The 52294-nt window shown below is 71.5% G+C and carries 67 protein-coding genes, 1 tRNA gene and 1 pseudogene (1 of these 69 cut by a window edge); 11 read left to right on the forward strand and 58 right to left on the reverse strand.

Translation table 11 applies throughout. From position 1 onward, the window contains the following. Positions 1-384: 384 nt before the first annotated feature. The 12 genes from ACYQ0U_RS12610 to ACYQ0U_RS12665 all read right to left on the reverse strand — a co-directional run bounded on the left by ACYQ0U_RS12610 (position 385) and on the right by ACYQ0U_RS12665 (position 12534). Positions 385-984, reverse strand: coding sequence for a class I SAM-dependent methyltransferase (locus ACYQ0U_RS12610; protein WP_459973341.1), 600 nt, complete (start codon positions 982-984; stop codon positions 385-387). Beyond that, the gene (gene truA / locus ACYQ0U_RS12615) at positions 977-1777 is read right to left on the reverse strand and encodes a tRNA pseudouridine(38-40) synthase TruA (protein ID WP_459973343.1); all 801 of its coding nucleotides are present in this window, start codon (positions 1775-1777) and stop codon (positions 977-979) included. Before truA ends, ACYQ0U_RS12610 begins: the two co-directional genes overlap by 8 nt. A gap of 21 nt (positions 1778-1798) precedes the next feature. Next, positions 1799-3079 carry a guanine deaminase gene (locus ACYQ0U_RS12620; protein WP_459973345.1) on the reverse strand — a complete coding sequence of 427 codons (1281 nt, stop codon included), beginning with the start codon at positions 3077-3079 and terminating at the stop codon, positions 1799-1801. Further along, a complete protein-coding gene (gene xdhC, locus ACYQ0U_RS12625; RefSeq protein WP_459973347.1) occupies positions 3076-3888 on the reverse strand; it encodes a xanthine dehydrogenase accessory protein XdhC in 813 nt (270 codons plus the stop codon). Before xdhC ends, ACYQ0U_RS12620 begins: the two co-directional genes overlap by 4 nt. After that, positions 3885-6113, reverse strand: coding sequence for a xanthine dehydrogenase molybdopterin binding subunit (locus tag ACYQ0U_RS12630; RefSeq protein ID WP_459973349.1), 2229 nt, complete (start codon positions 6111-6113; stop codon positions 3885-3887). The genes xdhC and ACYQ0U_RS12630 overlap by 4 nt, the downstream gene beginning before the upstream one ends. Then, the gene (locus tag ACYQ0U_RS12635; protein WP_459973351.1) at positions 6110-7525 is read right to left on the reverse strand and encodes a xanthine dehydrogenase small subunit; all 1416 of its coding nucleotides are present in this window, start codon (positions 7523-7525) and stop codon (positions 6110-6112) included. The genes ACYQ0U_RS12630 and ACYQ0U_RS12635 overlap by 4 nt, the downstream gene beginning before the upstream one ends. 133 nt (positions 7526-7658) lie before the next feature. Continuing rightward, on the reverse strand, positions 7659-8474 hold the full coding sequence (locus tag ACYQ0U_RS12640; RefSeq protein ID WP_459973353.1) for a bifunctional allantoicase/(S)-ureidoglycine aminohydrolase: 816 nt from the start codon (positions 8472-8474) through the stop codon (positions 7659-7661). Continuing rightward, complete coding sequence (allB, locus tag ACYQ0U_RS12645; RefSeq protein ID WP_459973355.1) at positions 8471-9769, reverse strand: allantoinase AllB; 1299 nt, start codon at positions 9767-9769, stop codon at positions 8471-8473. Before allB ends, ACYQ0U_RS12640 begins: the two co-directional genes overlap by 4 nt. Further along, a complete protein-coding gene (uraH, locus tag ACYQ0U_RS12650) occupies positions 9759-10067 on the reverse strand; it encodes a hydroxyisourate hydrolase (RefSeq protein WP_459973357.1) in 309 nt (102 codons plus the stop codon). The genes allB and uraH overlap by 11 nt, the downstream gene beginning before the upstream one ends. Then, positions 10067-10546 carry a 2-oxo-4-hydroxy-4-carboxy-5-ureidoimidazoline decarboxylase gene (gene uraD, locus ACYQ0U_RS12655; protein ID WP_459973359.1) on the reverse strand — a complete coding sequence of 160 codons (480 nt, stop codon included), beginning with the start codon at positions 10544-10546 and terminating at the stop codon, positions 10067-10069. Before uraD ends, uraH begins: the two co-directional genes overlap by 1 nt. Then, positions 10543-11382, reverse strand: coding sequence for a factor-independent urate hydroxylase (gene pucL / locus ACYQ0U_RS12660; RefSeq protein ID WP_459973361.1), 840 nt, complete (start codon positions 11380-11382; stop codon positions 10543-10545). Before pucL ends, uraD begins: the two co-directional genes overlap by 4 nt. Beyond that, on the reverse strand, positions 11383-12534 hold the full coding sequence (locus tag ACYQ0U_RS12665; protein ID WP_459973363.1) for a DUF6986 family protein: 1152 nt from the start codon (positions 12532-12534) through the stop codon (positions 11383-11385). A 42-nt stretch (positions 12535-12576) separates the two neighbouring features. On the opposite strand from ACYQ0U_RS12665, the gene ACYQ0U_RS12670 reads away from it, so the two are divergent. Beyond that, the gene (locus ACYQ0U_RS12670) at positions 12577-14241 is read left to right on the forward strand and encodes an NAD(P)/FAD-dependent oxidoreductase (RefSeq protein WP_459973365.1); all 1665 of its coding nucleotides are present in this window, start codon (positions 12577-12579) and stop codon (positions 14239-14241) included. Between the two features lie 20 nt (positions 14242-14261). On the opposite strand, the gene ACYQ0U_RS12675 is transcribed toward ACYQ0U_RS12670, so the two are convergent. Further along, positions 14262-15152 carry a PfkB family carbohydrate kinase gene (locus tag ACYQ0U_RS12675; protein WP_459973366.1) on the reverse strand — a complete coding sequence of 297 codons (891 nt, stop codon included), beginning with the start codon at positions 15150-15152 and terminating at the stop codon, positions 14262-14264. Between the two features lie 23 nt (positions 15153-15175). Here ACYQ0U_RS12675 and ACYQ0U_RS12680 point away from each other — a divergent pair, with 23 nt between their 5' ends. Beyond that, on the forward strand, positions 15176-15523 hold the full coding sequence (locus tag ACYQ0U_RS12680) for a GntR family transcriptional regulator (RefSeq protein ID WP_459973368.1): 348 nt from the start codon (positions 15176-15178) through the stop codon (positions 15521-15523). A gap of 160 nt (positions 15524-15683) precedes the next feature. On the opposite strand, the gene rplQ is transcribed toward ACYQ0U_RS12680, so the two are convergent. The 33 genes and pseudogenes from rplQ to rpsJ form a co-directional block, all read right to left on the reverse strand. Beyond that, positions 15684-16295 (reverse strand): 50S ribosomal protein L17, encoded by a 612-nt coding sequence (gene rplQ / locus ACYQ0U_RS12685; RefSeq protein WP_459973370.1) that lies wholly within the window; start codon positions 16293-16295, stop codon positions 15684-15686. 70 nt (positions 16296-16365) lie between these two features. Beyond that, positions 16366-17382, reverse strand: coding sequence for a DNA-directed RNA polymerase subunit alpha (locus tag ACYQ0U_RS12690; protein WP_459973372.1), 1017 nt, complete (start codon positions 17380-17382; stop codon positions 16366-16368). A 106-nt stretch (positions 17383-17488) separates the two neighbouring features. Next, positions 17489-18097: a 30S ribosomal protein S4 gene (rpsD, locus tag ACYQ0U_RS12695; protein WP_459973374.1), complete on the reverse strand. Its 609-nt coding sequence runs from the start codon at positions 18095-18097 to the stop codon at positions 17489-17491. Between the two features lie 30 nt (positions 18098-18127). Then, positions 18128-18535, reverse strand: coding sequence for a 30S ribosomal protein S11 (rpsK, locus tag ACYQ0U_RS12700; RefSeq protein ID WP_028636387.1), 408 nt, complete (start codon positions 18533-18535; stop codon positions 18128-18130). Between the two features lie 58 nt (positions 18536-18593). After that, the gene (rpsM, locus tag ACYQ0U_RS12705; protein ID WP_459973377.1) at positions 18594-18968 is read right to left on the reverse strand and encodes a 30S ribosomal protein S13; all 375 of its coding nucleotides are present in this window, start codon (positions 18966-18968) and stop codon (positions 18594-18596) included. A gap of 236 nt (positions 18969-19204) precedes the next feature. Continuing rightward, entirely contained in the window at positions 19205-19318 is a 114-nt protein-coding gene (gene rpmJ, locus ACYQ0U_RS12710; RefSeq protein ID WP_004008316.1) for a 50S ribosomal protein L36, read from the reverse strand. Between the two features lie 27 nt (positions 19319-19345). Further along, positions 19346-19567, reverse strand: coding sequence for a translation initiation factor IF-1 (gene infA, locus ACYQ0U_RS12715; protein WP_011757309.1), 222 nt, complete (start codon positions 19565-19567; stop codon positions 19346-19348). A 249-nt stretch (positions 19568-19816) separates the two neighbouring features. Further along, complete coding sequence (locus tag ACYQ0U_RS12720; protein ID WP_459973384.1) at positions 19817-20884, reverse strand: LLM class flavin-dependent oxidoreductase; 1068 nt, start codon at positions 20882-20884, stop codon at positions 19817-19819. A 27-nt stretch (positions 20885-20911) separates the two neighbouring features. Continuing rightward, a complete protein-coding gene (locus ACYQ0U_RS12725; protein WP_459973386.1) occupies positions 20912-21919 on the reverse strand; it encodes a TerC/Alx family metal homeostasis membrane protein in 1008 nt (335 codons plus the stop codon). A 143-nt stretch (positions 21920-22062) separates the two neighbouring features. Beyond that, complete coding sequence (gene map, locus ACYQ0U_RS12730; protein WP_459973388.1) at positions 22063-22881, reverse strand: type I methionyl aminopeptidase; 819 nt, start codon at positions 22879-22881, stop codon at positions 22063-22065. A 7-nt stretch (positions 22882-22888) separates the two neighbouring features. Next, complete coding sequence (locus tag ACYQ0U_RS12735; protein WP_459973390.1) at positions 22889-23464, reverse strand: adenylate kinase; 576 nt, start codon at positions 23462-23464, stop codon at positions 22889-22891. A 1-nt stretch (position 23465) separates the two neighbouring features. Beyond that, positions 23466-24770, reverse strand: coding sequence for a preprotein translocase subunit SecY (gene secY / locus ACYQ0U_RS12740; RefSeq protein ID WP_459973392.1), 1305 nt, complete (start codon positions 24768-24770; stop codon positions 23466-23468). 157 nt (positions 24771-24927) lie between these two features. Beyond that, positions 24928-25368: a 50S ribosomal protein L15 gene (rplO, locus tag ACYQ0U_RS12745; RefSeq protein WP_459973394.1), complete on the reverse strand. Its 441-nt coding sequence runs from the start codon at positions 25366-25368 to the stop codon at positions 24928-24930. A 1-nt stretch (position 25369) separates the two neighbouring features. After that, entirely contained in the window at positions 25370-25552 is a 183-nt protein-coding gene (gene rpmD / locus ACYQ0U_RS12750) for a 50S ribosomal protein L30 (protein ID WP_028636394.1), read from the reverse strand. Beyond that, positions 25552-26166: a 30S ribosomal protein S5 gene (gene rpsE, locus ACYQ0U_RS12755; RefSeq protein WP_459973397.1), complete on the reverse strand. Its 615-nt coding sequence runs from the start codon at positions 26164-26166 to the stop codon at positions 25552-25554. Before rpsE ends, rpmD begins: the two co-directional genes overlap by 1 nt. Positions 26167-26200: 34 nt before the next feature. Further along, entirely contained in the window at positions 26201-26584 is a 384-nt protein-coding gene (gene rplR, locus ACYQ0U_RS12760) for a 50S ribosomal protein L18 (protein WP_459973597.1), read from the reverse strand. Between the two features lie 2 nt (positions 26585-26586). Beyond that, positions 26587-27126: a 50S ribosomal protein L6 gene (rplF, locus tag ACYQ0U_RS12765; protein WP_459973399.1), complete on the reverse strand. Its 540-nt coding sequence runs from the start codon at positions 27124-27126 to the stop codon at positions 26587-26589. A 29-nt stretch (positions 27127-27155) separates the two neighbouring features. Continuing rightward, positions 27156-27563, reverse strand: a complete 408-nt coding sequence (gene rpsH, locus ACYQ0U_RS12770; protein ID WP_459973401.1) for a 30S ribosomal protein S8 — start codon at positions 27561-27563, stop codon at positions 27156-27158. Positions 27564-27630: 67 nt separating this feature from the next. After that, positions 27631-27816 (reverse strand): type Z 30S ribosomal protein S14, encoded by a 186-nt coding sequence (locus tag ACYQ0U_RS12775; protein ID WP_011757321.1) that lies wholly within the window; start codon positions 27814-27816, stop codon positions 27631-27633. 1 nt (position 27817) lies between these two features. Beyond that, on the reverse strand, positions 27818-28411 hold the full coding sequence (gene rplE, locus ACYQ0U_RS12780) for a 50S ribosomal protein L5 (RefSeq protein WP_459973404.1): 594 nt from the start codon (positions 28409-28411) through the stop codon (positions 27818-27820). Next, complete coding sequence (gene rplX / locus ACYQ0U_RS12785) at positions 28411-28776, reverse strand: 50S ribosomal protein L24 (protein ID WP_459973406.1); 366 nt, start codon at positions 28774-28776, stop codon at positions 28411-28413. The genes rplE and rplX overlap by 1 nt, the downstream gene beginning before the upstream one ends. 3 nt (positions 28777-28779) lie before the next feature. Then, positions 28780-29148, reverse strand: coding sequence for a 50S ribosomal protein L14 (gene rplN, locus ACYQ0U_RS12790; protein WP_459973409.1), 369 nt, complete (start codon positions 29146-29148; stop codon positions 28780-28782). 77 nt (positions 29149-29225) lie between these two features. Beyond that, on the reverse strand, positions 29226-29492 hold the full coding sequence (rpsQ, locus tag ACYQ0U_RS12795) for a 30S ribosomal protein S17 (RefSeq protein ID WP_459973411.1): 267 nt from the start codon (positions 29490-29492) through the stop codon (positions 29226-29228). Then, the gene (gene rpmC, locus ACYQ0U_RS12800) at positions 29489-29737 is read right to left on the reverse strand and encodes a 50S ribosomal protein L29 (RefSeq protein ID WP_459973413.1); all 249 of its coding nucleotides are present in this window, start codon (positions 29735-29737) and stop codon (positions 29489-29491) included. Before rpmC ends, rpsQ begins: the two co-directional genes overlap by 4 nt. Then, positions 29737-30156 (reverse strand): 50S ribosomal protein L16, encoded by a 420-nt coding sequence (rplP, locus tag ACYQ0U_RS12805; RefSeq protein WP_459973415.1) that lies wholly within the window; start codon positions 30154-30156, stop codon positions 29737-29739. The genes rpmC and rplP overlap by 1 nt, the downstream gene beginning before the upstream one ends. A gap of 5 nt (positions 30157-30161) precedes the next feature. Further along, the gene (gene rpsC / locus ACYQ0U_RS12810) at positions 30162-31004 is read right to left on the reverse strand and encodes a 30S ribosomal protein S3 (RefSeq protein WP_459973417.1); all 843 of its coding nucleotides are present in this window, start codon (positions 31002-31004) and stop codon (positions 30162-30164) included. Positions 31005-31007: 3 nt separating this feature from the next. Then, entirely contained in the window at positions 31008-31433 is a 426-nt protein-coding gene (rplV, locus tag ACYQ0U_RS12815; protein ID WP_459973419.1) for a 50S ribosomal protein L22, read from the reverse strand. Next, entirely contained in the window at positions 31430-31711 is a 282-nt protein-coding gene (gene rpsS / locus ACYQ0U_RS12820; protein ID WP_343909183.1) for a 30S ribosomal protein S19, read from the reverse strand. The genes rplV and rpsS overlap by 4 nt, the downstream gene beginning before the upstream one ends. A gap of 5 nt (positions 31712-31716) precedes the next feature. Then, entirely contained in the window at positions 31717-32553 is an 837-nt protein-coding gene (gene rplB / locus ACYQ0U_RS12825; protein WP_459973421.1) for a 50S ribosomal protein L2, read from the reverse strand. A 28-nt stretch (positions 32554-32581) separates the two neighbouring features. Next, positions 32582-32887: a 50S ribosomal protein L23 gene (gene rplW / locus ACYQ0U_RS12830; protein WP_459973423.1), complete on the reverse strand. Its 306-nt coding sequence runs from the start codon at positions 32885-32887 to the stop codon at positions 32582-32584. Between the two features lie 11 nt (positions 32888-32898). Beyond that, positions 32899-33558 (reverse strand): annotated as a pseudogene (gene rplD / locus ACYQ0U_RS12835) (50S ribosomal protein L4); the annotation flags it as partial. A gap of 2 nt (positions 33559-33560) precedes the next feature. Then, complete coding sequence (rplC, locus tag ACYQ0U_RS12840) at positions 33561-34232, reverse strand: 50S ribosomal protein L3 (protein WP_459973425.1); 672 nt, start codon at positions 34230-34232, stop codon at positions 33561-33563. A gap of 13 nt (positions 34233-34245) precedes the next feature. Then, positions 34246-34554: a 30S ribosomal protein S10 gene (rpsJ, locus tag ACYQ0U_RS12845; RefSeq protein WP_008360994.1), complete on the reverse strand. Its 309-nt coding sequence runs from the start codon at positions 34552-34554 to the stop codon at positions 34246-34248. Between the two features lie 473 nt (positions 34555-35027). On the opposite strand from rpsJ, the gene ACYQ0U_RS12850 reads away from it, so the two are divergent. From ACYQ0U_RS12850 to ACYQ0U_RS12870, 5 genes are read left to right on the forward strand one after another with little or no spacing between them, the layout of a single operon-like run. Next, a complete protein-coding gene (locus ACYQ0U_RS12850; RefSeq protein WP_459973428.1) occupies positions 35028-36119 on the forward strand; it encodes a hypothetical protein in 1092 nt (363 codons plus the stop codon). After that, positions 36116-36727, forward strand: a complete 612-nt coding sequence (locus ACYQ0U_RS12855; protein WP_459973430.1) for a DUF4129 domain-containing protein — start codon at positions 36116-36118, stop codon at positions 36725-36727. Before ACYQ0U_RS12850 ends, ACYQ0U_RS12855 begins: the two co-directional genes overlap by 4 nt. After that, positions 36724-37806: a DUF4350 domain-containing protein gene (locus tag ACYQ0U_RS12860; RefSeq protein WP_459973432.1), complete on the forward strand. Its 1083-nt coding sequence runs from the start codon at positions 36724-36726 to the stop codon at positions 37804-37806. Before ACYQ0U_RS12855 ends, ACYQ0U_RS12860 begins: the two co-directional genes overlap by 4 nt. Continuing rightward, positions 37803-38768 carry an AAA family ATPase gene (locus tag ACYQ0U_RS12865; RefSeq protein WP_459973434.1) on the forward strand — a complete coding sequence of 322 codons (966 nt, stop codon included), beginning with the start codon at positions 37803-37805 and terminating at the stop codon, positions 38766-38768. Before ACYQ0U_RS12860 ends, ACYQ0U_RS12865 begins: the two co-directional genes overlap by 4 nt. A gap of 13 nt (positions 38769-38781) precedes the next feature. After that, complete coding sequence (locus tag ACYQ0U_RS12870; protein WP_459973436.1) at positions 38782-40074, forward strand: DUF58 domain-containing protein; 1293 nt, start codon at positions 38782-38784, stop codon at positions 40072-40074. A gap of 7 nt (positions 40075-40081) precedes the next feature. On the opposite strand, the gene ACYQ0U_RS12875 is transcribed toward ACYQ0U_RS12870, so the two are convergent. Both ACYQ0U_RS12875 and ACYQ0U_RS12880 read right to left on the reverse strand, forming a co-directional pair. Next, positions 40082-41143: an exonuclease/endonuclease/phosphatase family protein gene (locus ACYQ0U_RS12875; protein WP_459973439.1), complete on the reverse strand. Its 1062-nt coding sequence runs from the start codon at positions 41141-41143 to the stop codon at positions 40082-40084. A gap of 69 nt (positions 41144-41212) precedes the next feature. After that, positions 41213-41677, reverse strand: a complete 465-nt coding sequence (locus ACYQ0U_RS12880; protein WP_459973441.1) for a ribonuclease H family protein — start codon at positions 41675-41677, stop codon at positions 41213-41215. A 45-nt stretch (positions 41678-41722) separates the two neighbouring features. On the opposite strand from ACYQ0U_RS12880, the gene ACYQ0U_RS12885 reads away from it, so the two are divergent. Together ACYQ0U_RS12885 and ACYQ0U_RS12890 are read left to right on the forward strand one after the other, a co-directional pair. Further along, positions 41723-42145 carry a nuclear transport factor 2 family protein gene (locus ACYQ0U_RS12885; protein WP_459973443.1) on the forward strand — a complete coding sequence of 141 codons (423 nt, stop codon included), beginning with the start codon at positions 41723-41725 and terminating at the stop codon, positions 42143-42145. After that, the gene (locus ACYQ0U_RS12890) at positions 42142-42567 is read left to right on the forward strand and encodes a DUF6314 family protein (RefSeq protein WP_459973445.1); all 426 of its coding nucleotides are present in this window, start codon (positions 42142-42144) and stop codon (positions 42565-42567) included. Before ACYQ0U_RS12885 ends, ACYQ0U_RS12890 begins: the two co-directional genes overlap by 4 nt. Before the next feature lie 3 nt (positions 42568-42570). Here the strand turns inward: ACYQ0U_RS12890 and ACYQ0U_RS12895 are convergent, their stop codons facing one another. Together ACYQ0U_RS12895 and ACYQ0U_RS12900 are read right to left on the reverse strand one after the other, a co-directional pair. Continuing rightward, positions 42571-43833 (reverse strand): NAD(P)/FAD-dependent oxidoreductase, encoded by a 1263-nt coding sequence (locus ACYQ0U_RS12895; RefSeq protein ID WP_459973447.1) that lies wholly within the window; start codon positions 43831-43833, stop codon positions 42571-42573. A gap of 9 nt (positions 43834-43842) precedes the next feature. After that, the gene (locus ACYQ0U_RS12900) at positions 43843-44403 is read right to left on the reverse strand and encodes a hypothetical protein (RefSeq protein WP_459973448.1); all 561 of its coding nucleotides are present in this window, start codon (positions 44401-44403) and stop codon (positions 43843-43845) included. A gap of 989 nt (positions 44404-45392) precedes the next feature. Here ACYQ0U_RS12900 and ACYQ0U_RS12905 point away from each other — a divergent pair. Beyond that, complete coding sequence (locus ACYQ0U_RS12905; protein WP_459973450.1) at positions 45393-45980, forward strand: sugar O-acetyltransferase; 588 nt, start codon at positions 45393-45395, stop codon at positions 45978-45980. A gap of 120 nt (positions 45981-46100) precedes the next feature. On the opposite strand, the gene ACYQ0U_RS12910 is transcribed toward ACYQ0U_RS12905, so the two are convergent. Both ACYQ0U_RS12910 and folP read right to left on the reverse strand, forming a co-directional pair. Further along, positions 46101-47345 (reverse strand): HNH endonuclease signature motif containing protein, encoded by a 1245-nt coding sequence (locus tag ACYQ0U_RS12910; protein WP_459973452.1) that lies wholly within the window; start codon positions 47343-47345, stop codon positions 46101-46103. 254 nt (positions 47346-47599) lie between these two features. Continuing rightward, on the reverse strand, positions 47600-48463 hold the full coding sequence (gene folP / locus ACYQ0U_RS12915) for a dihydropteroate synthase (RefSeq protein WP_459973455.1): 864 nt from the start codon (positions 48461-48463) through the stop codon (positions 47600-47602). Between the two features lie 24 nt (positions 48464-48487). Between folP and ACYQ0U_RS12920 the strand changes: the two genes are divergently transcribed. Beyond that, positions 48488-49402: a glucosyl-3-phosphoglycerate synthase gene (locus tag ACYQ0U_RS12920; protein WP_459973457.1), complete on the forward strand. Its 915-nt coding sequence runs from the start codon at positions 48488-48490 to the stop codon at positions 49400-49402. A gap of 6 nt (positions 49403-49408) precedes the next feature. On the opposite strand, the gene ACYQ0U_RS12925 is transcribed toward ACYQ0U_RS12920, so the two are convergent. The 6 genes from ACYQ0U_RS12925 to ACYQ0U_RS12950 all read right to left on the reverse strand — a co-directional run. Beyond that, on the reverse strand, positions 49409-49705 hold the full coding sequence (locus ACYQ0U_RS12925) for a DUF2188 domain-containing protein (RefSeq protein ID WP_459973459.1): 297 nt from the start codon (positions 49703-49705) through the stop codon (positions 49409-49411). Positions 49706-49713: 8 nt separating this feature from the next. Further along, positions 49714-50811: a zinc metalloprotease gene (locus ACYQ0U_RS12930; RefSeq protein WP_459973461.1), complete on the reverse strand. Its 1098-nt coding sequence runs from the start codon at positions 50809-50811 to the stop codon at positions 49714-49716. Positions 50812-50893: 82 nt separating this feature from the next. Further along, positions 50894-51058 (reverse strand): hypothetical protein, encoded by a 165-nt coding sequence (locus tag ACYQ0U_RS12935; protein ID WP_459973463.1) that lies wholly within the window; start codon positions 51056-51058, stop codon positions 50894-50896. 132 nt (positions 51059-51190) lie between these two features. After that, positions 51191-51580, reverse strand: coding sequence for a hypothetical protein (locus ACYQ0U_RS12940; protein WP_459973465.1), 390 nt, complete (start codon positions 51578-51580; stop codon positions 51191-51193). A 467-nt stretch (positions 51581-52047) separates the two neighbouring features. Beyond that, positions 52048-52123: transfer RNA gene (locus ACYQ0U_RS12945), tRNA-Thr, on the reverse strand. Positions 52124-52225: 102 nt separating this feature from the next. Next, positions 52226-52294, reverse strand: partial view of a hypothetical protein gene (locus ACYQ0U_RS12950; RefSeq protein ID WP_459973467.1) — the end only. It continues 114 nt past the right edge of the window; 69 of the gene's 183 nt are visible here — the last part of the coding sequence; its start codon lies off the right edge, out of view; it ends in the stop codon at positions 52226-52228.

Consider the following 52294-nt stretch of genomic DNA (forward strand, 5'->3'; position numbering starts at 1 on the left):
AGCACGAACACTCCGAGTGCCGCAGCCAGGATGAGAGCCCAGTAGACCACTAGCACGTCTGCTGTTTCTCCGTCCCCGGGCTCCAGGATCGCGCCGATAAGCAGCACCGCGATCGGCGGCGCAGTCACCACTGCTGGCTTCATCCAACGACGGGTGTGTCCGTTTTCCATGAACCGGGTTTCCTTAGGTCGGCGCTGCGTTGAGCCGCTCGGCTCTCGCATCGCGGAGCCGTGAAACGTGGGGGTCGTTGTTGGAGGCGTACTCACGAGCTGCACCCGTGTCAACGGGTCCTGAGGTGTCTCCGACCAGACCACTCTCTCCCCAGAGCCCTCCGAAGGCCCACCAGACTCGGCCGGTGACGTCGGGACCAGGCGACGACCCGGGTCACGAGGCGCGCGTCTCGAGCACGCGGAAGCCCTTGGCGCTGGCGAGCCGCTCGGTCGGCCAGCCCTGCTCCCCCAGCCAGCGCTGGAGCGAGTCCGCGCCGAGGTTCTTGCCCACGACCATCACCGCGCGGCCGCCGGGCGCGAGCCGTGGGAGCCAGGTCAGCAGCAGGTCGTGCAGCGCCTCCTTGCCGATGCGGATCGGCGGGTTCGACCAGATCTCGTCGAACTCCGCGTCCGCCGGGACCTCCTCGGGCAGGCAGGCGGTGAAGCGGTCGGCGACGCCGAGCGCGGCGGCGTTCTCGCGCGCGAGGAGCAGGGCGCGCTCGTTGACGTCGACGCCCGTGACGGTCGCACCCGGGACGGCCGCGGCGATGGCGAGCCCGATGACGCCGTACCCGCAGCCCAGGTCGAGGACCCGGCCCGGCGCGGGCGGCTCGGTCTCGCGGAACAGGATCGCGGTCGCGTGGTCGAGGTGCCCCCGGCTGAACACGCCGGACCCGCTCACCAGCGTCAGCGACCGGTCCCAGACCTCGCACTCGAAGGGCTCGCGCTTGAACGGCGCCGCGGGGTCGGCACTGAAGTAGTGCTCCTCACTCATCGGCCACCCGCTTCGCCCGCGTCTGCACGGCCCGCGCCTCGAGCTCGTCGTCGGGAGGGTACGCGACCTCCTCGAGCGTGAGCCCGTGCGCCTTGGCGACGGCGACCGACGGGTTGCGTACGGCGGCCGCGAGCACCTCGTCGGCCCAATCGACCGGCTTGCGGCCCTCGCCGATCGCGACCAGGCAGCCGACCAGCGCGCGCACCATGCTGTGGCAGAACGCGTCGGCTCGCACGGTGCCGGTGATGACCCCGGCGGCGTCGCGCTCCCAGGTCAGCTCCTCCAGGGTGCGGATCGTGGTCGCCCCCTCACGCTGCTTGCAGAACGACGCGAAGTCGTGGCGCCCGGTGAGCAGCACGGACGCGGCGTTCATCGCCGCGACGTCGAGCGGCCGCGGCCAGGCGAGCACGTGCGAGCGGGTCAGCGGGTCGACCAGCTCCGGCCGGTCGACGATGCGGTAGGCGTACCGGCGCCACAGCGCGCCGAAGCGGGCGTCGAACGCCGCCGGCACCTCGCTCGCCCGGTGCAGGCGTACGTCGGCGTCGAGGACGCCGTTGACGCGACGGACGAAGCGCTCCGGATCGGGCAGCTCCTCCAGGTCGAGGTGGACGACCTGGCCGCGCGCGTGCACGCCGGCGTCGGTGCGGCCGGCGCAGACGACGTCGACCGACGGTACCCGCAGCACCGTCGCGAGCGCGGCGGTGAGCTCGCCCTGCACGGTCCGCAGCCCCGGCTGGGCGGCCCAGCCGTGGAAGCCGCTGCCGTCGTAGGCGAGGTCGAGCCGGATGCGCACCGCCCGATCCTAGGACGTGGCTCAGCGCCGGATCGGCTCGCCGCCGATCCAGACGCCGGCGATGTCGGCGGGCGTGCCGAGGGAGAAGACCTTGGCCAGCGCGGCCCCGGCGGACTCCGCGTGCCGCAGGCCGATGTCGAGTGGGTCGCCCCGCTCGGGCAGGACCCAGACCGCGTCGAACGGCCGGCCCACCGAGAGGTCGCCCGTCTCGAGCCCCAGCGCGAGGGCACCGGCCCGGGTGGCGAGGTAGAGCAGGTGCGCGGGCGTGAGCGGGTAGCCGGCCGGACCGAGCAGCGCCTGCATGAACGACGCTTGGAGCCCCTCCTTGAGCAGCGAGAAGCCGGTGCCGGCGCCGACGTCCGAGCCGAGCGCGACGCGGACCCCGTGCTCGGCGTGCCGGCGCATCGGGAACAGCCCGCTGCCCAGCGCGGAGTTGCTGCTCGGGCAGTGCGCGACCGCGGCGCCCCGGCCGGAGAGCAACGTGAGCTCGCCGTCGGTCGGGTGCACATTGTGGGCGAGCACCGAGCGCTCCCCGACGAGCCCGTGGGCGTCGTACGTCCCGACGTAGTGCAGCGCGTCGCGGAACAGCTCGCTGACCGCGGCGACCTCGGCCGGGTTCTCGTTGACGTGCGAGGTGAACCAGGTGCCGGACTCGTCCTTGAGCACGGCGGCGCAGGCGTCGAGCACGGCCTCGCTCGCGGAGAAGGAGAAGCGCGGCGTGACGGCGTACCGGTTGCGGCCGACCCCGTGCCAGCGGGCCGCGAGCGTGCGTGACTCCAGGTAGGCCCGGTCGGGGTCGGTCAGCAGCGGCTCGGGCAGGCCGCGGTCGCTGACGACCAGGCCCGCGGTGACCCGCAGACCGACGCGGGAGACCTCCTGGAAGAGCAGGTCGACGGCCGGCGCGAAGTGGGAGCCGAAGACAAGCGCCGACGTCGTCCCGGCGTCGACCAGGCCGGCGACGAACTCGCGCGCGACCTGCGCGGCGTACGACGCCTCGGCCAGCCGGCACTCCTCGGGCAGCGCGCACTGCTCGAGCCAGTCGAGCAGCGGCAGGCCCAGCGAGCCGATCACCCGCACCTGCGGGTAGTGCACGTGCGTGTCGACGAACCCCGGCAGCAGCACGCCTCCGGGCAGGTGGAGCAGGTCAGCCTCGGGGTGGGCCGCGCGCATCGACGCGAAGGGCCCCCGCTCGGCGATGACGCCGTCGACGACCAGCAGGCCGACGTCCTCGTCCGCCCGCAGGACCCCGCCGGCGAACGGGTCGTCGGGCGTGTCCATCACCCGCGCCCGGACGAGCGTCACGGGACCACCGGCGCCACTCGGCGCAGCAGCGCGGTCGCGACCGACAGCGCGACGACGGCGGGCTCCTTGCCAGAGACAGCCGGGTCGCCGATCGGGCAGGCGATCGCGTCGACCGCCGCAGGGTCGTGGCCCTCGACGAGCAGCGCGGACCGGAAGCGCGACCACTTCGCGGCCGACCCGATCAGCCCGACCGGGCCGAGGTGCGCGCAACGCAGCGCCGCGTCGCAGATCGCGAAGTCCTCCGCGTGGTCGTGGGTCATCACGAAGACGTGCGTGCCGCCGGGCACCGCGCCGAGCACCAGCTCGGGCACCGGCGCATGGTGGACGTGGATGCTCGCGACGGCGTCGGCCAGGCAGTCGAGCCGGGTCTCGTCGAGCTGGTCACGCCGCGAGTCGACGAGGTGAAGGTCGAGGTCGTGGCGGGCCAGGACCCGGGCGAGCTCGAGGCCGACGTGGCCGACGCCGAACACCGCCACGGACGGTACGACGGGCAGCGGCTCGAGCAGCAGCGTCACCTCGCCTCCGCAGCACTGCCGGCCGTGCTGGGTGCGCGCCTTGTCGCTGAGCGACACGGTCATCGTCTCGGGCTCCGTCTCGGGCTCCGCCGCCCGGCCGAGGAGCAGCCGGGACCGGGCGATCGCGGTCTCCTCGAGGTTGCCGCCGCCGACGGTCCCCCACGTCGCGTCGGCCGAGACGACCAGCTTCGCGCCGGCGTCGCGCGGCGCGTGGCCGCGCGCGGACACGACCGTCACCAGCACGCCGGGCACGCGCTCGCGTCGCAGCCGCGCCACCGCGTCCAGCCAGCTCACCGGACCGCCACCTCCGTGCGCTCCCGAGCCCGCGACAGCGCCCAGTAGACCGCCTCGGGCGTGGCCGGCGAGGCGAGGTCGACGCTGGTGCCGGGCGGGCCGAACGCGGCCGCGGCCTGGCGCAGCGCCTCCCGCACCGAGAAGGCCAGCATCAGCGGTGGCTCGCCGACGGCCTTCGAGCCGCCGACGACGCCGTCCTCGTGCGCGTGCGGGAGCAGCGCGACGTTGAAGACGTCAGGCATCTCGCTGAGGCTCGGCAGCTTGTAGGTGCTCGCCGAGGACGTGAGAAGCCGCCCGTCGCGGTCGTCCCAGCGCAGGTCCTCGAGCGTCAGCCACCCGGCGCCCTGCACGTAGCCGCCCTCGATCTGGCCGAGGTCGACCAGCGGGGAGAGGCTGTCGCCGACGTCGTGGACGATGTCGACCCGGCGCGTGGTGTACGCGCCGGTGAACCCGTCGACCTCGACCTCGGTCGCCGCGGCGCCGTACGCGAAGTACTTGAACGGGTGCCCGGTCATCGTGGCGGGGTCCCAGTGGAGGCCCTCGGTGCGGTAGAAGCCGGCGGCCCCCAGCTGGATGCGCTGGAGGTACGCCGTGCGCACCCGCTCCTCCCACGTCTCGCCCGCGACGCCCTCGAGCCGGGCGAGGATCTGCTCGCACGCGTCCTTGATCGCTCCGCCGTTGAGGTCGGCGCCGGAGCTGGCCGCCGTGGCGGAGGTGTTCGGGACCTTGTCGGTGCGCGTCGGCGCGAGCCGCACGCGCTCGAGCGGCAGGCCGAGCGCGGTGGCCGCGACCTGGAGCATCTTCGTGTGCAGCCCCTGGCCCATCTCGGTGCCGCCGTGGTTGATCAGCACCGAGCCGTCCTTGTAGACGTGCACGAGCGCGCCGGCCTGGTTGAACGCGGTGAAGTTGAACGAGATCCCGAACTTCACCGGCGTCACGGCCAGCCCGCGCTTGGTGTACGGGTGCGCGGCGTTGAAGGCCGCGATCTCCGTGAGCCGCTGCCGCACCCGGCCGCCGTCGACCACCTGGTCCCACGCCAGGCCCGCGCGCTCGGGGTGGCGGACCGGCTGGCCGTAGGGCGTCGCCTGGCCCTCGACGTAGAAGTTGCGCCGCCGCAGGTCCAGCGGGTCGATGCCGAGCAGCGGCGCGCACCGGCCGAGGACGTCCTCGATCACCAGCATCCCCTGCGGCCCGCCGAAGCCGCGGAAGGCGGTCTGCGAGGTCTTGTGCGTGCGCGCGACCCGGCCGTGGGCGCGGACGTGCGGGATCCAGTAGGCGTTGTCGACGTGGCACAGCGCCCGCGCGAGCACCGGCTCGCTGAGGTCGAGCGACCAGCCGCCGTCGGAGGTGAGCGTGACGTCGAGCGCCTGGAGGCACCCGTCGTCGTCGAAGCCGACCTGCCACGCCGCGTGGAATCCGTGCCGCTTGCCGGTCATCGTGATGTCCTGCGCGCGGGTCAGGCGCAGCCGCACCGGGCGCCCGGTCAGCGTCGCACCGAGGGCCGCGATCGCGGCGAACCCGTGCGGCTGCATCTCCTTGCCGCCGAAGCCGCCGCCCATCCGCAGGCACTGCACGGTGACGTCGTGGCTGGCCCGGCCGAGCACGTGCGCGACGATCTCCTGGGTCTCGGTCGGGTGCTGCGTGCTGCACTGCACGAAGACCTGTCCGGCCTCGTCGACGAGCGCGAGCGACGCGTGCGTCTCGAGGTAGAAGTGCTCCTGCCCGGCCATCTCGGTGACGCCGCTGAAGACGTGCGCCGCGTCGGCCAGCGCCCGCTCCACGTCGCCGCGCTCCACCGTCGGCTGCCCGCCCTGGAAGCTCCCCGCGGCGATCGCGTCGGTGACGCCGACGATCGCCGGCAGCTCCTCGTAGTCGACCTCCACCGCCGCCGCGCCCAGCCGCGCGGCCTCCAGCGTCTCCCCGAGCACCCAGCAGACGGCGTGGCCGCGGTACATCACCTCCGCCGGGAACAGCGGCTCGTCGTGCTTGACGCCGGCGTCGTTGACACCCGGCACGTCGTAGGCGGTGAGCACCCGCACGACGCCCGGCACGGCGTACGCCGGCGCCACCTCGAGCCGCGTGATGAACGCATGTGCGTGCGGTGACTGCACCGGATGGGCGTGCAGGACGTGCGGCGTGCGCAGCACCAGGTCGTCGGTGTAGAGCGCGGCGCCCGTGACGTGCAGGGCGGCGCTCTCGTGCTGGAGCGGGAGGCCGATGCTCATCTTGGAACCTCCGCGTAGAGCTTGCGGAGCGACTCGCCCAGCATCGCCGAGCGGTACGCCGCGCTGGCCCGGTGGTCGTCCAGCGGCGTGCCCTCCCCTGCCAGGACGGCGGCCGCCGCGTCGACGGTGTCCGCGGTCCACGACCGCCCCTCCAGCGCGGCCTCGGTCGCCAGCGCCCGCAGGGGCGTCGCCGCCACGCCGCCCAGCCCGATCCGGGCCCGCGTCACGACGCCGTCCTCGATGTCGAGCGCGAAGGCCACCGCCACGCTGGAGATGTCGTCGTACCGCCGCTTGGCGATCTTGTGGAACGCGGTCACCGCCGCCAGCGGCCGCGGGACGCACACCGACCGGATCAGCTCACCCGGCCGCAGCACGGTCTCGCGGTAGCCGGTGAAGTAGTCGGCCAGCGCGACCTCGCGCTCGCCGTCGCGGGACGCCAGCACGAGCGTCGCCTCCAGCGCGAGCAGCGCGGGTGGCAGGTCGCCGATGGGCGAGGCGGTGCCGAGGTTGCCGCCGATGGTCGCGCCGTTGCGGATCAGCCGTGACGCGAACTGCGGCCACACGGCGTCGAGCAGCGGGACCGCGCCCCCGAGCCCGCGCTCGACCTCGCTCAGCCTGAGGGCGGCGCCGATCTCGAGGCGGTCGGTCGTGAGCGTGCGCAGCTCGGGCAGCCGATCGATCGCCACGAGGTACGCCGGCCGCGACCCGCGCAGGTTCACCTCGACCCCGAGGTCGGTGGCGCCGGCCAGGAGGGTCGCGTCGGGGTGCTCGGCCAGCAGCGCCAGGGCCTCGGGGAGGGTGGCCGGCCGGACCAGCGACCCCGCCCCGTCGGCCACGTGCGTCGCGGCCGGGGCGGGCGCGGGCCGCGCGCACCGCGCGGCCAGCGGGTCGGCCTCGTCCGGAGCGCCCAGGGCGCGGGCGGCGTCGGCGATCGGCCGGTAGCCGGTGCACCGGCAGAGGTTGCCGCTCAGCGCGTGGAGGTCGAAGCCGTTGACCCGGCCGGGCCGGTAGTACTCGGCCGCCATGCTGCACACGAAGCCCGGCGTGCAGTAGCCGCACTGCGATCCGCCGCGCTCGGCGAGCTCGCGCTGCACGGGGTGCAGGTGGTCGGGGCTGCCCAGCCCCTCGGCGGTGACGACCTCCTGACCGTCCAGCGCCGCTGCGGGGACCAGGCAGGCGTTGAGCGCGGTCCAGGCGCTGCCCGCGCCGTCCGGCCGGGCGACGAGCACCGAGCAGGCGCCGCACTCGCCCTCGGCGCAGCCCTCCTTGGCGCCGGTCAGCCCCAGCCCGCGCAGGAAGTCCAGTGCGGTGCGGTGCACCGGCGTGCCCGCCAAGGGGCGCGGCGTCCCGTTGACCGTGACCTGGGCCGTGTCGCTGCCCATCTCGCCTCCACGCGCGATCGACGTCCGCATGGTTGGGAGCCCAGCTCGGTCGCCGGTTGTCCATGCCGAACGACAGACCGCTCCGCCATCCTACGTGACCCGGGTCACATCTGCAGGCCCGCCGAGTCGGCGCTGTTTCAGCTGAGACAGCGCCGACTCGGCGTCAACCTAGGGTGAGTCGGGGGTGCCGGTTGACGTCCTTGTAGAGCAGGTAGCGGAACCGGCCCGGCCCGCCGGCGTAGCAGGCCTGTGGGCAGAAGGCGCGCAGCCACATGAAGTCGCCCTCCTGCACCTCGACCCAGTCCTTGTTGAGCAGGTAGACGGCCTTGCCCTCGAGCACGTAGAGCCCGTGCTCCATCACGTGCGTCTCCGGGAACGGGATCGCGCCGCCGGGCTCGAAGCTCACGATGTTCACGTGCATGTCGTGCCGCACGTCGTCGGGGTCCACGAACCGCTGCGTCCCCCACGCGTCCGTGCCCGGCATGGGCTGGACCGGGACCTCGCTCTCGTGGACGACGAACGCCTCGGGCAGGTCGACGCCGTCGACGCGGACGTAGGCCTTGCGGATCCAGTGGAACGTCGCGTCGGCGTCGGTGTCGTTGCGCAGCGTCCACGCCGCCCCGGGCGGCAGGAAGGCGTAGCTGCCCGCACCGATCCGGTGCCGCACGCCCCCGAGGGCCAGCGAGAGCGTCCCGCCGACCACGAACAGCACGGCCTCGGCGTCCGCCTCGGGCTCGGGGGTGTCGCTGCCCCCGCCGGGACCGACCTCGGCGACGTACCAGCTGAACGTCTCGGCGAAGCCCGAGAGCGGCCGGGCGAGCACCCACAGGCGCGTGGCGTCCCAGTGCGGCAGCCGGCTGGTGACGATGTCGCGCATGGTGCCGCGCGGCAGGACGGCGTACGCCTCGGTGAACACCGCGCGGTCGGTCGTGAGCTCGGTCTGCGCGGGCAGGCCGCCGGTCGGCACGTAGTACGTCATGGGCCCCTCCTCAGCAGCCGGCCGCGCGGCGCGGCCGCCAGGTCGATGGGTACGCCGCGCAGCCAGGTCCGGCGGACGGTGCCGGTGAGCGTACGCCCGTCGTACGGCGAGACGGGGTTCTTGTGCTCCAGCGACCCGGCCTCCACGGTGAACGACTCGTCCGGCGCGAGCACGCACAGGTCGGCGTCGTACCCCGCCGCGATCTCGCCCTTGCCGGCCAGGCCGACGCGCCGCGCCGGGGCGGTGGCCATCCACCGCACCACGTCGACCAGCGAGTGGCCGCGCGGCCGGGCCGCGGTCCACACGACCGGCAGCGACAGCTGCAGCGACGCGATGCCGCCCCACGCCTGGGCGAAGTCGCCGTGCTTGAGCACGGCCGTGCACGGCGAGTGGTCGGAGACGACGAAGTCGATCTCGCCCGCGGCCAGCGCCGCCCAGAGCCGGTCGCGGTTCGCGGCCTCGCGGATCGGCGGGCAGCACTTGAACTCGGTCGCGCCGTCGGGCACGTCCTCGGCCGCGAGCGCCAGGTAGTGCGGGCAGGTCTCCAGCGAGACGTCCGCACCGGCGCGGTCGGGCAGCGCGTCGGCCGCGCTCAGGTGCACGACGTGCGCCCGGCTGCCGGTGGCCCGAGCGGTCGCGACGACGAGGTCGATCGCCCGCTGCTCGGCGGCGGGCGGGCGCGACGCGAGGAAGCCGCCGTACGCCGTGCCGTGCGCGTCGGTGACCAGCGATCCGTCCTCGGCGTGCACGATCATCAGCGCGCCGAGGCGCGCGGTCTCGGTCATCGCCGCGTGCAGCTGCGCCGGGTCGAGCGGCGGGAACTCCGCGACGCCGGAGTCGAGCAGGAAGCACTTGAAGCCGAAGACGCCGGCGGCGTGCAGGGCCGCCAGGTCGCCGACGTTGCCGGGCACGGCGCCACCCCAGAAGCCCACGTCCACGTGCACTTGGTCGCGGGCCACCTCCCGCTTCTCCTCCAGCGCGGCGAGCGTGGTCGTCGCCGGGATGCTGTTGAGCGGCATGTCGACGATCGTCGTGACGCCGCCGGCGGCCGCGGCGCGGGTCGCGGACGCGAAGCCCTCCCACTCGGTGCGGCCGGGCTCGTTGACGTGCACGTGGGTGTCGACGAGGCCGGGCAGCAGCACCTCGTCGTCGGCGAGCTCGACGACCTCGGGAGACTCGAGCACGCCGTACGCCGCGACCCCGGTGATCCGCCCGTCGCGGACGCCGACGTCGGCCGCGCGCTCCACGCCGCCGACGACCGCGCGCCGGGCGCGGACCACCAGCTCAGGAGCCACGGTAGGTGGAGTAGCCGAACGGGTTGAGCAGCAGCGGCACGTGGAAGTGCTCGTCGGCGGCGATCCGGAACGCGACCGACACCGAGGGGTAGAACGCACCCTCGCCGAGGTAGGAGCCCGTGTCGAAGTGGACGACGTAGTCGCCGGGCTCGAGCCCGTGGCCGAGGTCGCCGACGCGTCCGTCGTCGTCGGTCACCCCCTCGCCGAGGACGACGCCCGCCCCCTCGACCCGGACGGCGATGCCGGCCGCGGGCCGGCCGCGGCTGGTGTCGAGGACGTGCGTGCTCAGGGTCGCCATCACAGGGCCCCTTCCAGTCGCAGGAGGGCGATCTGGCCGAGCTGGTCGACCGTCTCCGCCCGCTCGGTGTCGTCGTCGTTGCCCAGCCGGCGCTCCAGCTCGGCCAGGATCTCGCGGGCGTCGCGGCCGGCCGCGCGGATCAGGAAGACCCGGTCGAAGCGCTCCTCGTAGGCCCGGTTGCCGTCGGCCAGCCGCTGGAGCACCTCGGCGTCGGACCGGTCGACGCCGGACTGCTCGCGCGCGGAGTGGGGGGCGTCGTGGCCGGCGCCGGCGCGCTCGCCGATGCGCGGGTGCCGCGCGAGCGCGGCCTCGAGCTCGTCGTCGGAGAGCGTCGCCGCGGACGCCGACGCGGCCGCGAGCAGGGCGTCGATGTCGCCGTAGGGCCGGCCGGCCAGGACCTCGTCGGCCCAGCGCGGTACGTCGAGGCAGGTGGCCAGCAGCGCCCGCGCCTCATCCTCGGGCAGCTCGTCGAACCTCATCGATCGCTCCGGGTGACGGTGGCCTCGATCAGGCCGTAGGGACGGTCGGCGGCGACGAACACCTCGCCGGGGTTCTCCAGCCCGAACGGGCTGAGGTCGACGAGGAAGTGGTGCTTGTTGGGTGCGGCGAACGAGATCTCGGCGATCCCCGCGTGCGCCTCGAGCACCGCGCGGCCCATGGCGTAGAGCGTCTCCTGGAGCGCCCGGCTGTACGTGGTCGCGAACGTGGTCGTGACCAGGCGCCGCACGTCGGCGTACGACGCGTCCCAGTCGCCGGGGACCTCGACGTGCCGCCAGGTGGCATCGAGCGACGTGGCGAGGATCCGGTCGTCGGCCTCGGGGAGCGTCGTGTACTCGTCGCGGAGGAAGCCCTTGAACTCCGACCCGGTCGTCTTGAGGATCACCAGCCCGCCGAGGCCGGACGCGACCTGCACACCGTCGCGGGTGCGGTCGACGATGGCGAGCCGCGTCTCCTGCCCGCGCCGCACGAACGTGTGGTCGTGGTCGCCGACCCGGTCCCAGGCGTACTCCTCGACGCTCACCCGGGCGCCCGTCGCCGCCGGTGTCGCCTCGAGGAGCCGCTCCGAGAGCGCGAGCGCGTAGTCCTCGGGCGAGGAGACGCCGTGCTTCTTGGCGTACGCGAACGCGGTGTTCTTCTGGGTGTCGGTCGGCAGGACCTGCCCTTGGTCGCCGTCGACGTGGGCCGCGGCGAAGTCGCCGCGCAGCGACGTCGAGACGTTGAGGTCGCGGATCGTGTGCCGTGGGGTGTCGCGGACGATCCGCACCACGCGGTTCTCCGCCTTGCCGTACTGGTTGGCGCCGAGCGCGATGCCCATTCATCCCACCTCTTCCTCTGTCTCGGAGGCGTCCAGTGCCCCGCACTCGCGGCCGCGGCGCAGGAACGCCGCGCGCGCCCGGTCGGTGGCCGGCTCCTCCAGCCGCGTGCCCGGGGTGAGACCCGCGCGGTAGAAGGCGAACGTGGCGGCGTACCGCGTCGGCAGCTGGTTCGGGTGCAGGTCCCAGCCCTGGTAGAAGCCCCGCTCCAGCGACCGGCGCACCAGCCGCAGGTGCGTCTCCCAGCCGAGGCGGACGGCGGCCGCGTCGCCGACCGGGAGGATGTTGGTCGAGCCGTCCGAGAGCCACACCCCGGTGCCGGCGGCCGCGGCCTGCATCACGGCCTTGGCGTGGTCGGCGGCCGGGTGGTCGAGGCTCTGGTACGGGCCGGCGATGCCGATGAAGGCGCTGTAGTCGTAGGTGCCGTAGTGGAGGCCGGTGCAGCGGCCGTCGGCCGCCCGGACCATCCGGGCGACGCGCGCGGTGCCGTCCGGGCCGAGGATCGACTGCGGGGTCTCGACCTGGATCTCGAAGCGCAGCGGCTCGGCGAGCCCGAGTGCCTGCTCGAGGTGCTCGCACGCGTGGACCATCGCCTCGACCTGGTCGACCGAGGTCACCTTGGGCAGCGTGACGACGAAGCCGTCCGGCAGCGGGCCGCGGTCGACCAGGCCCGCGACGAACGTCAGGAGGGTGCGCAGCCCGCGGTGCCGGGTCGGCCGCTCGAGGCTCTTGAAGCGGATCCCGCAGTACGCCGGCGCGGTGCCGCCGTCGACGGCCGACCGCAGCGCGGCGGCCGCCGCCGCGACCGCGGCGTCCTCCTCCGCGTCGGGCCGCAGGCCGTAGCCGTCCTCGAAGTCGATGCGCAGGTCGTCGACGGGCCGGGTGCGCAGCCGCGCGCGGACCCGGTCGAGCAGGTCGCGGTCGTCGCCGGTGAGCTCGAGGAACAGCTCCTCGTGCTCCGCCAGCGTGGCGAGCGCCTGCTCGCCGTACCTCTCGACGGTGTCGGCCGCGAACCGGTCGGCCGGCACGTAGATCGTGTGCACCGGCTGCCGTCCCGCGCGGTCGCCGGGGTAGTCGCGGGACAGGGCCTCGTCCGCGCGCGCGAGCCGCGCGTCGAGCTCGTCGGTGAGCCGGGCGAGGTCCAGGTCGGACATGAACGCACCCTAGACCGTTGCGCCGCTGCCTAGGCTGATGTCGTGAGCACCCCCGCCATCGTGCTCATCGGGGCCGAGCACCCCGAGGAGCTGCGTGACGCGTTCGGCCGCTACGAGCGCGAGTACGACCTGCGCCTGACCCGCTCCTGCCTCGAGGCGCTCCGGGCCACCCACGACGTGCTGGCCGACGGCGGTACGGTCGCGATGTTCGTCTCGGAGTCCGTGGTCCCCGACGCCGAGACCGTCCTGCACGCCTTCCACAAGCTGCGCGAGAAGGTCCCGACCGCCCGCCGCGTGGTCGCCGCGCACTGGGACCGCTTCCTCGCCGACGCGCCCGGCCTGCGGCCCGGGATGGCGATGGGCAGGTACGACGCGTTCCTGCTGATGCCCCGCGGCGTCCGCGACGAGGAGTTCCACAACGCGATCACCGACCTGCTCTCGGACTGGGGCTCGACGGTGCCGGACCCCGAGGTGGTGGCGGTCAAGATCGTGTCGCCGGTGCGCGACGGGCTGACGCTCGCGATCCGCGACTTCCTCGACCGGATGGGCATGCCCAGCGGGTTCTACGAGCCCGACTCCGAGGGCGGCCGCTACGTCCTCGACCGGTGGGACGGCGAGCCCGCCTACCCCCTCGTCTACGCGCTCAACCGGCCGGTCGTGCACGCCCGCAGCGTGCGCGACGTCGCGATCGCGCTCTACGGCGCGCCCACCGAGCTCGACCTCGACCACCTCGTCGACCTCGCCGTGGTCGGCGGCGGGCCGGCCGGGCTCGCGGCGGCCGTGTACGCCGCGTCCGAGGGCCTCTCGACGGTGATCCTCGAGGCCGAGGCGATCGGCGGGCAGGCCGGCACCAGCTCGATGATCCGCAACTACCTCGGCTTCCCGCGCGGGATCTCCGGCATGCGCCTCGCCCAGCGCGCCCGCAACCAGGCGCTGCGCTTCGGCGCGAGGTTCTACACCGGCCAGGTCGTCGACGAGCTCCGCCCGGGGTACGACGGGCAGCCCCACGTGCTCTGCACCGAGTCCGGCGAGGTGCGGGCGCGGTCGGTCGTCATCGCCAGCGGCGTCGCCTACCGCAAGCTCCGCGTCGACCCGCTCGAGGAGCTGGTCGGCACCGGCGTCTACTACGGTGCCGCGATGACCGCCGCCCGCGAGATGGAGGGCCAGGACGTCTTCGTGGTCGGCGGCGGCAACTCGGCCGGCCAGGCCGCGATGCACCTCGCGCGGTTCGCCCGCTCGGTCACCATCCTCGTGCGCCGGCCCTCGCTCGAGGAGACGATGTCGGCGTACCTGGTCAACGAGATCGGGTACAACCCCCGGATCTCGGTCCGCACCTGCTGCGCGGTGGTCGACGGCGGCGGCGACGGGCGCCTGGAGTGGCTGTCGCTGGAGGACGTGCGCACCGGCGAGCGCGACCGGGTCCCGGCCTACGGCCTGTTCCTGCTGCTCGGCGCGGAGCCGCACTGCGACTGGATCCCCTCGGGCATCGCCCGTGACCCGCGCGGCTTCGTGCTCACCGGCCGTGACGTCCCGCGCGAGCACTGGGCCGACGGCCTCCCGCCGGCCGAGCTCGCCACGACGGTCCCGGGCATCTTCTGCGCCGGCGACGTGCGGGCCGGGTCGATGAAGCGAGTGGCCTCGGCGAGCGGCGAGGGGGCCTCGGTGGTCCCCCTCGTGCACGCGTGGCTGGCGCCCGCGCCGGACTGACGAGAGCTGACTAGAGCTGACTAGAGCTCCGAGCGGTACGGCGGATCCGCGCCCGGCCGCGACACCGTGACCGCGGCGGCCCGGGCGGCGTGGGCGAGGACCTCCTCGACCTCGTCCGTGGTCAGCCGGTCGAGCGGGCGGCCCCAGAGCGCGTCGATGACCGCCGCGCCGAAGGTGTCGCCGGCGCCGATCGTGTCGGCGACCTCGACCGGCAGCGAGGCGACCTCGACGACGCCGGCCTCGGTCACCCAGGTCGCGCCCTCGCCCCCACGGGTCACGACGACCGCGGCGGGGCCGAGCGTGAGCAGCTGGCGGGCGGCGGACTCGGTGTCGAGAGCCGGGTAGAGCACCTCGAGGTCCTCGTCGGAGGCCTTGACCAGGTCCGCGACCGCGGCCATCCGCTCGACCCGCGCCACCAGCTCCGGGCCCGCGCCGGTGATCGCGGGACGGGCGTTGACGTCGTAGCTGATCGTCGCCGACCCGCGCAGGCCCGCCAGCAGGTCCAGCACCTGGCCCGCGCCGGGCTCCAGGACCGCGCCGATCGAGCACACGTGGACCGCGACCGGCTGTCCCGGATCGACGTCCCCGATCCGCCAGTCGAGGTCGAAGTCGTACGACGCCGCACCGTCCGCCCCGATCGTGGCCGCGGCCGTCGCGGTCCGCTCCAGCACGACCGGGTCGCTCGCCAGCGCCACGTCGGCCGCCGCGAGGTGCTCGGCGAGCACCCGCCCGCGCGCGTCGTCGGCCCAGGCGGTCACGAACTGCACCGCGCGCCCGAGCCGGCTCAGCGCCACCGCCACGTTGGCGGCGCTGCCTCCGGCGTACTCGGTCGTCGTGCCGTCGGCCCCGTGCACGATGTCGACGAGGGACTCCCCCACCACGAGCGCATGTCCGTCTCCGTCTTCAGCCATGGGATGTCTCTACCATGCGATCCATGGAGGTGTTCCCGCTCGACGCGACGTCCGACGTACCGCCCTACGAGCAGCTGCGGGTCCAGGTGGCGTCGCGCGCCGCAACCGGGGAGCTCCCCGCCGGCACGAAGCTGCCCACCGTCCGCGCCCTGGCCGCCGAGCTGCACCTCGCGGTCAACACCGTCGCCAAGGCCTACCGCGCCCTGGAGACCGACGGCGTCATCGCCACCGAGGGCCGGCGCGGCACCTTCATCGCGACCGCGACCGACAGCGCGGGCGCCCGCGACGCCGCCGCGGCCTACGCCGCCCTCGCCCGCCGGCAGGGCCTCACCCGCGCGGAGGCTCTCAACCTCGTCGACCGCGCCTGGTGACGTTGAGTTGGGCCCCCATCACCGTTGAGTGGGGCCTACCTCCCGCACACGGCGGAACGACGGCCCAGCTCACGCGCGACTCGGGCCCAACTCGACGGGAAATGACACCGGCCCGCCCGAGCGGTGCTCGGACGGGCCGGTGGTGAGTACGACGAGGGCCTCAGGCCTTCTCGTCCTCCTCGGTGCTCTCCTCGGTGGCCTCCGCGGCCGGGGCCTCGTCGGCGACGGGCTCCTCCTCCGCGACGACGCTCTCCTCGGGCGACGCCTCCTCGGCGAGCTCGGTGGGAGCCTCCTCGGTGGCGGTGTCCTCGGCCGGGGTCTCCTCGACCGGGGTCTCCTCGGCCGGGGTCTCCTCGGCAGCCGGAGCGGCCGCGGCCGGGGCCGGCTTCTTCGCCTTCGGGGCCGACGGCCGGTAGGCCTCGGTCACGAGCTCGATGACCGCCATGGGGGCGTTGTCGCCCTTGCGGGGGCCGACCTTGGTGATCCGGGTGTAGCCACCCGGACGCTCGGCGAAGATCGGCGCGATCTCCGTGAACAGCGTGTGCACGACCGACTTGTCGCGGATGGTCTTGAGGACCTCGCGACGGTTGTGCAGGTCGCCCTTCTTGGCCTTGGTGATCAGCTTCTCGGCGTGCGGCCGCAGGGCGCGGGCCTTCGCCTCGGTGGTCGTGATCCGGCCGTGCTCGAACAGCTGGCTGGCCAGGTTCGAGAGGATCAGGCGCTGGTGGGACGGGCTACCGCCGAGGCGGGGGCCCTTGGTGGGCTTGGGCATTGCTCTCTCATTTCTCTCCGGCCGTACGAGGTACCGGGGTAGACGACCCGCGGACGCGGGTCGATTTCACTTAGTACTGCTCGTCCTCGACGAAGGCGTCGTCGTCGTCATCGCCGTACGCCGCGAGCGCAGCGTGCGGGTCGAAGCCGGGCGCGCTGTCCTTGAGGGACAGGCCCATCTCGACCAGCTTGGCCTTGACCTCGTCGATCGACTTCGCACCGAAGTTGCGGATGTCGAGCAGGTCCTGCTCCGAGCGGCTGATGAGCTCACCCACGGTGTGGATGCCCTCGCGCTTGAGGCAGTTGTAGGAGCGGACGGTGAGCTGCAGGTCCTCGACCGGGAGGGCGAGGTCGGCCGCGAGCTGCTCGTCGACGGGCGACGGGCCGATGTCGATGCCCTCGGCCTCGACGTTGAGCTCACGGGCCAGGCCGAACAGCTCGACCAGGGTCTTGCCGGCCGAGGCGATCGCGTCGCGGGGACGGATCGACGGCTTGGTCTCGACGTCGATGACGAGCTTGTCGAAGTCGGTGCGCTGCTCGACACGGGTGGCCTCGACCTTGTAGGTCACCTTGAGGACCGGGCTGTAGATCGAGTCGACCGGGATCCGGCCGATCTCGTTGTCGTTGCCCTTGTTGAGCACCGAGGAGACGTAGCCGCGGCCACGCTCGACGACGAGCTCCATCTCCAGCTTGCCCTTGTCGGACAGGGTGGCGATCTTCAGGTCGGGGTTGTGCACCTCGACGCCGGCCGGCGGCGCGATGTCCGCGGCGGTGACGTCACCGGCACCCGACTTGCGCAGGTACATGGTGACCGGCTCGTCGTGCTCGGAGGAGACGACCAGACCCTTGAGGTTCAAGATGATCTCGGTGACGTCCTCCTTGACGCCCTCGATCGTCGAGAACTCGTGCAGGACGTTGTCGACCTTGATGCTGGTGATCGAGGCACCGGGGATCGAGCTGAGCAGGGTACGGCGGAGCGAGTTGCCCAGCGTGTAGCCGAAGCCGGGCTCCAGGGGCTCGATCACGAACCGCGAGCGGAACTCGTCGACGGACTCTTCCGACAAGGTGGGGCGCTGTGCGATAAGCACTTGTTCTTTCCTTTCCGGGCCTACCCGCTATTTGACAGGCCCGAATGTGCTGGTGACGGAAGGTGGGTGACGGGTGCCCCGCCCGCAGGCGGGACACCCATCGGGGTCACTTCTTCGAGTAGTACTCGACGATGAGCTGCTCCTGGACCGGCAGGTCGATCTGCGCACGGACCGGGAGCTGGTGCACGAGGATGCGCATCCGCGACGGGATCGCCTCGAGCCACGCGGGGACGACGCGCTCGCCGTGGGTCTCACGAGCCACGATGAACGGGGTCATCTCCAGCGACTTCTCGCGGACGTCGATCACGTCGTGAGCGGCCACCTGGTACGACGGGATGTCGACCTTCTTGCCGTTCACCTTGAAGTGACCGTGCACGACGAGCTGGCGGGCGTGGCGGCGGGTCCGTGCGAAGCCGGCGCGGTACACCACGTTGTCGAGGCGGCACTCCAGCAGCTGGAGCAGGTTGTCACCGGTCTTGCCGGAGCGACGCGAGGCCTCGGTGTAGTAGTTGTGGAACTGCTTCTCGAGGACGCCGTAGGTGAAGCGGGCCTTCTGCTTCTCCTGCAGCTGCGAGCGGTACTCGCTCTCCTTGATCCGCGCACGGCCGTGCTGGCCGGGCGGGTAGGGACGACGCTCGAACGCGGCGTCGCCACCGACGAGGTCAACGCCGAGACGGCGCGACTTCTTGGTCATGGGGCCGGTGTAACGGGCCATTTCTACAAGTCTCCTGTTCTCGGACGCGCGTCAGACGCGGCGACGCTTGGGCGGGCGGCAGCCGTTGTGGGGCGTGGGCGTGACGTCCTGGATGGTGCCGACCTCGAGGCCGATCGCACCCAGGGACCGGATCGCCGTCTCGCGGCCCGAACCCGGGCCCTTGACGAAGACGTCGATCTTCTTCATGCCGTGCTCCATCGCCCGGCGTCCGGCGGCCTCGGCGGCCATCTGCGCGGCGAACGGGGTGGACTTGCGGGAACCCTTGAAACCGACGGTGCCGGCCGAGGCCCACGAGATCACCGCACCGGTCGGGTCGGTGATCGTGACGATGGTGTTGTTGAACGTGCTCTTGATGTGGGCTTCGCCCGTCGCGACGTTCTTCTTCTCCTTGCGGCGCACCTTCTTGGCGCCGGCCGCGGTGCGGCTCTTGGGAGGCATGCATTAACTCCTGAAGTAGCTGGTCTGGGGTGGTCAGTGAGACGCCGGCGGCGTCAGATCACTTGGCCTTCTTCTTGCCGGCAACCGTGCGCTTCGGACCCTTGCGGGTACGGGCGTTGGTCTTGGTGCGCTGGCCGCGGACCGGGAGGCCCTGGCGGTGACGGCGACCCTGGTAGCTGCCGATCTCGATCTTGCGGCGGATGTCGGCCTGGACCTCACGACGGAGGTCACCCTCGATCTTGAAGTTGGCTTCGATCTCATCGCGGAGCTTGACCAGCTCTTCGTCACCCAGCTGGTGCACGCGGAGGTCGGGGCTGACCCCGGTCGCGGCGAGGAGCTGCTGGGCGCGAGTACGGCCGATGCCGTAGATGTAGGTGAGAGCGACCTCGATGCGCTTGTCGCGCGGGAGGTCAACACCAACGAGGCGTGCCATGTGGCGGTTTCCTTCTCGGTTGTTCGCAGCGGTGTGGTCGTGTCGCGTCCCGGCCTCGTAGTGTTCCGGGCTCCGGCCGTCTGCTCCGGAGGTGGCTTCACCCGTCCTGCGACGAGCTAGCGATCACGTTGTGTGTGTTCAGTTGTGCAGTTCTGCGTTTCAGCCCGGCCGCCTTCGGCGGCGGGACCTCGTCGCTCGGCGCGAGTGACGAGCAAGCTCGCACTCGACCTCGCTCCTCAGCCCTGACGCTGCTTGTGGCGCGGGTTCTCGCAGATCACCATGACGCGGCCGTGGCGACGGATCACCTTGCACTTGTCACAGATCGGCTTGACGCTCGGGTTGACCTTCACAGTCAGCCCCTTTCCGGTAGAAGCGGCTTACTTGTACCGGTAGACGATCCGACCCCGGGTGAGGTCGTACGGGGAGAGCTCCACCACCACGCGGTCCTCGGGGAGGATCCGGATGTAGTGCTGCCGCATCTTGCCGCTGATGTGGGCGAGAACCTTGTGCCCGTTGCTCAGCTCCACGCGGAACATCGCGTTCGGAAGGGCCTCCACGACGGTGCCCTCGATCTCGATCACGCCTTCTTTCTTCGGCATGTCCTCCACAATCTGTTGATCGTTTGTCTACCGTGTGGCCCGGGAACCTCCGCCTCGGGTGAGGCGGTGGACCTCGTGCAGCCGCTCGGGAACCTCATCCCGGGCACGCGCACGAACCCCTCGATCGAGTGGTTCGGACAGGTGATCCGGGCAGCCGCGAGGCACCACGAAGCAGACCCACGTTGGGCCGACACGCCAGTCTAGTCGGAAACCGTCCCAAAACCCCAACTCGGCGAGCTCGGGGCCGGCTCAGGCGAGCCCAGAGGCCGACCCAGCCGCCAACAGCCGGAGCGTCTCCTCGCGTGCGGGGCTGGTCGCCGGCTCGGTGCCGGTGTACGCGCCGGCCACCGGGTGCACCATCACCTCGTCGACGCCGTACGTCGCCGCGAGCTCCTCGATCCGGGCGCGGGAGCGCTCCGGGGTGCCGATCACCCACCGCTGGGCCATCGCCTCGACCAGGTCGAGGTGCGGCTGCGGGAGCTCGACCTTCTCGGCCTCCTCGACCAGCCGCTGCGGCAGCAGCTCCTGGCCGGTGCGCAGCGCGAGCATCGCCAGGAGCTGGGGCCAGGCGAGCCGGGCCGCCTCCTCCTCGGTCTCGGCGACCACGGCGTTCACCGTGAGGAAGGTCCGCGGCTCGGACAGCTCGGGCGAGGGCCGGAAGCTCTCCCGGTACAGCGCCAGGGCCTCGGCGGTGCCGTTGCCGGAGAAGTGGTGGGCGAAGACGTAGGGCAGGCCCTTCTCCGCGGCCAGCCGGGCGGAGTAGTCCGAGGAGCCGAGCAGCCACACGGTCGGCACCGACCGGGCGCCGGGGGTGGCCCGGAGCGGGTAGGTGCGGCCCTGGAGGCTCAGCCCGACGCCGTCGGGCTCCATCATCGCGAGCACGTTGTCGACGTACTCGGGGAAGCGGGTGACGATGTCGTCGCTGACACCGCCGGCGCCGTGCCGCAGGGCGTACGACGTCACCGGGTCGCTGCCCGGCGCCCGGCCGATCCCGAGGTCGATCCGGCCGGGGAACGCCGCCTCGAGCAGCGCGAACTGCTCGGCGACGACCAGCGGGGCGTGGTTGGGCAGCATCACGCCGCCCGACCCGACCCGGATCCGCTCGGTCGCCGCCGCGACCAGGCCGATCAGGACCGGCGGGTTGGTCGCGGCGACGGCCGGCATGTTGTGGTGCTCGGCCAGCCAGTAGCGCGTGTAGCCGAGCTCGTCGGCGACCCGGGCGAGCGACAGCGAGGCGGCCACCGCGTCGGCCGAGCCCTGGTCGCTGCGGACCGGGACGAGGTCGAGGACGGAGAGCGCGAGCTGAGCCTGGGTCACCCCGTGACAACGACGTACGCCGGGGTGCTATTCCGCCGGACGCTGTGGCGGCGGCTCGGCGAGGCTCTCGGTGCGCTCGGCGATCTCATCGGAGGTCATGTCGCGCGAGCGGAGCAGGCTCGCGACGGCCGTGACTACGAGCGCCACAACGATGACGGCGAGGCTGAGCAGCGTCGGCACCTCCCAGTGGATCACGCCACTCTTGTAGAGGGCGTGGATGACCAGCTTGGCGCCGATCCAGCCGAGGATGAAGGCCAGTCCGAGGGAGAGGTAGATGAGTCGCTTGAGCAGGCCCCCCAGCAGGAAGTAGAGCTGGCGCAGGCCCATGAGGGCGAAGACGTTCGCCGTGAAGACGAGGTACGGCTCCTGGGTGATGCCGAAGATCGCCGGGATCGAGTCGAGGGCGAACAGCACGTCGGTGACGCCGAGGGCGATGATGACGATGAGCATCGGCGAGGCGAAGCGTACGCCGTTCTCCTTGTAGAACAGCTTCAGCCCCAGCCACTTGTCGCCCACGTTGAGGTGGTTCTGGGCGAAGGTGACCACCCGGTTGTTCTCAGGGTGCTCCTCCTCGTGGGTCCGGTAGCTCTTCACCAATCCGAACGCGGTGTAGATCAGGAACGCACCGAACACGTAGAAGATCCAGCTGAAGTTCTCGACCAGCTGGTAGCCGATCACGATGAAGATCCCTCGGAAGACGAGGGCGAGGATGATGCCCACCATCAGGGCTTCTTGCTGGTACTTCCGCGGCACCCTCAGGGCCGACATCAAGACGAGGAACACGAAGAGGTTGTCGACCGACAGGCTCTTCTCGACGACGAACCCGGTGTAGAAGTCCACACCGAAGTCGCCACCGTGGTAGGCCCAGATCCACGCGCCGAAGGCTGCCGCCGCTGCCATGTAGATGGTGAATGCGATCGTGCACTCCCTCATCGATGGCTCATGCGGGTTCCGGGCGATGATGATGACGTCGAATAACAGAACGGCGCAGGTGAGGGTGAGGGTGATGCCCCATTCGAGGCCAGAGACGTCCACGGGTTCTCCTAGTCAGGGAAGGCTCATCGAACAGAGGTCTCTCCCACCGAGGAACGCCGGCCCGCAGGCCGGAGCAATGCCCGTGTTGACGACCTTGCGGCGAAGGAATACTCCCCCCTGCGCCGCTCAGTCTGTCACACCGATCAACGCCCGCCGAAGTCGACGCCCAGCTCGGACAGCATCGCCTCGCCACCGTCCAGGGCCGTCAGTACCCACGTGCCCGTCCGGGTAAGCGTGAAGGTGTGCTCGAAGTGGGCGGCCCAGCTGCCGTCGTCGGTGACGACGGTCCAGTCGTCCTCGAGCGTGGTCGTGTCCTTGGTGCCGAGGGTGACCATCGGCTCGACGGCGAGGGCGAGCCCCTCGACCAGCTTCGGGCCCTTCCCGGGCCGGCCGAAGTTCGGCACGTTCGGGGGCTGGTGCATCTCGGAGCCGATGCCGTGGCCGGTGTAGTCCTCGAGGATGCCGTAGCGGCCCTGGCCACGCACGTACCGCTCGACCGCGGCGGAGATGTCGGTGACCCGCCCGCCGAGGTGCGCCGCGGCGATGCCGCGCCACATCGCCTGCTCGGTGACCCGCATCAGCTCGGCGACCCGCTCGGGAACCTCGCCGACGGGGACCGTGATCGCCGCGTCACCGTGCCACCCGTCGACGATGGCGCCGCAGTCGATCGAGATGACGTCGCCGTCGGCCAGCACGCGGCCGCCGGGGATGCCGTGCACCACCTCGTCGTTGACCGACGCGCAGATCGAGGCCGGGAAGCCGTGGTAGCCCTGGAACGACGGAGTCGCCCCCGACGACCGGATGTGGTCCTCGGCGATCGCGTCCAGCTCGGCGGTGGAGATGCCGGCGCGCACCGAGCCGCGCAGCAGCTCGAGCGTCCGGCCGACCACGAGACCGGCCTTCCGCATCAGGTCGATCTGCTCGGGCGTCTTGATCTCGACACCGCGATCGAGGAGACCCATGTCCGGCTCAGGACTCCTGGATGTCGCTGAGGGCGGCGAAGATCCGCTCGGTGACGTCGTGGACCTCGCCCATGCCGTCGACCTCGACCACGAGGCCGCGCTCGCCGTAGACCGAGATCAGCGGCTCGGTCTGCTCGCGGTAGACCTCCTGCCGGCGGCGGATGACGTCCTCGGTGTCGTCGGCCCGACCCTCGACCTGCGCGCGCTGGAGCAGCCGCTGCACGATCTCCTCCGGGTCGACGGTGAGGCAGACGACCCCGTCGAGCTGGTGCCCGGTGAACCCGATCATCCCGTCGAGCTCCTCGACCTGGGCGAGGGTGCGCGGGTAGCCGTCGAGGAGGAACCCGTTCGCGGCGTCCGCCTCGTCGATCCGGTTGCGGACCATGAGGTTGGTGACCTCGTCCGGGACGTACTCGCCGGCGTCCATGTAGCGCTTGGCCTCGATGCCGAGCGGGGTGCCCTCGGAGACGTTCGCGCGGAAGATGTCCCCGGTGGAGATCGCCGGGATCTTGAAGTGCTCGGCGATGAACTTGGCCTGGGTGCCCTTACCCGCACCGGGCGGGCCCATGATGATCAGACGCATGTTAGCGGAGGAATCCTTCGTAGTTCCGCTGCTGGAGCTGGCTCTCGATCTGCTTCACCGTGTCGAGGGCGACGCCGACCATGATGAGGATGCTCGTGCCACCGAACGGGAAGTTCTGGTCGGCGTTGATCATGGCGAACGCGATCAGCGGGATGAGCGCGACGAGACCGAGGTACAGAGACCCGGGCAGCGTGATTCGGGAGAGGACGTAGGAGAGGTACTCCTCGGTCGGCTTGCCCGCCCGGATCCCGGGGATGAAGCCGCCGTACTTCTTCATGTTGTCGGCCACCTCTTGCGGGTTGAAGGTGATCGAGACGTAGAAGTAGGTGAAGAACACGATCATCAGGAAGAACGCGATCATGTAGAGCGGGTGCGCTCCGGAGATCATGTAGTCGTTGATCCACCGGACCCACCGGGACTCGGAGTTCTGGTTGAACGACGCCAGCATGGCCGGCAGGTAGAGCAGCGACGAGGCGAAGATGACCGGGATGACGCCGGCCTGGTTCACCTTGAGCGGGATGTAGGTGGAGCTGCCGCCGAACATCTTGCGGCCGACCATCCGGCGGGCGTACTGCACCGGTATCCGGCGCTGCGCCTGCTCGACGAAGATGACCGCGGCGACGATGACCAGGCCGATCGCCATCACGATGCCGAAGGTCCACCAGCCGCGGCTGTTCTGGACCGCCCACAGGGAGCTCGGGAACGTCGCGATGATCTGCGCGAAGATCAGCAGCGACATGCCGTTGCCGACGCCGCGCTCGGTGATGAGCTCGCCGAGCCACATGATCACCGCGGTACCGGCGGTCATGGTGACGACCATGACGAGGAACGTGGCGGTGCCGTCGTTGTGGAGGAGGTCCTCGTTGCAGTTCTGGAGCAGCTGGCCAGAGCGGGCGAGCGCCACGATGCCCGTGGCCTGGAGGACCGCGAGGCCCAGCGTCAGGTAGCGGGTGTACTGGGTGATCTTGGTCTGGCCGGACTGGCCCTCCTTCTTGAGGGCCTCCAGCCGCGGGATCACCACCACGAGCAGCTGCAGGATGATGCTCGCGGTGATGTACGGCATGATGCCGAGCGCGAAGATCGTGAGCTGGAGCAGAGCTCCGCCCGAGAAGAGGTTGACGAGGCTGTAGAGGCTGGCGTTGTCACCGGAGCTGGCGATGTCGATGCACGTCTGCACGTTCGCGACGTTCACACCGGGGGTCGGGATCTGGGACCCGAGCCTGAAGATCACGATGATCATCAGGACGAACAGCAGCTTGCGCCGCAGGTCCGGAGTCCGGAAAGCGTTCGCGAACGCGCTCAGCACGAGATCCTCTTTCTCCAAGCATGAAACGGCCGCCGCGAGATGCGCGCAAGGACCCGGGGAAGCCTAACAGGACGTCGAGCCGGCCCCGAATGCGCATCGGGCGCGGCGGTCCTGTGGGACAGGACCGCCGCGCCCTCGACGCTGATGGTCAAACGGATCAGACGACCGTGGTAGTTCCGCCGGCGGCCTCGATCTTCTCCTTGGCCGAGCCGGAGAACGCGTTGGCGCTCACCTGGACGGCCACGGACAGGTCGCCCTGGCCGAGGACCTTGACCGGGTGGCCGTCGCGGACGGCACCCTTGGCGACCAGGTCGTCGACCGTGACGGCGCCGCCCTCGGGGAAGAGCTCGCCCAGGCGGTCCAGGTTGACGACCTGGAACTCGACCTTGAACGGATTCTTGAAGCCCTTGAGCTTCGGCAGCCGCATGTGGATCGGCATCTGGCCGCCCTCGAAGGCGGACGGGACCTGGTAGCGAGCCTTGGTGCCCTTGGTACCGCGGCCCGCGGTCTTGCCCTTGGAGGCCTCACCGCGGCCCACACGGGTCTTGGCGGTCTTGGCCCCCGGGGCCGGACGCAGGTGGTGGAGCTTGAGCGTCATGTCAGTCGACCTCCTCGACCGTCACGAGGTGACGGACGGTCTGGACCATGCCGCGGATCTCCGGGCGGTCCTCCTTGACGACCACGTCGCCGATCCGCTTGAGACCGAGCGTGCGCAGCGTCTCGCGCTGGTTCTTCTTCAGGCCCACGAGGCCCCGGTCCTGCCGGACCTTGAGCTGCGCCATCAGGAAGACACCTCCTGCGAGACACCCGCGGGAACCTCGGCCCGGGCCTTGAGCAGCGCCGCCGGAGCGACCTCCTCGACCGGCAGGCCACGACGGGCCGCCACGGCCTCGGGCTGCTCGAGCAGACGCAGCGCCTCGACCGTCGCGTGGACGATGTTGATCTGGTTCGACGAGCCGAGCGACTTGCTCAGGACGTCGTGGATGCCGGCGCACTCCAGGACCGCACGCACCGGGCCACCGGCGATGACGCCGGTACCGGGAGCGGCCGGACGCAGGAGGACGACGCCAGCCGCCTTCTCGCCCTGCACCGGGTGCGGGATGGTGCCCTGGATGCGGGGAACCTTGAAGAAGTGCTTCTTGGCCTCCTCGACGCCCTTGGCGATCGCGGCCGGCACCTCCTTCGCCTTGCCGTAACCGACGCCGACGAGGCCATCACCGTCACCGACGACCACGAGGGCGGTGAAGCTGAAGCGACGACCACCCTTCACGACCTTGGCGACACGGTTGATCGCAACGACGCGCTCGATGTAGGCGGTCTTCTCAGCACCCTGGCCGCGACGGTCGTCGCGTCCACGGCGCTCGCCACCGCGCTGTCCGCGCTGGGCTCCGCTCATGAGACTTTCCTCTTCTCTCTGCTTGTCCGTGCGATCAGAAGCTCAGGCCGCCCGAACGGGCGCCGTCCGCGAGGGCCGCGATGCGACCGGTGTACTTGTTGCCGGCCCGGTCGAAGACGACGCCCTCGATGCCGGCGGACTTCGCCCGCTCGGCGACGAGTTCGCCGACCTTCTTGGCCTTCGCGGTCTTGTCGCCGTCGAAGCCGCGCAGGTCCGCCTCCATGGTGGACGCCGACGCGAGGGTCTTGCCCACCAGGTCGTCGACGACCTGGACGGTGATGTGCTTCGACGAGCGGGTGACGACGAGGCGCGGGCGCTCCGCCGTACCCGAGATCTTCTTGCGACCGCGGACCTGACGACGCAGGCGCGACTTGACGCGAGCCGCGGTGTGCTTGTTGTTCGAGAGCGAGATCGCCATGGTCACTTACCAGCCTTTCCGACCTTGCGGCGGATGTGCTCACCCGCGTAGCGAACGCCCTTGCCCTTGTACGGCTCGGGCTTGCGCAGCTTGCGGATGTTGGCGGCAACCTCGCCGACGAGCTGCTTGTCGATGCCCTGGACGCCGAGCTTGGTCGGGCCCTCGACCGAGAACGTGATGCCCTCGGGGGCGTTGAACGTGATCGGGTGCGAGTACCCGAGCTGGAACTCCAGCTGGGTCGGGCCCTTCGACAGGACGCGGTAGCCGACGCCCACGATCTCGAGCTTCTTCTCGTAGCCCTCGGTCACGCCGACGACCATGTTGTTGACCAGGGTGCGGGTCAGGCCGTGGAGGGCCTTGCTCTCCCGCTCGTCGTTGGGGCGCTTGACGTCGAGGACGCCCTCACCCTGCTCGACGGTGATCGGGGAGGCGACCGTGTGGCTCAGGGTGCCCTTGGGGCCCTGGACCGTCACGACCGATCCGTCGATGGCGACGTTCACGCCCGACGGGACCGCGACCGGAAGCTTGCCAATGCGCGACATGCTGTTCTACTCCTTCGCAGTTCTCGTCGTCACCAGACGTAGGCGAGGACTTCCCCACCCACGCCCTTCTGGTTGGCCTGACGGTCGGTCAGCAGGCCCTGGCTCGTCGAGATGATCGCGACGCCGAGGCCGCCGAGCACCTTCGGGAGACCCGTGTGCTTGGCGTACACCCGGAGGCCCGGCTTGCTGATCCGGCGCACGCCCGCGATGGAGCGCTCCCGGTTCCGCCCGTACTTGAGCGTGATGGTGAGCGTCTTGCCCACCTCGCCCTCGGCCGGGTCCTTCACCTCGAACGAGGTGATGTAGCCCTCCTGCTGGAGGATCTCCGCGACGCCCTGCTTCAGCTTGCTGTACGGCATGGACACCGCGTCGTGGTACGCCTGGTTGGCGTTGCGCAGACGGGTCAGCATGTCTGCGATCGGGTCAGTCATCGTCATGATGGGTTCTTTCTCGAAGTGGTTTCGCCGGGCTCACGGCCCGACGACCTTCTACGTGGGTGAGGGATTACCAGGAGGACTTGGTGACGCCGGGCAGCTCGCCCCGGTGCGCCATCTCCCGGAGGCAGATGCGGCACAGGCCGAACTTGCGGTAGACGGCCTTGGGCCGGCCGCAGCGCTGGCAGCGGGTGTAGCCGCGCACCGCGAACTTCGGCTTGCGAGCGGCCTTCACCTTGAGGGCGGTCTTCGCCATGTCAGTTCTCCTTGAACGGGAAGCCGAGCTGCTTCAGCAGCGCGCGACCCTGCTCGTCGTTGGTGGCGGTGGTGACGATCGTGATGTCCATGCCCCGCGACCGGTCGATCTTGTCCTGGTCGATCTCGTGGAACATGACCTGCTCGGTGAGACCGAAGGTGTAGTTGCCACGGCCGTCGAACTGGTTCGGGTTGAGGCCGCGGAAGTCGCGGATGCGCGGGAGCGCGAGCGACAGCAGGCGGTCCAGGAACTCCCACATCCGGTCGCCGCGCAGCGTGGTGTGCGCACCGATCGGCATGCCCTCGCGCAGCTTGAACTGCGCGATCGACTTGCGGGCCTTGGTCACGAGGGGCTTCTGGCCGGTGATCGCGGTGAGGTCCTTGACCGCACCCTCGATCAGCTTCGAGTCGCGAGCCGCCTCGCCGACGCCCATGTTGACCACGATCTTGGTCAGGCCGGGCACCTGCATGACGTTCGAGATGTCGAACTCGGACCGCAGCGCCGGGAGGATCTCCTCGCGGTAGCGGGTCTTCAGACGCGGGGTGACCTTTGCCGACGCGGTGGTCTGGGACTGCTCAGTCTCGGTCTGGGTCATCAGATTTCCTTGCCGGTCTTGCGGGAGATGCGCACGGAGCGCTCCGCCTCGTACGTCGAGCCGTCGGGGCGCCGCTTGGTGACCTTGTCGCGGCGGTAGCCGATGCGGGTCACGCCGTCGTCCTCGATGAGCATCACGTTGGACACGTGGATCGGGGCCTCGGCGGTGATGATGCCGCCGGTGTTGCCGGCGCGGCCGCCCTGATTGACGACCTTGGTGTGCCGCTTGATGCGGTTGACACCCTCGACGATCACCCGGTTCTCCTCACGGAGCACCTGGATGACCTTGCCCTCGGCACCCTTGTCCTTGCCGGCGATCACCTTGACGGTGTCGCCCTTCTTGATGTTCACGCTGTTCTTGCCCATGAGTCAGAGCACCTCCGGCGCGAGCGAGATGATCTTCATGAACTTCTTCTCGCGCAGCTCGCGGCCCACGGGGCCGAAAATGCGGGTGCCTCGCGGCTCGCCGTCACCCTTGAGGATGACCGCGGCGTTCTCGTCGAAGCGGATGTACGAACCGTCGGGACGGCGGCGCTCCTTGACGGTGCGCACGACCACGGCCTTGACGACGTCACCCTTCTTGACGTTGCCGCCGGGGATCGCGTCCTTGACCGTGGCGACGATGACGTCACCGATGCCGGCGTAGCGACGACCCGAGCCACCGAGAACACGGATGCAGAGGATCTCCTTCGCACCGGTGTTGTCGGCGACCTTGAGTCGCGACTCCTGCTGAATCATTGATTTCTCCTATGTCGTGCCGGTTCTCAACGCCTCCGGGGCGGTGAGCCTGGCCGAACGTGGCCGGATATTGGCAGTTACTTGGCGCGCTCGAGGATCTCGACGACGCGCCAGCGCTTCGTGGCGGACAGCGGGCGGGTCTCCATGAGGAGGACCCGGTCGCCGATGCCGCACTCGTTCTGCTCGTCGTGCGCCTTCAGCTTGCTCGTACGGCGCATGACCTTGCCGTACAGGGCGTGCTTCACGCGGTCCTCGACGGACACGACCACGGTCTTGTCCATCTTGTCGCTGACGACCAGGCCCTCGCGGACCTTGCGGCTGTTGCGCTCCTGAGTCTCGCTCACTTCTCGTCCTCGTCACTCGCGTCGCTCGTGCCCGGCGCGGTCCGGATACCGAGCTCACGCTCGCGCACCACGGTGTAGATCCGGGCGATGTCCTTCTTGACCGTGCGCAGACGGCCGTGGCTCTCCAGCTGGCCCGTGGCCGCCTGGAAGCGGAGGTTGAACAGCTCCTCCTTGGCCTCGCGCAGCTTGGCCTCGAGGTCGACGGCGTTCAGCTCGTCCAGCTCGTGCGCCTTGGTGGCGGCCATCAGAATTCACCTGCTTCGCGGGAGATGAACCGGCACTTCATCGGGAGCTTGTGCATCGCGCGGCGCATGGCCTCGCGAGCGGTTCCCTCGTCCACACCGGAGAGTTCGAACATGACACGGCCGGGCTTGACGTTGGCGACCCACCACTCGGGCGAGCCCTTACCGGAACCCATGCGGGTCTCGGCCGGCTTCTTGGTCAGCGGGCGGTCCGGGTAGATGTTGATCCAGACCTTGCCGCCACGCTTGATGTGGCGGGTCATCGCGATACGGGCCGACTCGATCTGGCGGTTGGTCACGTAGTGACCCTCGACCGCCTGGATCCCGAAGTCACCGAACGCGAGCCGGGTGCCGCCCTTGGCCGCACCGGTCCGCTTGGGGTGGTGCTGCTTGCGGTGCTTGACACGACGGGGCATCAGCATGACGGTCAGCCCTCCTTGGGGGTCTCGGCCGAGGTCGTGGCCTGGGCGGTGTCGCCACCGACGGGAGCCTCGGACACGGCGGGCGACTCGGTGCCGCGGTCCGCACGCGACGGGCGGTCACCGCGCGAGCCACGGCTCGGGCGGTCGCCACCACGCTGCGGGCGGCCACCGCGACCGGGGACACCGGCGCGGGCGGCAGCCTGGGCCTGGCGCTCGGCACGGGTGCCGGCGACCTCGCCCTTGTAGATCCAGACCTTCACGCCGATGCGGCCGAAGGTCGTCTTGGCCTCGTAGAAGCCGTAGTCGATGTCCGCACGCAGGGTGTGCAGCGGCACGCGGCCCTCGCGGTAGAACTCGGTGCGCGACATCTCGGCACCGTTGAGGCGGCCGGAGCACTGGATCCGGATGCCCTTGGCGCCGGAGCGCATCGAGGTCTGCATCGCCTTGCGCATCGCGCGGCGGAACTGCACGCGGCCCGCGAGCTGCTCGGCGACACCCTGGGCGACCAGCTGCGCGTCGATCTCGGGGTTCTTGACCTCGAGGATGTTCAGCTGGACCTGCTTGCCGGTGAGCTTCTCGAGCTCACCGCGGATGCGGTCGGCCTCGGCGCCACGGCGACCGATGACGATGCCCGGACGCGCGGTGTGGATGTCCACCCGCACGCGGTCCCGGGTGCGCTCGATCTCGACCTTGGCGATACCGGCCCGCTCCATGCCCTTGGAGAGCAGCTTGCGGATGGCGACGTCCTCGCCGACGTACGACTTGTAGAGCTTGTCGGCGTACCAACGGCTCTTGTGGTCGGTCGAGATGCCGAGGCGGAAGCCGTTCGGGTTGATCTTCTGACCCATGAGTTACTTGCCGCCCTTCTTCTTCGCAGCGGCGACATCGGCCGGCTGAACGACCAGCGTGATGTGGCTCGTGCGCTTGTTGATGCGGGTCGCGCGGCCCTGGGCGCGCGGACGCCAGCGCTTCATCGTCGGACCCTCGTCGACCTGCGCGACCGAGACGACCAGGTCGTTGCGGTCGAGGCCCTCGGTGGTCTCGGCGTTGGCGATGGCGCTCTCGAGGACCTTGTAGACGGTCTCCGACGCGGCCTGCGGCGCGAACTGCAGCAGGGACAGCGCGTCGTCGACCGGCAGGCCGCGGACCATGTCCACGACGCGGCGGGCCTTCATCGGCGTGATCCGCGTGAAGCGGGCGCTCGCGAACGCACCCGGCTGGTCGCCGAGCAGCGAGACGCGGCGCGCGCTGACGCGCTGACGCTCGGTGGTGCTCATCGACGGCGCCCCTTCCGGTCTTCCTTGACGTGCCCGCGGTAGGTGCGGGTGGGAGCGAACTCCCCGAGCTTGTGGCCGACCATCGCGTCGGTCACGAAGACCGGCACGTGCTTGCGACCGTCGTGGACGGCGATCGTGTGACCGATCATGTCCGGGACGATCATCGAGCGGCGCGACCAGGTCTTGATGACGTTGTGGGTGCCCTTCTCGTTCTCGGCGTCCACCTTCTTCTGAAGGTGGTCGTCGACGAAGGGGCCCTTCTTCAGGCTGCGAGGCATGTCAGTTACTTCCTACCCTTGCCGGACTTGCGACGGCGGATGATCTGGGAGTCGGAGGCCTTGCGCTTGCGCGTGCGGCCCTCGGGCTTGCCCCACGGCGAGACCGGGTGGCGACCACCGGAGGTCTTGCCCTCACCACCGCCGTGCGGGTGGTCGACCGGGTTCATGACCACACCGCGGACGGTCGGGCGCTTGCCCTTCCACCGCATGCGGCCGGCCTTGCCCCAGTTGATGTTCGACTGCTCGGCGTTGCCGACCTCGCCGATCGTCGCGCGGCAGCGGACGTCGACGAAGCGCATCTCGCCCGAGGGCATGCGCAGCGTGGCGCGGCTGCCCTCACGGGCGACCAGCTGGGCGCTGTTGCCGGCGGAGCGGGCGATCTTCGCGCCGCCGCCGGGCCGCAGCTCCACGCAGTGGATGGTGGTACCGACCGGGATGTTGCGCAGCGGCAGGTTGTTGCCCGGCTTGATGTCGGCGTTCGGGCCCGACTCGATCCGGGTGCCCTGCGACAGGTCCTTCGGCGCGATGATGTAGCGCTTCTCGCCATCGGCGTAGTGCAGGAGCGCGATGCGCGCGGTGCGGTTCGGGTCGTACTCGATGTGAGCGACCTTGGCCGGCACGCCGTCCTTGTCGTAGCGCCGGAAGTCGATGATGCGGTACGCGCGCTTGTGACCGCCGCCCTGGTGCCGGGTGGTGATCCGGCCCTGGTTGTTGCGGCCGCCCTTCTTGGGCAGCGGACGCGTCAGCGACTTCTCCGGAGTGGTCCGGGTGATCTCGACGAAGTCGGCGACCGACGAGCCGCGACGGCCCGGGGTAGTCGGCTTGTACTTGCGGATAGCCATGTGTCTTCAGTCCTCTAATCCGCCCCGGTCAGGAGACCGGGCCTCCGAAGATGTCGATCCGGTCACCCTCGGCCAGGCTGACGATGGCGCGCTTGGTGTCCTTGCGCTTGCCCATGCCGTAGCGAGTACGACGCGTCTTGCCCTGGCGGTTGATGGTGTTGACGGCCGTCACCTTGACGTTGAACACCTTCTCGACCGCGATCTTGATCTCGGTCTTGTTCGCGTCCGGGTGCACCAGGAAGGTGTACTTGTTCGCGTCGAGGAGGCTGTAGCTCTTCTCGGACACGACCGGGGCGATCAGGATGTCGCGGTGGTCCTTGTGCAGCGTGCTCACTTGGCACCCTCCTCCTCGGTGACGGTGCCGGCGTTCACGAACGCGTCGTACGCGCCCTGGGTGAACACGACGTCGTCGGAGGCCAGCACGTCGTAGGTGTTGAGCTGGTCGACCGCCACGATGTGCACCTCGGGGGCGTTGCGCAGCGACAGCCAGGTGACGGTGTCGGTCCGCTCCAGCACCACGAGGAAGTTGACCCGGTCCGACAGCGTCGCCAGGGCCGCGAGCGCGGCCTTGGTCGACGGGGCGTCGGCGCTGATGATCGAGTCCACGACGTGGATGCGGTCGTTGCGCGCCCGGTCGGAGAGGGCACCGCGCAGGGCGGCGGCCTTCATCTTCTTGGGGGTGCGCTGGTCGTACTTGCGCGGCTGCGGGCCGTGGACGGTGCCACCGCCGGCGAACTGCGGCGCGCGGGTCGAGCCCTGGCGGGCGCGACCGGTGCCCTTCTGCTTGTAGGGCTTGCGGCCACCGCCGCGGACCTCGCCGCGGGTCTTGGTGGCGTGCGTGCCCTGACGCGCAGCGGCCTGCTGGGCCACGACGACCTGGTGGATCAGGGGAACGTTGAGCTCGACGTCGAAGATCTCCGCGGGCAGGTCGACCTTGGCCTTCTTCGGGGCGGCGGTCTTCTTCGCGGCGGTCTTCTTCGCGGCCGGCTTCTCAGTGGTAGCCATGCTCAGACCTCCTTGCCAGAAGTGAGGGAGTTCTTGGCGGCCGAGCGGAGCACGACGAGACCACCCTTGGGGCCGGGGACGGCGCCCTTGAGGAGGATCAGGCCCTTCTCGGTGTCGACGGCGTGCACGGTGACGTTCTGGGTCGTGACGGTGTCCTGACCCATCCGGCCCGCCATGCGGACGCCCTTGAACACGCGACCCGGGGTGGCGCACGCGCCGATCGAACCCGGCTTGCGGTGGTTGCGGTGGGCACCGTGCGAGGCGGACACACCGGCGAAGCCGTGACGCTTCATGGTGCCGGCGAAGCCCTTGCCCTTGCTGGTGCCGGTGACGTCGATGTCCTCGCCGGCGGCGAAGGTGTCGACGGGCAGTTCCTGGCCGACGGTGTACTCGCTGGCCAGCGCGGTGCGGATCTCGACCACGTGGCGGCGCGGCGTGACGCCCGCCTTGCCGAAGTGGCCGGCCTTGGGCTTGGACACCTTGCGGCCGTCGATCTCACCGAAGCCGACCTGCACGGCGTTGTAGCCGTCGGTCTCGGGGGTGCGGACCTGGGTCACGATGTTCGTGCCCGCGGCGACGACGGTCACCGGGACGACGCGGTTGTTCTCGTCCCAGACCTGGGTCATGCCGAGCTTGGTGCCCAGCAGGCCCTTCACATTGCGTTCGAAAGTCATGTCAGTACCGACCTCAGAGCTTGATCTCGATGTCGACGCCGGCAGGCAGGTCGAGGCGCATGAGCGAGTCGACGGTCTTCGGCGTGGGGTCGATGATGTCGATGAGGCGCTTGTGCGTGCGCATCTCGAAGTGCTCGCGGGAGTCCTTGTACTTGTGGGGCGAGCGGATCACGCAGTACACGTTCTTCTCGGTCGGCAGCGGCACCGGGCCGGCGACCTTGGCACCCGTGCGGGTGACCGTGTCCACGATCTTGCGCGCCGAGGTGTCGATCACCTCGTGGTCATAGGCCTTGAGCCTGATGCGGATCTTCTGTCCCGCCATCTGTCTCTCTCGTCCTTCTCGATCAGTACCGCGTGCAGTGCGGGACGTCCTCCGGCTTGAGTCGGTCCCGGTCGCTCCCCACCGCCCCGGCTCCGACCCCCGCGGTCGGGCGTGTCGCACTGAGTTGGCGCAACACGAAACCGCTGGGGATCTCGCTGGTGTCGGTGGCTCCCGACATGTGATCCACTCGGTGGTCCACATGTCGGGCGAATCGGGTCTCCAGGTTCGGTGCGGCCGCACGCCGGACCACTGAGCCATGCCGGTGGCCGGAGCCGCCAGGAGACGCGATTCAGTAGTCAAGATGTGTGCTGCACCCCGGCAACCCGCCGAAGCAACCGGACTATCTTGGCAGAGGTCCCCCGCCTAGTCCAAATCGGTCGGGCGATGCCTGCCGCCACGCCGATCCGGCCCAGATTCTACGTGGTGCGTGCTGGCCGGCCACCTGTCCGGAACCAGGTACTAGGTTGGTCCCCGTGTCCGGGGACGGTAGCTACCCACCGCCGGGGAGTACGCCGCCCGGCGGCCCGCCCCCGCCCGGGTGGACGCCTCCGCCCCCGCCACCACAGCAGGCCTGGACGCCGACCGCGGGGCATCCCCCGGGCCCGCCGCCCGGGATGCTCGGCGCCGCCCACAAGCCCGGCGCGATCGCGCTGCGGCCGCTGAACCTCGGCGACATCTACGACGGCGCGTTCCGCATCATCCGCTTCAATCCCAAGGCCACGGTCGGGTCGGCGGTGCTCGTCGCCGCGGTCTCGATGGGCATCCCGGTGCTGCTGACCGCACTGCTCACCGTGCTCGTCGACTTCTCCGCCGACGGGTCCGGAGACCTCTCCGACGCCGAGACGATCGCCGTGCTCGGCACCACCGGGTCGCTGTTCGTCGGCATCGTGCTCCAGGCGGTCGGCGTCATCCTGGTGACCGGCATGATCGCCCACGTCGTCGCGGCTGCGGCGATCGGCCGGCGGCTCTCGCTCGCCGAGGCGTGGGCCGCGACTCGCGGGTCGCGCTGGCGGCTGGTCGGGCTCGCCCTGCTGCTCGGCCTGATGGTCGCGGTGATCTGCGCCGCCTACGTCCTCCTGTGGGTCGTCGTCGTCATGCTCCTGCCGACGCCGCTGATCGTGGTCTTCGGCCTCGTGACCGTGCCGGCGTTCCTCTGCTTCTTCGCGTGGTGGTGGATCCGGGTCTACTACCTGCCGGTCCCGGCGCTGATGCTGGAGCGGATCGGGGTGATGGCGGCGACCCGTCGCGCCTTCCACCTCACCCGCAAGCAGTTCTGGCGCACGTTCGGCATCGCGCTGCTCACCGCGGTGGTGACCGGCATCGCCGGCAGCGTCCTGGCCGCGCCGTTCTCGATCGCGAGCAGCTTCGCCCCCGCCGCGATCGAGGGCAGCCGCTACGTCCCGCTGGTGACGGTCGTCCTCACCGCACTCGGCACCGTCGTGCAGACCGCGTTCGTCACGCCGTTCACCGCCGCGGTCACGTCGCTGCAGTACCTGGACCAGCGCATGCGCAAGGAGGCGTACGACGTCGAGCTGATGGCGCGCGCCGGAATCACCGGTCAGTGATCGCCCTCGCGACCGAGCCGCCCCTCGATCCGAGCGGACGTGAGGCCCGCCGGCTGCTCCAGCGCGAGCTGGTGCGCCCGGAGTACCACGACCGGAGCCTCGTCGAGGAGGTCCTCGACTGGATCGACCGCTTCGTCACCCGGACGATCGACGCCGCCACCGCCGCTCCCCCGCTGTCGACCTTCTTCGCGATGGTCGCCTTCCTCCTGCTGGCCCTCGCGCTCGGCTGGCTGCTCTCCCGCGCCGGCGGGTCGGCGCGGGACACGCGCGACCGGGCGGTGCTGCGCCCCGACGAGGCCGTCACCGCGGCCGAGCTGCGCCGCCGGGCGGAGCAGGCGCTCGCGGACGGGAGGAACGCCGACGCCGTCGTCGAGGGCTTCCGGGCGCTCGCCGTGCGACAGGTCGAGCGCGGCCGCCTCGACGACCTGCCCGGGGCCACCGCCCACGAGGTCGCGGTCGCCCTCGGTGCGGCTCACCCCGACGCCCGCGGCGCGGTGGACGGGACCGCGGCGCTCTTCGACGCCGTCCGGTACGGCGACCGGCCCGCCACCCGCGAGCAGGCGGTCGGCGTGCTCGAGCTCGACGACGTCCTCGGCGGACGCCGATGAGGCGGCACCGGACGACGATCCTCGTCGTGGTCGGGCTGCTGGTGGCGGTCGCGATCGTCGCGTTCACCAGCAGCCGGGTCACGACCGGCGCCGCGCTCGACCCCGACAACCCCTCGCCCGGCGGCGCCCAGGCGGTCGCGCGGGTGCTCGAGGACCAGGGCGTCGAGGTGACCGTGGCCCGCGACGCGGACGCCTTCGACGCCGCCCGGGTCGACGCCGCCACGACCGTGCTCGTCACCTCGGCCGATCTGCTGGGCCGCAGCACGATCCGGCGGCTGCTCCGGCACGCCGGCGACGCGACGCTGGTGCTGGCCGAGCCGCCGCCGGGCACCACCCGGGCCCTCGGCGTCCGCGCGGCGCCCGCCGGGGTCTCGATGCAGGACCCGCGGCCGGCCGGCTGCCCGGCGTACGACGGGCTCGAACTGGTGGTCGACCGGGGCTCGGAGTACCCCGTCGACGGCGGCTGCTTCGGCGGCCTCCTCGCCGAGCCGGAGGACGGCCTCGTGCTGCTCGGCGCCGCCGACGCGATCTCGAACGGCGAGGTGCTGCGCGCCGACAACGCCGCGGTCGCGCTCCGGCTTCTCGGCGCGCACGACCGGCTGGTCTGGTATGTCCCGGACCTGGCCGACCTCGACGCCGACGACGGCGTCAGCCTGGCGACGCTGCTCCCGGAGTGGCTGCGTCCGGCGCTCTGGATCGGCTTCCTCGCCACGCTCGGCCTCCTGCTCTGGCGGGTCCGCCGCCTCGGCCCGCTGGCCACCGAGCCCCTGCCGGTCGTCGTCAAGGCCATCGAGACCACGCACAGCCGCGGCCGGCTCTACCGCAAGGCCGGCGACCGGGCGCACGCAGCGCACGCCCTCCGCGCCGCCGCCCGGCAGCGCGCCGCGGAGCGGTTGGCGCTCGGACCGCACGCCGACCCGGCCGCACTGGTGCGCGATCTGGCCCGGCACACCGGCCGTCCCGTGGAGGACGTCGAGCGGCTGCTCGGCCCGTCCGCACCCGCACCCACCACCGACCACGACCTGATCGCCCTGGCCAGTGCGCTGGCCGAGCTCGACAGAGAGGTACGCCGACCATGACCGAGATCCCAGCCGGAGACGCGCGGGAGCGGCTGACCGCCGTACGCGCCGAGGTCGCGAAGGCCGTCGTCGGCCAGGACGCCGCCGTGTCCGGTCTGCTGGTCGCGCTGCTGTGCGGGGGGCACGTGCTGATGGAGGGGGTGCCCGGCGTCGCGAAGACGCTGCTCGTGCGCACGCTCGCCGGCGCGCTGTCCGTCGACACGCGCCGGGTGCAGTTCACGCCCGACCTGATGCCCGGCGACATCACCGGGTCGATGGTGATCGACAGCAACCGCGGGGAGCTGAGCTTCCGGGAGGGCCCGATCTTCACCCACCTGCTGCTCGCCGACGAGATCAACCGGACGCCGCCGAAGACACAGTCGGCGCTGCTGGAGGCGATGGAGGAGGGCCAGGTCTCGGTCGACGGCGTCTCGCGGCCGCTGCCCCGGCCGTTCCTCGTCGCGGCGACGCAGAACCCGGTGGAGTACGAGGGGACCTACCCGCTCCCCGAGGCGCAGCTGGACCGGTTCCTGCTCAAGGTGGTGCTGCCCGTGCCTCAGCGCGAGGACGAGCTGGAGATCCTGCGCCGGCACGCGCAGGGCTTCGACCCGCGCGACATCGCCGGCGCGGGGGTGACGCCGGTGGCCGGTGCCGACGACATCGCCGCGGGGCGGGCGGCCGTCGGGCAGGTGCAGGTGTCGCCCGAGGTCGCCGGCTACATCGTCGACATCGCCCGGGCGACCCGGGAGTCGCCGTCCCTCAGCCTCGGCGTGAGCCCGCGCGGCGCGACCGCGCTGCTGCGCTCGGCCCGGGCGTGGGCCTGGCTGACCGGCCGCGACTTCGTGACGCCGGACGACGTCAAGGCGCTCGCCCACGCGACGCTCGTGCACCGGCTCGGGCTGCGGCCCGAGGCCGAGCTCGAGGGCGTCGACGTGGCCCAGGTGCTCGCCTCCGCCCTCGGATCGGTGCCGGTCCCTCGATGATCCACCCCAGCTGATGTCCGTCACCGGCCGCGTCCCGCTGCTGCTCCTGCTGGGAGTGGTGCCGGTCGTGCTGCGCCCGTCGATGGGCACGGTGTGGCTGTGGGTGCTGGCCGTCCTGCTGTTGGTCGCGGTCGACGTGCTGCTCGCGGCCTCCCCCTCCTCCCTCTCCCTGGCGCGGCCTCCGGTGGGCACGGTCCGACTGGGCCACCCCACCGAGACCCGGCTGGTCGTCACCAACACCTCGCGCCGGCGAGTGCGCGGAGTGCTGCGCGACGCGTGGCAGCCGACGGCGGGGGCGTCCTCGAACCGGCACCCGGTCGCGCTCGGCCCCGGGGACCGGATGGTCGCGCGGACACCGCTGCTCCCCCGCCGCCGCGGCGACCTCCGGGCCATCGGCGTGACGGTCCGGCTCCGCGGACCGCTCGGCGTGGCCGCGCGGCAGCGGACGCTGCCGGCCGAGGGCGTCGTCCGGTCGCTGCCGCCGTTCGAGTCCCGCAAGCACCTGCCCAGCCGGCTGGCCCGGCTCCGCGAGCTCGACGGGCGGGCCGCGGTGCGCGTGCGCGGGCAGGGCACGGAGTTCGACTCGCTGCGGGAGTACGTCCGCGGTGACGACGTGCGCTCGATCGACTGGCGGGCCAGCGCGCGCAACCGCTCGGTGGTCGTCCGGACCTGGCAGCCCGAGCGCGACCGCCGGGTGGTGCTGGTGCTGGACACGTCGCGGACGTCGGCCGGCCGGGTCGGCGACGTCCCCCGCCTCGACTCGGCCATGGACGCCGCCCTGCTGCTCGCGGCCCTGGCCGCGCGAGCCGGCGACCGGATCGACTTCCTCGCCGGCGACCGGCGGGTGCGCAGCCGGCTGCGGTCGGCGGGCGCGCGGGACGTGGCGGCGAACCTCCAGGACGTGATGGCCGACCTCGACCCCGTGATCGCCGAGGCGGACTGGAGCCAGCTCGCCGGCGCGGTCACGGGCCTCGGCCGGCAGCGCGCACTGGTCGTGCTGCTCACGCCGCTCGAGCCGTCCGCGGTCGAGGAGGGGCTGCTGCCGGTGCTGCCGGCACTGACCCGCCACCACCGCGTCGTGCTCGCGTCGGTCCGCGACCCCGCGCTCGAGGAGCTCGCCGGCGGCCACGAGGACCTCGACGCGGTCTACGACGCCGCCGCGGCGGCGCAGGCGATCGGCCGGCGCAGCTCCACCGCCGGCCTGCTGCGCGCGCTCGGCGTGGACGTCATCGACGCCGACGCCGAGCGGCTGCCGCCGGCGCTGGCCGACCACTACCTCTCGCTGAAGGCGCGCGGGCTCCTCTAGGAGGTCCCTAGGAAAGCACGAGCTGGGCGACCAGCGCGTGGTGATCGCTGTTGAGGCCGGTGAGGACCCATTGGCCGGCGAAGCGGATCCGGCCGTCGGCGTACGCCTGCTGGTCGGCCCAGACGTAGTCGATCCAGCGACCGTGGACCGGGAACGTGGGCGTCACGTCGATGCCGAGCTTCTGGTACGACGAGACCGCGATGTTCTTCAGCGCGTCGCGGGGCCCGTCGGCCGGGCGGTTGCGGGCGTCGGCCCGGGCGTCGAAGTTGTAGTCGCCGGTGCCGACGACCCAGCGGCCGGGCGCGGTGCGGAAGACCCGGGCGAGCTTCTGGAGCTGGTTCTTCGCCCGGTAGGCGTTGATCGTCGTGGTGAACCGGCCGGGCCGGTCGAGGTCCTCGATCGCCTGCGGGAGGTGGGTGTTGATGACCGTGAGGGTGCGGCCGGTGGCGCGGTGCTTCAAGGTGACGACGGCGACCAGGCGGGTGCCGAAGGGGTAGCGGCCGACGTCCCAGCCGACGCCGGTCGCGACGACCCGCTGCCGGGCGCGTACGAGCGAGAACTCCGAGGAGCGCCACGAGACGGCGAGCTCGGAGCGGCCCTCGCCGAATCCGAACGTCTGGGTCGTCCAGCCGGGCAGCCCGCGGATGGCGGCGCCGAAGGTCTGCGCCTCCTGCCAGCCGACCACGTCGACGGCCGGGCGGCGGGTCAGCGCCAGCGCGTCCTGGCGGGCCTGGGCGACCGAGAGCTTGCGGAACATGTTGAAGCTGGCGACGCCGGCGCGCACCGGCTTGAGCGCGACCGGCCTGACGTTGCCGGACGCCGAGCCCCCGGCGAGGCGGGCCGGCTGTTGCGTCTTCGGGATCGCCGGCGGACCGAGCATCGGTCCGGACGTGGCCGAGACGGTCTCGACCTGTTGCGGGGGTTGCGGGTCCCGGTCGACGAAGGGCGTCACCACCAGCGCGACGACCGTGACGACCAGCAGCAGGGGCGGCGGACCGGCCCACCTGCTCGTCGCGCGGGCGCGCTCGACGTCCTCGCGGCGGCGCCCGAGACGGACCCGTCGAACCACGCGGCTTCCCCTCGGCTCGGTCGGCAGGTCCTGTCACGCTAGTCCCGGCAGCACCTCAGGCCCCGCAGGTCACGCGAGTGTCGGGAAATCTCCTCGGCTCGCGGCCACCGCCAGGCGGTCGACGAAGTCGTTCATCCGGTGGCCGGAGTGCCCCTTGACCCAGGTGAAGGCCACGTCGCCGCGGTCGGCGACCAGCTCGACCAGCGGCTCCCAGAGGTCGCGGTTGGCGACCGGCTTCTTCGCCGAGTTGGTCCAGCCGCGGGCCAGCCAGCCCTGCCACCAGGCGTCGCGGAAGCAGTTGACGACGTACGTCGAGTCGCTCACCACGAGCAGCGGGCCGTCGAGCTGGCGGACCGCCTCGAGTGCCGCGCGGATCTCCATCCGCTGGTTGGTCGTGGCCGCCTCATGGCCGGAGGCGTAGACGCTCGTGTCGAGCGCCCAGGCCCAGCCACCGGGGCCGGGGTTGCCGCGGCACGCGCCGTCGGTGAAGACCTCGCGGGCTCCGGGCGGGACGGGCATCGGGGGCTTGGGCACGGACGGAACCCTCGCACACCGCCGCAGGGGGCTAACGTCCCGGTCATGAGGAGCGAGCTCTCGGACCTCGTGCACCGCTACGCAGCGTTCGTGGACGCGCGCCGGTGGGACGACGTCGCGGCCCTGTTCACCGAGGACGCGGTGCTGGTGGTGCCCGAGCCGCCGCGGACGTTGGAGCCCGCGGTCGAGCGGGACGTGCGGGAGGCGATGAGGGCGCTGGAGAGCACGCTGCGGACCGTGCACGAGGTGCTGGGCGAGGTCTACGACGAGACCCCGGACGGCGCGCGGGGCGTGGTGCGCGGGGTCGCGCACCACCTCGTCGAGCGCGACGGTGGCCCGGTGGACCTGGCCTGGCGGCTGCGGTACGACGACGCCTACCGGCGTACGCCTGCGGGATGGCGGTTCGCCCGCCGCGCGCTGACCATCGACGTGGTCGAGGTGCGGCGGGTGCAGAAGGTGCGGCCGTGACGTCGCCGCTGGACCTGCTGGGCACCTGGGACCTGGTGCGGGAGATCGACGACCGCCTGGCCGGCGAGCGCCGCGACGTGCGCGGCTCGGCGACGCTGGCGCTCGAGGCGCCGGGACGGGTGCGCTGGAGCGAGGAGGGCACGATGACGTGGGGCGACCGGTCCGTGCCGGTGTCCCGGACGCTGTACGCCGTGCTGGTGGACGACGCATGGTGGGTGGAGTTCTCCGACGGCCGGCCGTTCCACCCCTGGGGGGTCGATGAGCGGGTCACCCACCCGTGCGCCCCGGACACCTATGTCGGGCTGATCGAGGTCGGGGGCCGTCGCGACGGGGAGCCGGTCGAGCGGTGGACGGTCGAGTGGCGGGCGACCGGGCCGGAGAAGGACTACGTGATGCGCACGGTCCACTCCGGACGCCGGTGAGCCTCAGCCCATGACGCTGGCGGGCGCGTCCGGGTCGACCCGGCGCAGCCGCGACCAGGCACCGAGGTCGAGGACGTTGCCGGTGCGCTCGCCGGTGAACGTCACCGGGTCGGCGTCGTGGTCGTGCCCGGCCTCGACGACGTCGACGAGGTGCGCCATCACCTGGCCGACCAGGGGCGCGTTCTTGAACTGGTTGCCGCTCGTGCCCATGGCGACGTACCACCCGGGCAGGGCGGTGCGGTCGTAGATCGGCGTCCAGTCGGTCGTGGCGTCGTAGACGCCGACGACGCCGGTGGGCCGGTTCGGCACGGTCGCGCCCGGGAAGCGGCGCGCGGCCCGCAGCGCCTGGGCCTCGAAGACCGTGGCCGTCGGGCGCGGGTCGGCGTCCTCGGGGCGGGCGAGCCACTCGAGCGGGTCGCAGTCGGGCTCCAGGCCGCCGACGAGGAGACCGCCGCTGTCGGGGCGGGAGTAGGTGCCGAGGTCGGGGTCGGCGAGGGCGACCGCGGGCGCGAACCCGGGCAGGTGGTGCACCTCCTGGCGCAGCGGCCGGGAGGTGACCGCGAAGTCCGCGTCCGCGCGGGCGAGCCGGTTGAGCGCGCTCGACCACGGCCCGGCCGCGTTGACGACGACGTCGGTGTCGAGCACGTCGCCCCCGGCGGTGCGCAGCCGCCAGCGGCGGGAGCCGCTCTCGGCGGCGACCACCTCCCGCCGGAGCAGGAACCGCGTGCCGTGGGCACGGGCCGCGACCGCGAGGTTCTGGGCCGCGAGGCGAGGGTCGTCGACGTACCCCGCGTCCGGGGTGAAGGTCCCGACCAGGGTGCCGCGCACCTCGTCGAAGAACGCCGGGTCCTCGACCGCCCGGGGCGGGCCGAAGCGGCCGGCGTCGATGCCCGGCACCCGGCGCCGGATCTCGTCGGCGTCCCACGCCTCCCACGTCACCCCGGCCGCGTCGAAGTGGTCGGTGACCGCGCCCGGCGCGGAGTCGAGCACGAGCATGCCGGTGCGGTGGAACCCGGCCAGCCCGTCGGGATCGCGGTGCCCGAGATGGCCGGCCCAGTCGGTCCAGAGGTGCCGGGCCTCCCAGGCCGCGGCGACGCCGGTGAAGGTCGAGTAGTGGAAGCGGATGATCGCGCTCGACGCGCTCGTCGACCCGAAGCCGACGCCCGGCCCCTTGTCGACCACGACCACCTCGCGGCCGCCACGCGCGAGCTCGAGGGCGATGGCCGAGCCGATCACGCCGGCACCGACGACCACCGCATCCGTCATCCGCGCAGCCTAGGTGCTGCCGAGGGGCCTGGGCTCCCCGGTGTACCCGAGCTGCTGCGCCTCGGTCACGATGCCCTTCCATGCGTCGCGGACCACGGCGATGTCGGATCGGTGCTCCTCGACGAACGCGTCGATGAGCGGCGCCAGCTTGTCGACGGTCTGCGTGTAGACGTCTGCTCGGCAGGCCCAGTCGGCCTCGATCAGCTCCTCCTCGCCGGCGAGGAGGCGCTGCCAGCCGGCGGAGTTCCACCGTTCGGTGTCGTCGAGTGAGTGGGGGATGTCGTCGTTGTCCGGGCCGAGACTGCTCATCGCGGGCCCGATGTTGTCGTTCGCGGGCAGGCCGGCGTCGTCGAGGACGGGGATGTCGGCGGCATCCATGCAGTTCAGGTACCGGGAGGTCGGCGGGAGGCCGAACCGGTCCTCGGCTCCTCTCACCATGTCGTGCCACTCCAGGGTGAGACGCTCGATGAGTTGCGGTGCGGCGCGGTCCAGGACCTCTTCGGATCGGGGTTCGGCGCTGCCGAGGCACCGGGTGGCGGCCTCGTCCTGATCCGCCGGCGGGTGGTTCATGACGGCCTCGGAGCCATTCGGAGCTGTTGAGCGGGTCCCGCGGTGGCGCATAGCTTCTCGACAGGGACCAGTCCCACTCGGGGAAGCCTGCGGCGTCCATGCACGAGTCCATGTCACCGTTCGCCGAGTAGGACTGGAGCACGTAGAGCGCATCGGCCTCGTACTGGCTGCCCGCGATCGACTCGAACACCCGCTGCGCCTGGGCGCGGACCTCCTGCCCGGGCGTTGTCGGACGGCCGACCCATTCGCTGGCGGAGATGGTCACAGCGTCACCTGGCTGGGTCGTGCGCGCGGGCTCGGCACCCTGGCTTGTCAGAAAGACCCCTGTAGCCGCGATCCAGAGGACGCCTGCGGAAGCGATCCACGGCTTGACCGACTTCATGGCAGAACCTCTCGGACTTCAGCTGTTGCCGGCCCACGGGTAGATCTGGACGAGGAACCCGGGTCTGCATGACCGGACCACCCGAGCGTCGTGGTGCGGACCTGAGGTGTCTTTCCAGTCGTGGGCAGCAGGACCGGATAGAACCTGCCCACCGGTGAGGCACAGCTGCAAGGAACACTGTGCGAACGCCAGCACCCGCATCGGAGCCTTCTCTCGGTGGGTGTTGTGGCCCACCGTGCCCTCCGGTGCCGATCGGCGATCAAGCGCCAACCGACGTTCACCACAATTGGGTGGACTACCGCGACAAGACGACTTGGGTGTTCACCGGCGCGACGACTAGCTCGAATGGACTGAGCCCGCACTGCTGAGCGTGCGGCAACCGCCGCTAGCCTCGGCAGATGAGCACGATAGAGACCTAGACCTTTGCGCTGGGCGCTGGTCTGGCGTTGTTCATAGTCCCCTCTGGCTCGCCGTGACGTTCGTGGCTCACTGGATCGCATGGCAACTCGCCTTCGATCATGTGCGCGGTGAGCCTGTGCCGAACGACCTCTTCCCGATGTGAGACCGGTGCCGTTTGCCGGTCCATGGTTTGGAGCAGATGTACGTCATGACGACGACGCCCGACGATGATGGCCGTTCGATGCGCGAGCGCATGCTGGCCGGTGACCTCTATCGGGGAGCCGATGACGAATTGGTGGCCGAGATGGCACAGGCCATGCGGCTCACGAAGCGGTACAACGACAGCGACCCTGAAGACGCTGAAGGACGAGCGGCCATCCTGAGCGAGTTGCTCGGCGAGGTGGGCGACGAAGTCGACATTCGCCCCCCTCTCCACTGCGACTACGGGAGCCATATCCGCGTCGGCTCTCGGACGTTCATCAACTTCGGCCTCATGGCCCTCGACGTCGCCCCCATCACCATCGGCGAGGACGTCCTCATGGGGCCGAACGTGCAACTGCTCATGCCGACGCACCCCATCGCTCCTGAGCCTCGCCGCGCCAAGTGGGAGGCGGCTCTGCCGATCGCCATCGGTGACAACGTATGGATCGGCGGCATGGCCGTGATCTGTCCCGGCGTGACTATCGGCGAGGACGCCATCATCGGGGCTGGGGCGGTCGTCACGAAGGACGTCCCCGCAGGCATGGTTGCGGTCGGCAATCCCGCGCGGGTGGTCCGCTCAGTTCGCGACCAGTAATCGCGCCTCGTCCGGATCTGCCGCGATGCGCGCGTCAACAACGTCCTGAGAAGCGACACCCAGGTCGCCGTAGCGCGTGGACGCTCAGCCGCGAGCACCAGGGCTCGGTGTGCCGGCCCGTCACGTTCTTCGGTGGAACTGGACCTTGCCGGTCGGGAGGTAGGTGGTGTCGTAGTTGGTGTCGTGGGCGCGGTTGTGGTGCCAGTGGCACAGGGAGATGGCGTTGTCGAGGTCGGTGGTGCCGCCGTCGGTCCAGCGGGTCTTGTGGTGGGCGTGGAGGCCGGTGGTGTGGTCACATCCCTCGGCGGCACAGCCGCGGTCGCGCACCGACATCGCGACCCGCTGGGCCTCGGTGAACAGGCGGCGTCTGCGGCCGACGTCGAGGGGCTGGGAGGCGCCGCCGAGGACGACCGGGATGACCCCGGCCTCGCAGGCCAGCCGGCGGGCCATCGCGGGTGAGATGCGCTCGCCGGTGTCCAGGACCCCGGCCTTCTCCAGCCGCCCGAGGAGCACGTCCAGCTCCATGGTCACCACGACGGTGGCGTTGGTCCCGCCGGTCTTGGGGAGCCGGTCGACCGGGTAGCGCTCGATGAGCTCGCGGAACGCCTGCCCCAGCGCTTCGGGGGTGGGGCGCCGTTCCGGGCCGGGGCCCTCGGTGGCCGCGCGGTGCTTCGGCGCCGCGAGCGCGGTCAGCGCCTTCTTCAGGGCGGCGCCGTGGTAGCTCGGGATGGTGAAGGTGCCGTGGGTGCGGCCCTCCCCGTCGTCCCACATCGACAGCCGGGTCGCCTTCGCCGCGGCGGCCTCCTCCTTGGCCAACACGGCGGCCTCACGCGCGTCGGCCTCCTCGGGCGCGACCACCTCGTACAGGTGCTTGCCGAGCCGGTTCAGCGCCTTGGCGTCGTGGTGCCGGGCTTGCGCCAGCAGGTGCGCCTCCGCCTGCTCGCGGGTCTCGGGGTCCACCTCGTCCGGCAACCGGTCGACCCACCGCAGGATCACCCGGGCCTGCTCGGCCAGCACCTCCCCCGCGGCCAGCGCGGACCGGGTCTGCCGGTGCTGCTCCAAGGCGTGGCCGAGCCGGACGGTGGCGTGGGCCTCGGCCCGGGTGGCCTGGGACTGGTGCGCCAGCCAGTTCGCGGCGCTGGAGGCGCCGACCTCGCAGCCCACGTGGAGGTCGTCGGCATGCGCCGCGACGCGGGCCTTGAGCTCCACGATCCGGGCCTCGGCGCGCTCGAGCCCAACCAGGGTGGCGGCGGTCTCGGCGGCGTCCATCGACCACACCGACGCGTCGGCGACGGTGTCGAGCTCGGCGTGGACGTGCGCGGTCGCGACACTGACCCGGTGGCGGGGCGTGGCGATCGCTGTCATGGGTTCAGCCAAGCACTGACCGCCGACACTGATGAGGCTCAGAACCCCTCATTCCACAGGGATCTGGGTCACGAAAAGGTCACGGTTGCTCCACAAGCCGGGGTGGTGTCGAGGCGCGCTCCCGCAACCCGGGAGACAACGCCGGCCCGCGCCCGCCGTTCCCGCTTCGCTGCCCGTCGGCGGCCGACCCGGGCGGACCCCCAGCCCGCGCCCACCAGGCGGCGCGGAGCGCCCTCCTCAACCACCGCGGACGGCTACTGGAGCCCGCGGATCGCCCGGGTCGGGCGGCGGCGGCCGGCGATGGTGTTCGCCATGTCGATGGTCTGACGGGTCTCGACGACCTCGTGGACGCGGAACACCCGGGCACCGGCGTACGCCGAGATCGCGGTCGTCGCCAGCGTGCCGATCAGCCGCTCCCCCACCGGGAGGTCCAGCGTCTCGCCGACGAAGTCCTTGTTCGACAGCGAGACGAGCACCGGGTAGCCGGTGGCGACCATCTCGCCGAGCCGGCGGGTGAGCTCGAGGGAGTGGAAGGTGTTCTTGTTGAAGTCGTGCGCGGGGTCGATGAGCACGGACTGCCGGTCGACGCCCGCGGCGATCGCGCGCTCGGCGTACGCCACGGTGTCGGCGATCGCGGCGGCGACCACGTCGTCGTACTCCACCCGGTAGGGGCGGGTCCGGGGGACCGCGCCGCCGGTGTGGGTGCAGACGATCGCGGCACCGCCCTCGGCCGCGGCGTCGACGAGCTCGGGGTCCACCCCGCCCCACGCGTCGTTGAGGACGTCGGCGCCGGCGGCGCACACGGCGCGACCGACCTCCGCGCGCCACGTGTCGACCGAGATCACGACGCCGGGGAACGACTCGCGCACGCGGGCGACGAAGTCGACCACGCGGGCCTTCTCCTCGGCCGCGTCGATCTCGTGACCGGGCGCGGCCTTGATGCCGCCGATGTCCACGATCTCGGCCCCCTGCGCGACGACGTTCGCGACGCGCTCGAAGGCCTTGTCCTCCTGCCAGGTCGCGCCCCGGTCGTAGAAGGAGTCCGGGGTCCGGTTGACGATCGCCATGACCAGTGCCTCGGTGTCCGCGAACGAGTGGCGGCCGAGCTTGAGCGTCACACCGCCAACACTAGGCTCTCGACCGTGAGCGATTGGTTGCGGACCCACACGCACCACTGGAACGACTGGTCCCTCGACGACCTGCTCGCGCTCAAGGGCGACACCCGGATCAGCCTGGTCGTGCCGGCCCGCAACGAGGCCGCGACCGTCGGCGACGTCGTCTCCCGCGTCCGGGAGGCGCTCATGGAGACCGCGAGCCTGCTGGACGAGATCGTGGTCATCGACTCCGACTCCACCGACGCGACGTACGACGTGGCCAGCGAAGCCGGCGCGACCGTGCACCGCGCCGCGGACATCCGCCCGGACCTCGGCCCCCGCGCGGGCAAGGGCGAGGCGATGTGGAAGTCGCTGTTCGTGACCCGCGGCGACCTGATCGCGTTCATGGACGCCGACCTGCTCGACTGGGACACCCACTTCGTGCCCGGCCTGCTCGGTCCGCTGCTGACGTCGCCGGACGTCCGGCTGGTGAAGGGCTTCTACCAGCGACCGTTCACGGCCGGCGACGAGTCGGCGCCGTTCGAGGGCGGCCGGGTGACCGAGCTGGTCGCCCGCCCGCTGATCGCGCTGCTCTTCCCGGAGCTGCGCGACCTGGTGCAGCCGCTGGCCGGGGAGTGGGCGGTGCGGCGGTCGCTGTTCGAATCGCTCCCGGTGCCTACGGGGTACGCCGTCGAGCTGGCCGCTCTCGTCGACACGCTCTCCCTGTACGGGCTGGGCGCGATCGCCCAGGTCGACCTCGGCACCCGCGCCCACCGGCACCAGGCGCTGCGCGACCTCGGCGGCATGTCCGCCCAGATCATCGCCGCGGCCCTAGCGCGCGCCGGCGCCCGGGCCGTCGACGACGCCCTCGACCTGCGCCAGTTCGCCGGCTCCGGGGACGAGCTCGAGGCGCTCGACAGGTTCGTCCCGACCTCGGAGCGGCCGCCCGCGCGCGAGGTCTGACCGGCGCTACAGAGGCAGCTCGTCGGCCCGGCGCGGGTAGCGGGCGCGCTCCTCGACGCTGCCGTCCTCCCGGCGGATGACGTGGACGACGCCGCGGACCCGCGCCTCGCAGCGGCCGACCTCGAGGGCCGCCTCCCGGGTTCGGTACTCCCCGGGCAGCGGCTCCCGGCGGCCGACCCGGTTGCGCCACGACCCGCCGTCGCAGAACGTCTCGATCGGCTCTCCCATGTCGTGCTTCCCTCCGAGCAGGCCCTCGCTCCCCGCGAGGGAAAGAGGTGACGTACCCGACTGCCGGAGGGTCATGCCCGGGATCAGGGCAGGCAGCCGGCCTCGGCGCCGGTTCTCGACATGCCGGTGAGGTCACCCGCGCCGAACCGGATGTTCTGCGGTGCGGCGATCCCGTACATCACCTGGACGCTCTCGTCGGCGTGGCCGAGCCCCAGCGCATGGAGGATCTCGTGGAGCATCACCTGACCCCAGCCGCTCCGGTCGTAGCCGGCGGGCAGGACCTCGCCGTTGTCGAGCGTGAGGTAGCCGCGGTCCATGCGCCACCGCACGTCCGCGCCGCCCACGCCCCAACCACGACCGCCGCCGACCCCGACGACGTTGCCACCGAGGCTCGGCAGCTCGGAGTCGTCGGCCCAGCCGACGACGATGTCGGCCGTCGCCGCGGGGAACCCCGCGTCGTTGACGTTCCCGAGGAAGCGCCAGGTCGTCGCACCGGTGTACCGGAACTTCAGCCCGGAGGCACCGGAGATCTTCGCGAAGGCCCGCTGCACGTCGGCGAGCGCGGTGTAGCCCTGGCCGGCGGGGTTGTAGGCCCAGCGGATCACCGCGCAGGGGTTCCAGCGGCCACCGTCAGGGAAGAGGTAGGACCAGCTCCCGGGCGTGCCCGCGCCGACGTAGCCCTCCGGCAGCAGCTCGGCGGCGTCGTACTCGTCGGTGCCGGGATCGGTCGGCGGGTCGGGGTCGGTCGGCCCGGCGACGACGTCGACCGCGATCGGCGCGGTGACGCCGGCCCGTAGGCCCTGGGACCGGAGAGCCCGGACCCGGAACGTGCGCACGCCCGGCTCGCCCCCGGCCGGGACGCGGAACGTGTAGGCGCCGGTGCGGGAAGAGGACTTCGCCGCGATCGTCACCCACGCGCGCGCCACCCGCTCCTCGAGGAGCAGCTTGCGCGGCTTCGCCCGGGTCTCCACCGAGCCGACGATCCGGATGGTGCCGTCGACCGGCACGTCGCTCACCCGTGCCACGGCGGCGATCGGGTACGCCGTCCGCGTCCTCGCCACGTCGCTGACCTCGGTCAGCGTGGCCGTCGGGGACGGGCCCGCCGCGCCGAGGGTGAGCGCGAGCGCCCCGGCGACGAGGACGGAGCGGAGCGACGGCACGACTGAGACTAACTTGGTCATCGCTGGGTCATCGGCGTTATCGGGAATCGCCTTGACCGTGGGTGGGCCGGCTCACACAGGACGCATGGCGGCCGCGCTGGGCTCAGCCCTCGGCGAGCCCGTTCTCCTCGCCCCGTCCGGCCTCGGCCTCCAGGCCCTCGCGGCCCGACAGCGCGTCGAGCTGCTCCTCGACCCTGGCGATCTCCTCCCGCTCGGCCTCGTTGTCGACCTCGGCGCGCTTGCCCTTCTGGTCCTTCATCCCATCCATGACCACGGGGTACCCGGTTGCCCGGCCGGGATGACCCCGGACCGGCTCGGCGGCGATCCGGGTCCCGCTGCGCGGAGCAGGTGGAGGCGGCCTTCCGCGGTTGTAGGCGTACGTCGGCCCTGCTTGCCGGGCTCAGGACACCGCTTGCTCGGGACTGCGGCGGGCCCGGTGCAGCAGGCCGCCGATACCTGCGCCGACGACGGCCGGCGCCAGGAGGAGGATCGCGAAGAAGACGACGTCGCTCCAGGCCTGTTCGTCGACCACGAAGAGCGTGATGCCGACGCCGCCGAGCACGGCGGTCGGGAGCCACCGGAGCACCGTCGCGAGGAATCCGTGCCGGACGCCGTCCACGATCGACCACGCGAACGAGATCGTGACCAGCAGCAGGAAGGCGATCAGCCCGGCACCGAGCGCGTCGGTCGAGTCGCTGCGGTCCACGACCTCGACCCAGGCCAGGGTCACGACGAGGAGGACCGCGGCGCGGACCAGCGCGCCGAGGAGGCCCATCACGGCGCGGTCCATCCGTCGCCGTCGCCCTCGCTGCGGGCGGTGGTCAGCAGGACGATCGCCGGGCATGCGGCGACGAGGCTGGTGAGAGGTATGAGGAACACCGTCGGATCCTAGGGGTTCGCGACCCTCCAGGTCCGCCGAATGCAGGGACTGCCGATCCGGTCCAGCTGGGCCTCCGGCGGAGCGCCGGGTCAAGGCATTCGCCGCGCACCTCCTCGCCCCGGAGGCGGCTGCCCAGTTTCAATTTCAAGCATGGTTGAAGTCCGGCGGTCGCTCGGGATAAACCTGTTCTGACGAGGCGCTCGGGATCACTGCGCTCACGCAGCCAGTGCTCCCGAGCGCTTCGTTCCATGTCCGGCATCCGGAGCAGAGCCCGGGCCTCCTCGTAGTCGCGACCAGTGCATCGATCATGAGGGCGCTGCAGCCGGACTACGCAACAAGCCCCTGACCCGCGTTCGCGAAAGTCAGGGGCTTGTCAGTGGAGCCGCCTGTCGGAATCGAACCGACGACCTATTCATTACGAGTGAATCGCTCTACCGACTGAGCTAAGGCGGCGTGCTGGCCGGCTTGGAGCGTGGCCCCGGCGGACAACCCGGAGAAGCATACAGACGCCGGTCCGGTCCACGAAAACGGCACCGGACCGGCGTCGGAAGCAGATCAGGCGGCGAGCACGGGGGCCGCGGCGGGCTTCGCCTTGGCGCCGGTGAGCATCGTCTGGTCGGCGCC

Source organism: Nocardioides pyridinolyticus, from assembly GCF_054653575.1.

What these genes read in the sequence shown, in the direction of transcription:
- ACYQ0U_RS12735 (WP_459973390.1), bottom strand. Translation starts at nt 23,464, where the DNA reads ATGCGTCTGATCATCATGGGCCCGCCCGGTGCGGGTAAGGGCACCCAG.
- infA (WP_011757309.1), bottom strand. Translation starts at nt 19,567, where the DNA reads ATGCCGAAGAAAGAAGGCGTGATCGAGATCGAGGGCACCGTCGTGGAG.
- ACYQ0U_RS12865 (WP_459973434.1), top strand. Translation starts at nt 37,803, where the DNA reads ATGACCGAGATCCCAGCCGGAGACGCGCGGGAGCGGCTGACCGCCGTA.
- rpsE (WP_459973397.1), bottom strand. Translation starts at nt 26,166, where the DNA reads ATGAGCGGAGCCCAGCGCGGACAGCGCGGTGGCGAGCGCCGTGGACGC.
- rpsM (WP_459973377.1), bottom strand. Translation starts at nt 18,968, where the DNA reads ATGGCACGCCTCGTTGGTGTTGACCTCCCGCGCGACAAGCGCATCGAG.
- ACYQ0U_RS12885 (WP_459973443.1), top strand. Translation starts at nt 41,723, where the DNA reads ATGAGGAGCGAGCTCTCGGACCTCGTGCACCGCTACGCAGCGTTCGTG.
- rplC (WP_459973425.1), bottom strand. Translation starts at nt 34,232, where the DNA reads ATGACTTTCGAACGCAATGTGAAGGGCCTGCTGGGCACCAAGCTCGGC.
- ACYQ0U_RS12860 (WP_459973432.1), top strand. Translation starts at nt 36,724, where the DNA reads ATGAGGCGGCACCGGACGACGATCCTCGTCGTGGTCGGGCTGCTGGTG.
- rpsJ (WP_008360994.1), bottom strand. Translation starts at nt 34,554, where the DNA reads ATGGCGGGACAGAAGATCCGCATCAGGCTCAAGGCCTATGACCACGAG.
- rplE (WP_459973404.1), bottom strand. Translation starts at nt 28,411, where the DNA reads ATGACCCAGACCGAGACTGAGCAGTCCCAGACCACCGCGTCGGCAAAG.
- rpsD (WP_459973374.1), bottom strand. Translation starts at nt 18,097, where the DNA reads ATGGCCCGTTACACCGGCCCCATGACCAAGAAGTCGCGCCGTCTCGGC.
- ACYQ0U_RS12910 (WP_459973452.1), bottom strand. Translation starts at nt 47,345, where the DNA reads ATGACAGCGATCGCCACGCCCCGCCACCGGGTCAGTGTCGCGACCGCG.
- rplQ (WP_459973370.1), bottom strand. Translation starts at nt 16,295, where the DNA reads ATGCCCAAGCCCACCAAGGGCCCCCGCCTCGGCGGTAGCCCGTCCCAC.
- ACYQ0U_RS12775 (WP_011757321.1), bottom strand. Translation starts at nt 27,816, where the DNA reads ATGGCGAAGACCGCCCTCAAGGTGAAGGCCGCTCGCAAGCCGAAGTTC.
- ACYQ0U_RS12900 (WP_459973448.1), bottom strand. Translation starts at nt 44,403, where the DNA reads ATGAACCACCCGCCGGCGGATCAGGACGAGGCCGCCACCCGGTGCCTC.
- ACYQ0U_RS12680 (WP_459973368.1), top strand. Translation starts at nt 15,176, where the DNA reads ATGGAGGTGTTCCCGCTCGACGCGACGTCCGACGTACCGCCCTACGAG.
- ACYQ0U_RS12895 (WP_459973447.1), bottom strand. Translation starts at nt 43,833, where the DNA reads ATGACGGATGCGGTGGTCGTCGGTGCCGGCGTGATCGGCTCGGCCATC.
- ACYQ0U_RS12665 (WP_459973363.1), bottom strand. Translation starts at nt 12,534, where the DNA reads ATGTCCGACCTGGACCTCGCCCGGCTCACCGACGAGCTCGACGCGCGG.
- rpsC (WP_459973417.1), bottom strand. Translation starts at nt 31,004, where the DNA reads ATGGGTCAGAAGATCAACCCGAACGGCTTCCGCCTCGGCATCTCGACC.
- rplV (WP_459973419.1), bottom strand. Translation starts at nt 31,433, where the DNA reads ATGAGCACCACCGAGCGTCAGCGCGTCAGCGCGCGCCGCGTCTCGCTG.
- ACYQ0U_RS12905 (WP_459973450.1), top strand. Translation starts at nt 45,393, where the DNA reads ATGACGACGACGCCCGACGATGATGGCCGTTCGATGCGCGAGCGCATG.
- rpsS (WP_343909183.1), bottom strand. Translation starts at nt 31,711, where the DNA reads ATGCCTCGCAGCCTGAAGAAGGGCCCCTTCGTCGACGACCACCTTCAG.
- pucL (WP_459973361.1), bottom strand. Translation starts at nt 11,382, where the DNA reads ATGGGCATCGCGCTCGGCGCCAACCAGTACGGCAAGGCGGAGAACCGC.
- rpmD (WP_028636394.1), bottom strand. Translation starts at nt 25,552, where the DNA reads ATGGCGCAGCTCAAGGTCCGGCAGGACCGGGGCCTCGTGGGCCTGAAG.
- ACYQ0U_RS12675 (WP_459973366.1), bottom strand. Translation starts at nt 15,152, where the DNA reads ATGGCTGAAGACGGAGACGGACATGCGCTCGTGGTGGGGGAGTCCCTC.
- ACYQ0U_RS12930 (WP_459973461.1), bottom strand. Translation starts at nt 50,811, where the DNA reads ATGACCAAGTTAGTCTCAGTCGTGCCGTCGCTCCGCTCCGTCCTCGTC.
- rpsK (WP_028636387.1), bottom strand. Translation starts at nt 18,535, where the DNA reads ATGCCTCCCAAGAGCCGCACCGCGGCCGGCGCCAAGAAGGTGCGCCGC.
- ACYQ0U_RS12640 (WP_459973353.1), bottom strand. Translation starts at nt 8,474, where the DNA reads ATGACGTACTACGTGCCGACCGGCGGCCTGCCCGCGCAGACCGAGCTC.
- ACYQ0U_RS12940 (WP_459973465.1), bottom strand. Translation starts at nt 51,580, where the DNA reads ATGGACCGCGCCGTGATGGGCCTCCTCGGCGCGCTGGTCCGCGCCGCG.
- ACYQ0U_RS12635 (WP_459973351.1), bottom strand. Translation starts at nt 7,525, where the DNA reads ATGCGGACGTCGATCGCGCGTGGAGGCGAGATGGGCAGCGACACGGCC.
- ACYQ0U_RS12935 (WP_459973463.1), bottom strand. Translation starts at nt 51,058, where the DNA reads ATGGATGGGATGAAGGACCAGAAGGGCAAGCGCGCCGAGGTCGACAAC.
- uraH (WP_459973357.1), bottom strand. Translation starts at nt 10,067, where the DNA reads ATGGCGACCCTGAGCACGCACGTCCTCGACACCAGCCGCGGCCGGCCC.
- rpsH (WP_459973401.1), bottom strand. Translation starts at nt 27,563, where the DNA reads ATGACGATGACTGACCCGATCGCAGACATGCTGACCCGTCTGCGCAAC.
- rplN (WP_459973409.1), bottom strand. Translation starts at nt 29,148, where the DNA reads ATGATTCAGCAGGAGTCGCGACTCAAGGTCGCCGACAACACCGGTGCG.
- ACYQ0U_RS12610 (WP_459973341.1), bottom strand. Translation starts at nt 984, where the DNA reads ATGAGTGAGGAGCACTACTTCAGTGCCGACCCCGCGGCGCCGTTCAAG.
- uraD (WP_459973359.1), bottom strand. Translation starts at nt 10,546, where the DNA reads ATGAGGTTCGACGAGCTGCCCGAGGATGAGGCGCGGGCGCTGCTGGCC.
- ACYQ0U_RS12630 (WP_459973349.1), bottom strand. Translation starts at nt 6,113, where the DNA reads ATGAGCATCGGCCTCCCGCTCCAGCACGAGAGCGCCGCCCTGCACGTC.
- ACYQ0U_RS12870 (WP_459973436.1), top strand. Translation starts at nt 38,782, where the DNA reads ATGTCCGTCACCGGCCGCGTCCCGCTGCTGCTCCTGCTGGGAGTGGTG.
- rplR (WP_459973597.1), bottom strand. Translation starts at nt 26,584, where the DNA reads ATGGCGATCTCGCTCTCGAACAACAAGCACACCGCGGCTCGCGTCAAG.
- rpmC (WP_459973413.1), bottom strand. Translation starts at nt 29,737, where the DNA reads ATGGCCGCCACCAAGGCGCACGAGCTGGACGAGCTGAACGCCGTCGAC.
- map (WP_459973388.1), bottom strand. Translation starts at nt 22,881, where the DNA reads ATGGGTCTCCTCGATCGCGGTGTCGAGATCAAGACGCCCGAGCAGATC.
- rplP (WP_459973415.1), bottom strand. Translation starts at nt 30,156, where the DNA reads ATGCTGATGCCCCGTCGTGTCAAGCACCGCAAGCAGCACCACCCCAAG.
- ACYQ0U_RS12925 (WP_459973459.1), bottom strand. Translation starts at nt 49,705, where the DNA reads ATGACCCTCCGGCAGTCGGGTACGTCACCTCTTTCCCTCGCGGGGAGC.
- rplF (WP_459973399.1), bottom strand. Translation starts at nt 27,126, where the DNA reads ATGTCGCGCATTGGCAAGCTTCCGGTCGCGGTCCCGTCGGGCGTGAAC.
- rplB (WP_459973421.1), bottom strand. Translation starts at nt 32,553, where the DNA reads ATGGCTATCCGCAAGTACAAGCCGACTACCCCGGGCCGTCGCGGCTCG.
- rplO (WP_459973394.1), bottom strand. Translation starts at nt 25,368, where the DNA reads ATGACGCTCAAGCTCCACCACCTGCGTCCGGCCCCGGGGGCCAAGACC.
- rplX (WP_459973406.1), bottom strand. Translation starts at nt 28,776, where the DNA reads ATGGGCAAGAACAGCGTGAACATCAAGAAGGGCGACACCGTCAAGGTG.